Genomic DNA, 57,671 nt, shown 5'->3' with positions numbered 1-57,671 from the left:
TTCGGTTGCAGGCATATTCATCATCGGTTCCTCAGAAGCCCATGCTCAGGTGTTCGGCAATCGGGCCCAGGGCCAGGGTCGGCAGGAAGCTCAGGCCGCCTACCAGCAGGATGGTCACGGTCAACAGGGTCACGAACAGCGGCCCGTGGGTGGGGAAGCTGTTCTGCCCGACCGGCGCGGTCTTCTTGAGCGCCAGGCTGCCAGCCAACGCCAGTACCGGCAGGATGTAGCCGAAACGACCAATCAACATGCCCAGGCCCAGCATCAGGTTGTGAAACGGCGTATTGGCGCCGAAACCGGCGAATGCCGAACCGTTGTTCGCCCCTGCCGAGGTATAGGCGTACAGCAATTGGCTGAAACCGTGGGCGCCAGGGTTGCTCACTGCGGCTGATGGTCCCGGCAGGCTCGCGGCGACAGCACCGAGCACCAGGACACTGACGGGCATGACCAGCAAGGTCACCACCAGCAACTGCACTTCCCTGGCACCGAGTTTCTTGCCCAGGTATTCAGGCGTCCGACCGATCATCAGGCCTGCCAGGAACACCGCGATCAGCACGTTCAACAGCATCCCGTAGAGTCCGGCACCCACGCCGCCGAAGATCACCTCTCCCACCATCATGTTCACCAGCGCGACCATGCCGCTGAGAGGGTTGAGGCTGTCATGCATGGCATTGACCGAGCCGTTGGAGGCCGCCGTGGTGGTCACCGACCACAGCACCGTCGCGGTGGTGCCCAAGCGCGCCTCCTTGCCCTCCTGTGGCGCGACCTGCTCCACGGCGGCGTCAGCCAGTGCCGGGTTGGGCTGGTATTCAGCCCACAGCGAGGTAGCACCGCCCATCAGGAACAGCACGAGCATGCAGGCGATGATCGCCCGGCTCTGACGCAGGTCCTTGACGTAGTGGCCGAAGGTAAACACCAGCGCGGCGGGGATCAGGATGATCGACGCGACTTCGAACAGGTTGCTCCAGGCCGTCGGGTTTTCGAACGGATGCGCCGAGTTGACACCAAAGAACCCGCCACCGTTGGTACCAAGTTGCTTGATCGCGATCTGGCTGGCCGCCGGCCCCAGGGGGATCACCTGGTCCGCGCCCTGCACCGTCACGGCGTGAACGTAATGCGCGAAGGTCTGCGGCACGCCCTGCCATACCAGGAACAAGGCCAGTAACAGACACAACGGCAAGAGCCCGTAGAAAGTGGCACGGGTCATGTCGACCCAGAAATTACCCAGCGTCGAGGCGGACCGGCGCCCGATGCCACGACACAGTGCCACCAGCACCGCCAGGCCGGTGGCGGCGCTGACGAAGTTTTGCACGGTCAGGCCGGCCATCTGGCTCAAATAGCTCAGGGATGCCTCGCCGCTGTAGGACTGCCAATTGGTATTGGTCATGAAGCTGACGGCCGTGTTGAAGGCCTGGGTCCACTCCATGCCGGGCAATTGCTCGGGGTTGAGGGGCAGGTAACCCTGTAGCAGCAGGATCGCGAACAGCAACACGAACCCCGCCAGGTTGAAGGCAAGCAAGGCCAGGGTGTATTTCTGCCAGCTCTGCTCGGTGCCGGGGTCGACTCCGGCCAGGCGATAACAGCCGCGCTCTACCGGGCCGAGAACGGGTGACAGCCAGGTCCGCTGCCCCTCCATCACTCGATAGTAGAACCGCCCCAGGAACGGTGCCGGAATCAGCACCAGCGCGAAAAAGGCAAGCATCAATCCGTAGTCATAACCGTGCATGGCTGCTCCTAGCTCCGATCTGCGCGCAACAGCGCAACCAGCAGATAAATGAACAGCGCCACTGCCAGGAGCAGTGACACCCCGTCCAGAACACTCATGGGATTTCTCCGTGTTACGGCGTCGTGCCGTGATGGAGTCATTGTCTGCAGGGTGGCTGTAAAGGAACGAGATCGAGGGTGGGGTTGGGGGATAAAGAATTTGTAAAGATCGGGACTTGTGGAGAGTCATGGAGCGCGTTCGTAACCAGGCTTGCCATACGTGGGGACCCCGAACCTGCCCGCGAAGAGGTCCGCCCAGGCACCGACGCTCCTGACTGGGGCACAAAAACAGGTAATCCGGCGGCTAACATCCCCGATACGACACGATTTCCCTCATTACGACCGGCCGAACCATACTGGCACGCCCACTGCACTGCCCCATCCCAGCGCTTTTGCTACTGATCGAGGGGGAGCCACCGATGAACACACAACTCAAACCCACCCTGGGCACCCTGCATCTATGGGGCATTGCCGTCGGGCTGGTGATTTCGGGCGAGTATTTTGGCTGGAGCTATGGCTGGGGCGTCGCCGGTACACTGGGTTTCCTGGTGACCTCATTCATGGTCGCGGCCATGTACACCTGTTTCATCTTCAGTTTCACCGAACTGACCACCGCCATCCCCCATGCTGGCGGTCCGTTCGCCTACAGCCGCCGGGCCTTCGGCGAGAAAGGCGGCCTGATCGCCGGGCTGGCGACGCTGATCGAGTTCGTCTTCGCGCCACCGGCCATCGCCCTGGCCATCGGCGCCTACCTGAACGTGCAATTCCCGGCCCTGGACCCGAAGCATGCGGCGGTCGGCGCCTATATCGTCTTCATGATTCTGAACATTCTCGGGGTAAAACTGGCGGCCACCTTCGAGCTGATCGTCTGTGTCCTGGCGGTAGCTGAACTGCTGGTCTTCATGGGCGTCGTGGCGCCAGCGTTCAGCTTCAGCAATTTCGCCCTGAACGGCTGGGCCGGTTCGGATGTGTTCGGGGCGCCGGCCATTGCCGGTATATTCGCCGCAATCCCCTTCGCCATCTGGTTCTTCCTGGCGATCGAAGGCGCCGCCATGGCCGCCGAAGAAGCCAAGGATCCAAAACGGACAATTCCCAAGGCCTACATCAGCGGCATCCTGACCCTGGTGTTCCTGGCCATGGGCGTGATGTTCTTCGCCGGTGGCGTGGGGGACTGGCGCACCCTGTCGAACATCAACGACCCACTGCCCCAGGCAATGAAAGCCGTGGTCGGCGATAACTCCGGCTGGTTGCACATGCTGGTGTGGATTGGCCTGTTCGGCCTGGTGGCGAGCTTCCACGGCATCATCCTGGGCTACTCGCGCCAGTTCTTCGCCCTGGCCCGGGCCGGTTACCTGCCCGCCTCCCTTGCCCGGCTGTCCCGCTTCCAGACACCGCACCGAGCCATCATCGTCGGAGGTGTGATCGGCATCGCAGCCATCTACAGCGACGGCCTGATCAATCTCGGCGGCATGAGCCTGACCGCGGCAATGATCACGATGGCCGTGTTCGGCGCCATCGTCATGTACATCATGAGCATGCTCAGCCTGTTCAAGCTACGCAAAACCGAACCCAACCTGGAGCGTACTTTCCGCGCACCGGGCTATCCGATCGTGCCGGGGATCGCCCTGGTGCTGGCGGTGGTATGCCTGGTGGCGATGGCCTGGTTCAACATGCTGATCGGCTTGATCTTCGTCGGCTTCATGGCAGTGGGCTTCGTCTATTTCATCCTCACGGCGCAACTGCGCGCCGATGCGCCGGCCGATGCAATGCTGACCGGGCTATGAAAGCGAAACAGGCATAACGGGCGTAGTATGGAACCACTGCGAACAGCCTTCGCTCATAAGTGGTAGGACATTGGCCGGCGAATACTCGTTTGGCCACTGCCCCTCAAGGAGAATCCTATGCCCTGGTATGCCTGGTTGATCCTGATCGTGGCAATCGGCTCGATCGTTGGCGGCCTGATGCTGCTGCGCGACACTGCCAACAAAGTCGAGTTGACCGATGAGCAACGCAAGCGCGTTGCCGAGCGCAATGCGCAAATGGATGCGAAAGAAGCCAAGGACCGTTGAATCCGAAATGAATAGAGCCTCTGTGGCGGGGATTTATCCCCTCACCACAGAGGGCAGTGCATTGCCGCGCCTGTCGTGTTACTTCTCCCAATCCGCCTTGGCAATCTGCAAGCCATGCAACCCTTTGTATGCCGCCCGCTCAGGTTGGCTCCAGCCCTCCAGCAAAGAATCCTCCAACCGATAGATCTCAACCCCCAGTGGACGACAGACGCCAAGGGGATCCTGCGCATCCGGCCCCCACATCGCCACGGACAAATCCCCACCAGGGCACGTCGATAACGCACATAGCAGATCGATCTCGGCGAAGAACTCCAGGTAATCGCCCTGCCGCGCCGGGCAGGCCTTCATGAAATACATGTCGTCATGGTTGAGTCCGGTGCACTGGAAAATATTCAGCACGTCGTGCACGTCGAACTCGGTCAATCCATGGGGCAACACCGCACGGGTCAGGTTCGAGTGGCAATGGTGATGGAAGTCCTCGCCTGTGAGCATTTTGTTCACGTACGGATCACAGCGTGTCCCCAGCAGATCATGCAGCCGTCCACCATGCTCGTCGATGCCATAAGCGGCCAGGCTGTCATCGGTGATGGTCACCAAAGGACGCAGGAATGGCAGGTTCGACCACAGCCGGTCATGGGTACTGACATGAGCGCCCTGCAACTGACGGGTACGTGCCGCCCACAGGCGCTCCCGTGGATCATGAGCGTTCCAGACGTTGAAGTCCCCTACCTGCGGCCCCACCGGCGTAGTGACCCGGAACACGTGCCCCGCCGGGACGTGCCAGGCTCGACCGGTACGGATTGGCACTTCGAACTGTTCGATCAGGGTGCGTTTGTCCTGCTGAGCGCGGATGCGGTCGTAGAAGGGCTTGTCCACTTGCAGGGCTGAGCCTTTGCTGACCTGATAGGCGGCTGGATAGTCTTTGTACATGACAGGAGTCCTTGATCAGTTCTTTGAGGTGGAAGACAGCAGCTGCAAGAGCATCTGCTCGGAGTCGTCCAGGTAGACGCTCATCGCTTCATGTGCCCCATGCTTGTTGCCTTCCGCCAGCCAGTCATGGATCTGCCGGTCGCGGGCCAGCCAAGGTGCCTGGAAGCGCGGCTCATCGGGGGCGCAGAAGAACGCCAGGCGCAATTGCGCAACCACGTTGGTAAAAAAATCATCAAGCAGGGGGCTGCCCAACAACCCAACGATGTGCTGGTGAAATGCCAGGCTGTGCGTACCGACCGCCCGCCAGTCTTCACGTTCCCGGGCCAGCTCGGCGGCGTCAAGCGCGTCGAGCATCCGGTCGGACCGATACGTGGCAAGTGGCTGGCTGTTCATGATCGCCTGGAGCTCCAGGGTGCGCCGAACCTTGAAGAGGTCCCGCACATCGTCACTGTCCAACCTGCGAACCATCACACCCTTGTTGCGCACGTAACGGGCCAGCCCTTCCTGCCCCAGGCGATGCAACGCTTCACGAATGGTATTGCGCGACGCGCTGTAGGCGGACACCAGGTCGTTCTCCACCAACGCCATGCCGGGCAACAAGCCACCGCCGATGATATCGGCGCGCAGCTCGAGGGTGATCTGGTCGGCCAGGGAAAGACCAATGTTCATATTCGGAGCCTCAGGATTGTTCAACAATCGGTTGCAAATGAGTAATCACAATCCATGCCAGGCAATCGTGTACCCGCCACAGTGGATGCAGCTACTCATCGTTGCCTCGTCTTCCAGACGCAAAAAGGCCAGTCATATGACTGGCCCCTCTTCTACCTCACTTCAGTTCACGTCCAGCTTTTCGCGATTTCTGTCCAGAATCGCCTTGCCAATCCCCTTGACTTCCAACAACTCTTCAACCGAGGAAAAGGCTCCATTCGTTTCCCTGTATGCAACAATTGCCTTGGCCTTGGCCTCGCCTATACCCGCCAGCTCACGTTGCAGCGTAGCAGCGTCCGCCTCGTTGAGATTCACTTTGGCGCCTTCCGGCCTGGTCGATACCTGTGTGACCTGCGGCGCTGCCGTTGTCTCGGGCTTGACCGCTGGCGCAGCGATTGCGGCAATAGAGGCGCTGGTCAGCAGGGCAAAAACCAGGGAATAGAAATAGCCTGTACGCATAAGTGACGCTCCATGACATCGTTAAGAGAGAAGCAGCTTTTCCGAAGCTGCTTCTCAAACTTAGGCGATGATGGGGTGGTGTCAAAAGCGTGTACGTTACAGCGTGTGTAACAATCAGGGTTCGAGGCGACGCTGCTGATAGATCCAGTCGACAATCTCTCCGTCCGGCGCGTAGCCACTGACGGTATCGCGAAGCAACTGGCGGACCCTGGTGTAATCATCCTGTTCAATCGCTGCCAGCAGTTCGGCCAGCCTGGCCTTGAGCACATCCCAGGGCAGGTAATCCTCGTTGGCGCTCATGATCATCGGATGCTGGGTGGCAACCACGTTGTCACCTATCAACAACTCTTCATACAGCTTCTCACCAGGGCGAAGACCGGTGAATTCGATGGAAATGTCTCCGTGGGGATTTTTTTCCGAACGAATGCTCAAGCCAGACAGATGGATCATTTTCTCCGCCAACTGGACGATTCTTACCGGCTCCCCCATGTCCAGAACAAACACATCGCCCCCCAGCCCCATGGAGCCTGCCTGGATCACCAACTGCGCAGCCTCGGGAATGGTCATGAAATAACGCGTGATCTTCGGGTGAGTAACGGTCAACGGTCCGCCGGACTTGATTTGTTTATGGAACAGAGGAATCACCGAACCGGACGAGCCCAGCACATTGCCGAACCGAACCATGGTGAAACGGGTTTTATTAACCCTCGAGACATTGGCCTTATCGCCGAACAACACTGGCGCCAATTCACGACTGAGGGCCTGCAGAGTCAGCTCAGCAAGCCGCTTGGTACTACCCATCACGTTGGTGGGCCGTACTGCCTTGTCCGTCGAAATCAATACGAAGTTCGATACCCCAGCCTGCAGCGCTGCTTGCGCCGTATTAAGCGTACCCATGACGTTGTTGAGCACACCTTCGGCAATGTTGTGCTCGACCATGGGGACATGTTTATAAGCCGCGGCGTGATAGACCGTATCGACATTCCAGGTCTTCATCACATCCAGTAACTTGCCCTGATCCCGGACCGAACCCAGGATGGGTAACAGGCGAACGGATAGAGACTCACGTGTGATCCGTGGTTCCAACTCAGACAGAATACTGTACAGGTTGAATTCGCTATGTTCATACAACAATAACGTTGTGGGCTTGAGTGCCAGGATCTGCCGGCACAACTCCGAGCCGATCGATCCGCCCGCTCCGGTCACCAATACCGACTGCCCTGTAATACAGTGCTCGAGCAAGTCAGGTTGGGCGGGGACCGCATCTCGCCCCAGAAGGTCAGCGATGTCCACCTCCTGGATGTCGTCGACCTTGACCCGGCCACTGGCCAGGTCCATGAATCCCGGAACACTGCGTACATGCAGCGGGAATCCTTCGAGCAGGGTCAATATCTCTCGACGGCGGCCGCGGGAGGAGGAAGGAATGGCCAGCAGAATTTCCTGGGCACCGGTCGCATCTATCATCTTCTGGATATGCTTGGGTTCATACACCTGGAGCCCGGCGATGATGCGATCCGCGATGCTGCTGTCGTCGTCGATGAAAGCGACAGGTCGCATCACCCGCCCCATCCGCAATGCGGCCACAAGCTGATTACCCGCCGCACCGGCACCATAAATGGCGACCTTGGGCAGGCCGTCGTCACGACTGGTAAACGGCACATGCTGGGCTGCGGCGAACCAGTCTCCCAGGAAGTACTGCCGCATCATCAGTCGAAGACCGCCAATCATGATCAGGCTCAACCACCAGTAGTTGAAAATGATCGAGCGCGGCACGACAGTTTTGTGATTGCTGTACCAATACACCACGAGAGCGAGAAGCAGGGCCGAAAGGCTGACCGCCTTGCAGATGGTAATCAGCGCATCGTTACCGAAATAACGCATGACGGCGCGGTACATGCCAAAACGGATGAAGATCGGAATCGCGATCAGCGGAGCGGACGAGAAAAGCCAGAGGTGCGTCTCGATCGGAGTTGCCAACGCGTCGACGCCCAGGCGGACAACAAATGCCAGCCACAAAGCGAGCCAGACCAGAATAACGTCCATAGCCAGCTGTATTGCCCGCTTGTGGCGCCTCGGCAGTCCCAGCAACGCTGTTCTCAATTTGTCCATAAACCCTTCACGCACCTTGGCCCACTCCTGAATCCCATCCGTTCCTGATACACGCGACTCCGTCATCGAGCGTTGGACAACCGATAAACAAAAAACGCGAATCCTGCCTTGAAATCACGCCTTCTCAAGCTCGCCGGCATGAAACCTGATAGCCAGCAATATCAAAGGCACGTAAGCGATCACCAAGGCCAACATTCCATCCACGTTCCACAACACAACGCATGCTGCCAACGGCAACAGCCAGAACAGGTTAATCGCCGCCACCGCCAGCGTCACCGGCAGATGTCGGCCATAGTGGCGGGAAGCGAACTGATAGGCATGGCTACGATGAGCTTCATAGACTTTATCGCCTCGCAGCAAGCGTCGTATCAAAGTAACGGTCGCATCGACAATAAAGACCCCTAGCAAAATCAACCAGACCCACAGCAACTTAGGCGAAACCCAGGCCGCCTGCAGGGACAGCAGCCCCAGGATGATGCCAAGAAACCCGCTGCCTGCATCGCCCATGAAAATACGTGCGGGAGGAAAATTCCAGTACAGGAAACCCGCGACTGCCGTTGCAAGCAACAACGGAGCCACGATCAGGCTTTCAAAACCACCCAACCAATAAAGTAGGCATGCCCCAAGGCAAGCGCAAATCGCTTCGACGCTGGCAATACCGTCAATTCCGTCCATGAAATTGTAGAGGTTAAGCATCCAGACCAGATAAAAGGCCGCCAGGACATGTCCGAACCATGCCAGTTGGAAGTCCGCTCCTAACAATGTAATGACCGGAAAGCCGCCTAACCATATCAATGCCCATGATGCAGCGGCAAAATGCCCTAGCAATCGCCAGCGAGCCGCAATATGACCATGGTCATCCAGGAAGCCGAGCACGGCAATCCCTGCCCCCGCCCCAAGCATCGCCCACATGGTCGACCATGGCAGGAAATCGGCAACTGCCAAGACGGGCAAAACCAAGAGAAAGCTGAGAACAATCGCTACACCACCACCTCGGGGGGTTGGCACCGTGTGCGAACTGCGGGCGTTAGGAATGTCAATGATACTCCGGACAAGCGCATAACGGCGCAGCAGCCAGGTCAACACGCAGGAAAAACAGACAATCAGCAGCAATAACAGAAACATAGCAGTCATATGAACATCCGACCTGAGTCCATTTAAACGAGTCTTGAAATATCAACGTCTCAACCAGAGCGCTTTTCAAGCCAATCGCGACCTGCCTTGATCAGCGCATCCCGCCCGTCTTCCTCTGGATGCCATCCTAATAGACGCCTCGCCTTGTCCGAGCTGATACGCAACGAACAATAGAGTTGAACGTACAAGTTTTGACGGCCTATCAGATTAGCGGCGAACGAAACCAGGCGCTCCGGAACAGGAAACATACGTGGCCGTTTGCTCATGCCCTGCGCTAAAAGCCTTACTATCTCTGCCGTGGATAGATCACATTCATCGGCGACGAGAAAAAGCTCCTGAGCGGCATTTGGGTGCTTCACACATAGCTCCAGGAACCCCACCAGGTTCCCAAGCGATATCATGCTTCTCCTGTTCGTCACCGCTGCAAAAGGAAGTGGCAGCCCGCTACCAACCAGACGTAACAGCCTGGCAAAGTTACCCGGTGCATCCGCGTCATAGACTAACGGTGGACGGACCACAACAAGCTCGACGGAGGATGTGCCCAACAGCGTTTTAAGTTGCAACTCTGCCTCATGTTTCGAAACAGCGTAATCTGCATGCGGATGTGCGTCCGATTGTTCGTCAAAGGCCGCCGCGCCGGTTTCCGAGCCGTTGACACCTATCGAACTGACAAATACGAAACGTCGAATATTCGCTGTGACAGCCAATTGAGCCAAACGTACCGTTGCCTCGCAATTAGCGGCACGATAGCGCTCGATAGCATCCACATGTTGCTCACCCAGCATATGGGCACGGCCAGCCAGGTGAACAACAGCATCGATATCCAGTGCTGCAATATCTAAATCATAGGAATGTTCAAGGTCAGCCAACAGATAATTGACATGATCGATCGGATCAGCCAATTTTCGGACAACGGCATATACTTCATAACCGCTACTCAGGAGTCTGTGGCACAACGCTCTGCCAATAAACCCGTTAGCTCCAGTTATGAGAACCTTTCGCACATCTTTATGATTATTGACAGTCACGGCCGGAAAGTCCTCGTCCGATAGCAAAGTACAGAAGTCCAGCCTGCGCCATATCATCCGGATTGAAGACGTTTCGGCCATCCACGACAATGGGGTAACGCAAGACTTTTTTAAGCCATTCGGGTTCGAGTGCCCGGTACGCTTTCCATTCAGTACAAATCACCAGGGCATCGGCACCGTCAACAGCATCTTCCCGCGAGTGGCACAGTACCAGATCGTCGCGAACGCCATAGATCCGCCTACATTCTTCCATCGCTTCCGGATCATGAGCCCTGACCGATGCCCCAGCGCTCCACAAGGCTTCCATTAATGTCCGACTAGGGGCGTCTCGCATATCATCCGTGTTTGGCTTGAACGCCAAGCCCCACAGCGCAATGCACTTCCCCTTTAGTTGTCCATCGAACGCCTGAGTCAGCTTTTTGAACAATACTTCTTTCTGGCGGTTATTGACCGCCTCGACAGCCAATAACAATTCAGGGTCATAACCGACTTCCTGAGCCGTCCGGGCAAGCGCCTGAACATCCTTGGGAAAACAGGAGCCACCGTAGCCGCACCCAGGATAAATGAAGTGGTAGCCAATTCTTGGGTCAGATCCGATACCCAGACGAACGCTTTCTATATCCGCATCAAGACATTCGGCCAAGTTTGCCAATTCGTTCATGAAACTGATTTTGGTAGCCAACATCGAGTTGGCCGCGTACTTAGTCAACTCCGCAGAACGGATATCCATGAACATGATTTTGTCATGATTGCGATTATACGGCGCGTAACACTGTCGCATCGCATCAGCAACTTTTTCCGAATCAGTGCCCACTATAATTCGAGGTCCTTTTGTAAAATCGTCAATCGCAGCCCCTTCCTTGAGAAATTCAGGATTGGAGCAAACATTGAAATCAATGACCTTATTCCTCGCATCGAGCTGCTCTTGAACGACAGCTTTTACCCGGTCAGCAGTACCCACCGGAACAGTTGACTTATCGATAATCAGCTTATCGCTGTTCATATATTGGCCGATGCTTCTGGCAACCGCCAAAACATACTGAAGATCCGCCTTACCATCCTCATCCGGTGGGGTTCCAACTGCGATAAATTGCAGATAACCGTGCTCAACACCTTCTACGGCATCGGTTGAAAACTTCAATCGTCCAGCCTGAACATTATTAAGGATGAGTTCGTCCAAGCCGGGCTCGTAGATGGGTATAACACCCCTATTCAAGGCATCAATTTTTTCCTTGTTGATATCAATGCAAATCACCGAATGCCCGACATCCGCCAGACAAGCACCGGTGACCAGCCCAACATACCCACTACCAAATACTGTAATTTTCATCGACACCAACTTTTATTTATTTTTCAGACAGCAGACTATCAAAATACCTAATCGTTTTTTCCAAACCTTGATCAAGCATGATAGTTGGTTGCCAATCTAGAATTTCCTTGGCATAGCTAATGTCTGGTTGTCGCTGCTGTGGATCGTCTTGAGGCAATGGTTGAAAAACAAGCTTCGAGTTTGAGCCAACTAATTCAAGGACTCGTTCTGCCAACTGCCTGATCGTGAATTCCCCCGGATTGCCCAGGTTGACCGGTCCGGTAACCTCATCCGAAGTATTCATCAGCCGAAGAAAGCCTTCCACCAGATCATCGACGTAACAGAAGCTACGCGTCTGCTGCCCTTCGCCATAAATAGTAATGTCTTCGCCACGAAGGGCCTGAACGATAAAGTTACTCACGACCCTCCCGTCATTTGGGTGCATGCGCGGACCATAGGTATTGAAAATACGCGCAATTTTAATACGCACGTTGTGCTGTCGGTGGTAATCGGAGAACAGGGTTTCAGCGCAACGCTTACCCTCGTCATAGCACGAACGGATCCCGATAGGGTTTACCTTTCCCCAATAGGATTCAGGTTGGGGATGAACCTCGGGATCGCCGTAGACCTCACTGGTGGAGGCTTGGAATATCTTGGCCTTGGTACGCTTGGCGAGGCCAAGCATATTGATCGCGCCGTGCACACTGGTCTTTAATGTCTGCACCGGGTCGAACTGATAATGTACAGGTGAGGCAGGACACGCCAAGTTATATATCTCGTCAACCTCCACATGCAATGGAAACGTGACGTCATGACGAAGCAATTCAAAATAGGGATTGGATAACAAGTGAGCGATATTGCGCTTCGCCCCGGTATAGAAGTTATCAACACACAGTACTTCGGCCCCCTGCTCCAAGAGCCGCTCGCACAAATGAGACCCCAGGAAACCCGCTCCGCCAGTTACCATTACACGTTTCATAGTCCCTTCCTCAAAATTCGATAGTAAAATCCACCCAACGCGTGGGTGAGGGTATAAAGCGCTGCGTGGGCACTGGAGGTTCCGGGGTACTCCTTGTGCACCATGTACATACGTTCCAGCATGTATTTTTTTGAACCGGATATCTGACCGGCAATTCGCCGATAATTTAAGAGTGGATAGGACAATTTTATACTATCGCCTATTGCTTCATGCACTCTCAGCCAGCAATGATAATCTTCGACGGCCTTGTAACGGATATCTTCGTTGAAAGGGAAACGCAGCATGATTTCTTTCTTTAGAACGACACTCGACGTCGGGATTCGTCCCTTGAGCTGCTGCTTAGCGAAGCTGATCCGCTCACAACCGACGTTTTCGACCTTCGGAAAGGACAGCAGCGTATCGTCGATAAAATCCTTCATTTGCGTGCAGCAAAAATCCACACCGCTCTTTTCAAGTGCTTCCATCTGCAACTTTAGTTTCTGAGGATGCCAAATATCATCCGCATCCAAAAAAGCGATCCAAGGACCAGTTGCATGCCTAACACCTATGTTTCTCGGTGCCGCAGGAGCACCGTTATTACGCTCTAGAGAAATCAGCTTGATCCTTGCGTCTTTTTCTACAAATGACTGGACAACCTGGCGAGTCGAGTCCTTCGAGCAGTCATCTATAACAATCAGCTCCCAATTATCATAGGCCTGATCGATCACAGACTGTATTGATCTCGCTATCAACGCCTCCGCGTTATAGGACGGCATGATGACAGAAACCAGTTCCCCAGCTAACTCACTCAACCTCTATCTCCTCTTGGCATTTTAGCCCTGACATTATCAACCCAACGCAATCCAAATCGGCGCTGAATCGCAAGCGGTTTGAGCTTGACACGTTCGACCGTATGGCTCGCCAGTTTATCCCACTCTTTATTCTTCAAAGCCATGACAACGTCGTCCTCATCCCGCTGGTCGTCGGAAAACGAAGTGTCATCGGCCGTCATCTTGCCCGTTTTCAACATTGAAATAAGACGCTCGGGATCGGCCCCGTCGAAATATTCATAACGCGTGGTTTCCAACGCTCGAACATATTCAACAAACTGAGCAAACCGATGAGACCTCAGGTAGAGAAAGCGTAGCGTCTTGCGAATGACCATATCAGGATCAAGGGGGATGAGCGCATCAGCCGCATATAAGGAGTCCTTATTTCGAAAGACTCTGACGAATCCAGCCTCCTGATAAGTCGACGGCCCCAGGCATATGACTTGTTTACCGCAAACCCCTGCTTCCACCGCCGAGCTACCACCGTTCAGGACAACGATGTCAGCCTGCTGAATGAGGTCATAGGTGCTCGCTTTCTGTTCACTGGAAATACAATAGATATCGTTTCTTTCAGCCCAGTTCTTGTAGAGGGCCAGCGAACGATCACCTACGGCCTTGCCAATATTTTCAGCCCAATTCGGATGGCAGCGGACGACTACCTGCTCAGGTTTGATCGAAAAGGCTTCAAACAAATCGTCCAAGGCTTTTGTATTATCCTCCCAGGCCGTCTGCCACTCATCATGGCCGGCGAACTCATTCTTGCTGCTAGGGATAATCAGAACCCTGGGGCCATTACCACTCAATGGCCAAGGGGCGGGCTCTGGATTCTTATTGTACAGTCGCCATTCAAGCGAGTTCCTTTGTAGAAAACGTTCCCCTGCAAGTCGCCCGGCAAGTTTCGCCTGTTCTCCGGTTAGAGGTCTATCATCGTAGTCCTTAACCATGTCGCCCAACGCTCTAAGAGACAAGCAGTTCGCGTTGGGTATTAACTGAAGCCCATCACCGAACCAAGTCCTTTCATGCGTCACATAAGGTATATTCTTCTGTTCGCAAGCATACGTTACTGCCCGAGTGAGATCCATGCGCCCATTGAAACATATGACCGCATCAAGCTTTTTCTCCTCGATCCAACGCAACGCACTTTGATATACCTTATTGACAGGCTGATGCAGACTTTCACGGACAGCGACAACCTGAGGCTCGTTCCACTCAGCTTCAGACTCGGTTCGGTTTAGTGTACACGAGCTAGATAGAGCCAAGTCATCCAGTACTTTAACGCTTAAGGTTGCAGAACTGCTCCCGATAGAAGTGATATTCTCGACAGGAAAGCTTCTCACCCCACCCAAAATGCACTTGGGGCATTCGACCAGTTTACGCTTACCCTTTATAGCTCGCGAATAACAGTTACTAACGGCGCCATCACAAGTAAGAAAAAATGTCTCATGCCCACCCTTAGCGAGAATCGTGGCCAGATAATACAAATGCTCGACATGAGGTCTAAACGAGAACATATTCACAAGACCAACTCTCATTAGAGCCGTACTCCTTTTTTTATCGAGCAAATAAAAACATATATCAAACTCACAGCACACAGCGAGGCCAGCACAAATATAAACATAATCACATTGAGCGACGACAGAACAGGAGACACCAACAGAGTATCAAGTAAAGCCACATAAAAAACAACTTTAAATACTCCTGTATAACGCAACAGCAGAAAATTCATATAAGAAAGCCCCACTCCAAAAAGAAGAGCGCCTACAGCAACACCAAGCCCGCCATACTCATAGTAAATCGAACCAGGCAGCGAATTAAATAACCCCGCGTATTGATAATCCCCGCCGGCAGAACCAAAAATTTTTGAACACAGCAAAAGCAATCCACCCCACAAAGCAGATCCACCTGCGTCCGAGGGCAGATATTGGATATTTTCAGAAAGCACCCAAAAAGTGTGAGCGACGTAAAGCGCAGTTAACAACAGATAATTCTTCAGATCACATAACACTCCACTACTGCAAGCGTCATAGGATTGAGTTTTAACTCCATGCAAATGATCCACAAAACTATTCAAATATGCTTCTGAGTCGTTTCCTCCGACAGAGGCACGAGCGTAGAAAACATACATAATTACCATCAAGCACAAAAACCCGACAAGCAAAATCCAACTCAAAGATCTGACCTTAAAAAATTCCGAATACACTTCACGACCAGAGCTTCCGCGCGCAATGATTACTGCAACAAAACTCACAGCCAAGACACCTATTAATGAGCGCCCGCCTAAAATATACGAACCCGTCAATAGCGAAAAAACAATAAGCCCACTCAAGACGCGCCTTTGGCTGGTAGAAAAAAATTCGTAATAATAAATCAAAAAAATAAAAGCGAAGTAATACCAAAACTGCAACAGATTGCCCGCCACACTAAAAATAGACGAAACCCCCTGCCCTTCCCCCCTTTCACTGTTTAAACGAGCCCTAATCTCAACAAAGTTATCATTGATAAAATCCACCCCCTGATATAAAGACCTGTCTATGATTAAAAATATCAGCCCCACTATTGATATCCAGCAGGAAAACCGCATCACCAGGTACAGGTGATGCGGTGGCCGCCGCGCTTCTTTTCGGACTACGCAAGGACTGGCCGCATATAAACCTAGCGATAGAACAAGGTAGGACAAGATAAGCGAGATATAAAATAACGCGTATATGCCATAAGCCGGATATACATCCGCAAAAGCAGAGGTAAAGGGAATAGAGAGCTCCAAGACAAGAAAAAAAAGCGCCACCATTGAAATTATTATGACGGGAGACAATATCTGCCACAAATCTCTTTTTGTGATAATCAACCCTACCACCCCCCCAGTTTAACGCTGCTTTATTTTAGGAGATCATAACTTAATGGCGTATTTCTCTTAATATCCACAGACGCCACTTTGCCTAGAACCCCCTCTAAATGCTTAGGGGCCAATCCATAACCTGGACGAACACTTCTCACATTTCTAAGGGTTATTGCCTCGCCCTTGGCAATATCCTCTACAACGTATAAAGATCGCCGAAATTGCACGTTTCCTTGCTCACTCGATTTACGACCGTAATCAATCTTACCCAGCGCCGCCCATGCTGTCTTACTGTCCCTGCATAGCGCCATGAGCTCAGATGGCTCGAGTGAAAAACTATCATCGGGTCCACCGCCACTCCGGTCCAGAGTAAAGTGTTTCTCAATGATCGACGCTCCGAGCGCAACGCTGGTAATTGCCGTAGTATTGTCCAAAGTATGATCGGACAAGCCTGTTACCAGCCCATGACGTTGAATCATGTCTGGTATGGTACGCAAATTATAATCATACGCAGGCGCAGGATAGCCACTAACGCAGTGAAGAATGGCCAATTCCTTGCAACCACCATCATGAGCGGCCTCAATGGCTTCCGCAATTTCCTCAGCATCCGCCATACCGGTCGAGATAATCATTGGCTTGCCCGTGCTGGCCACGTATTTAATCAGAGGCAAATCGACTGCTTCGAAAGAAGCAATTTTATAAGCTGGCGCCCCAAGAGTCTCTAGGAGGTCGACCGCAGTATTATCAAAGGGCGAACTGAAGATTGTGATATCCAGTTTCTTGGCATATTCAAATAATGGAGCATGCCACTCCCAAGGCATTTGAGCCTCGAGATATAGTTCGTAAAGAGATTTGCCACCCCACAACCCTCCCTTTATTTGAAACTCTGGAGCACTTGAGTTCAGAGTTATGGTGTCCGCCGTATAAGTTTGCAGTTTTACCGCATCCGCGCCATTTTTTTTTGCAGACTCAATTATATTGCGCGCAGTTTCAAACACCCCATTATGATTAGCAGAAAGCTCAGCAATTACATAAGGAGGATAATCAACACCTATTTTACGTCCAGCGACGGAAATTACTGGCTTCATATTCAGCTCCTAGATAGTTTAACCAGCTTTTCATAGATCACCGGCCTATGAGACTCCCACTCCCGCGAGAGGATACCAAGCCGAAATACATCGACGTATCGCCCATCAATTAAGTGATGCTCACGCAGAACTCCCTCAACCTGGAAGTTAAACTTCTTATGAAGCTTTATAACCGACTCATTGAAAGCAAGAACTTCGCACACCAGCTTATGCAGACGCATATCATTAAATGCATAATCCAAGGCAAGAAATTCCATTTTACTCCCTGTGCCTTTTGGCGCCTCAGGAGCCGCATAGAATGCCCATGACGAAACGGCGTTCGTAATGCTAAGATCATTAAACCCAACGATACCCATGGGCTTACCGTTGATCTCATACATAAAATATAATTGATCATCGCGGAGCTGAACACGTGCCCACCAAGCCAAGTGTTCCTCAAGGCTGATTTCATGCCTTGTATACATATTCGCTCGAATATTTGGCGCATTTCGCCATGCGAGCATCAGCTCCAACTCGCTGGCGGCAATTTCACGAAGCTTACCGAAAGCCTCTGTCTTTATAACCATCGATAGCACCGACGTCAGTTATGGTTCTTATAACAAGCTCACAACCAGCTCCATCAGTGATAGAACTTGAGTGTTCACTTAACGACTTCAAAAACTCCGGTCTCCTGACAGCCTTATCGATGACATTAGCCAACTGGGCTGGAGACTCCGTATCCACCAATTCCACCGCTTTTGCCCGGACCAATAGATTCGCTGCAAACTTCTGATTATCCGCCAGAACCAACATGGCGGTGGGAACTCCCAAACAACAACGCTCCCAAGATGTGGCTCCAGCAGCGCCAACTGAAAAATCGCTATCCGCCATTAACTGCGCCATATCATTGACATTCACCCTTACTTCGGTAAACCAAGGCATTGTACTAGCAAACTGTTGAATATCATTTAGCCAAGGAGCAGTGGCACCCATTACAACGATGATGCGGCAATCATAAGGCAACACCGTCATCTTCAACTGCTCTAAAATTTTACGCGTGACATTATCTTTATCAACCCCCCCCAAGGTGATTAATATTGAATTAAAACTATAATCAGTTCGCCGACTCAAACTATAAGATCGCAATCTCGCAAATTCAGGACGGAGCAGAGCATATTTTGAGCCACACAATGCAATACAACTGGGCGGCAATAGCGAATCATAGTCCTCGATCTTTCGCCCGAAAGTCTGATCCAACAAAATATCGCAGACATGTTTCCGATCAGCCAAGTCATCGATCACAAATAACCTTAGCCCCCCCCTTTTAAGCATAAGCTCCCAAGTGACATCAAGGGCATAATGATCAACAATCAACCAATGAGGTTTTAGATTATCTAGTAAACTTGAGCACTGCTCTGCATCACGCTCTTGTGAAACACCCAACCAGTGCCAATGATGTGTATCACCACATGTTTTCGTTATGTATTCGAGCAAGTTACCAGACGGCAATATATATACCGAGAAGCCTCTTTCACGTATAACGTCTATGAGATTTCCGGGGTGCTCTCGACAAATGAAGTGACACTCGGCACCTTGCTTTCTCAACGCGTCAGCCAGAGTAAGACAGCGCATAACATGCCCACTGCCAATCTGCAGCGAAGCATCTGCCCGAAACACCACTTTCAGGCCGTTCACGACAGCCCCTTCTCCGCTTCCAAAGCCTTGTACATCCACTCCGCACGTATCCAATCTTCCGGGGTATCAATATCCTGAACCCGATAACGTGGCAGTAACACCGCTGTGGATTCGGGTGTAAATATCATTTTTCCAGTCAGCCATGCGTTGGCAAGGCCCCAGTAGAACTGCCCGGCATCGTGATAACTTTCTTCAAGATCTTGAGAGCGGGTGTTGAAATATTCGGCGTTGAACATTTCGACGCGCCCCGACTCAGTCAAGCGAACCGCTCTTTGAATAGGAAACGCGTAGCTGGTAACCGAAAACGCGTACTGACTTCGGGTTTGCTCAAGTATAGCCAAACCTTTCCTTAGATCTTCAGCGGTTACAAAAGGCGCGGTCGCATAGAGGCAACAAACCTGATGGGCGTCGGCCCCCTCAGCCTGAAGCTGTTTAATGGCATGCTGCATGACTGGTATGGTACCGGTGTAATCATCAGAGAGCTCAGCTGGACGCATGAAGGGTGTATCTGCGCCGTACGTGCGAGCGATCCCTGCAATTTCCTCATCGTCAGTTGATACAATGACTTTATCGAAGCAACCACTATCAAGTGCTGCTTTTATTGACCAAGCGATCATGGGCTTGCCGCAAAACATTTTGATGTTTTTTCGCGGGATACGCTTACTGCCACCTCGGGCAGGGATGACAGCCAATCTCATGCGCCCAGGGCCTTTTTGATAGCGGCGACAACCTGATCCTGTTGTTCATCGCTCATTGTCTGAAACATCGGAATGCTAATAGCTTCGCGGTAGTAATCCTGAGCCATAGGAAAGTCCTCGGGCTTGAAACCCATTCGCGCGTAATACGGCTGTGTATGCACTGGAATATAGTGCAAGTTCACTCCAATTCCTTGCTCACGGAGGGAGTCGAAAACCTCGCGGTGACTTTTTCCTATTTTGTCCAGCTCCAGGCGAATCACGTAGAGATGAAGTCCGGAATAACTGTCAGCATGTTGCCAAGGAGTCACCACGGGCAATGCTGCCAGCAAGTCATTGTAGCGAGCGGCCAACTTGTGACGCCGGGCGACGTATTGGTCCAGACGCTCCATCTGGCTGATGCCAAGCGCCGCCTGCAGCTCAGTCATCCGATAATTGAAACCCAGGTCAATTTGCTGGTAATACCATGGGCCATCCGCTTCGTGTGTCATCAGGTCCGAATCGCGGGTGATTCCATGGCTACGCAACAACGCCATTTTGCCTGCGAGTTCAGCATCGTTGGTTAAAGCGATCCCACCTTCGGCAGTGGTAATAATCTTGACCGGATGAAAACTGAATACCGTGATATCGCTGTATCTGCCGTTTCCGATGTACTCGTTCTTATACTTTCCACCAATGGCATGAGAAGCATCTTCAATTATCTTGAAGCCATAATGCTTAGCCAGCTCATGGATGGCTTGCATATCGCATGGCTGTCCAGAAAGATGAACCGGTACAACCACCTTGGGCAAGGTACCTTCTTTTTCAGCCAGTTCCAGCTTACGCTTCAACGCCAAAGGGCAAAGATTGTAGGTGCGTGGATCGATGTCGACAAAATCTACTATTGCACCGCAATACAATCCACAGTTAGCAGAGGCAACGAAAGTAATAGGACTTGTCCATAGACGGTCACCAGGGCCCAACCCCAAGGCGAGGCATGCGATATGAAGTGCAGATGTAGCACTATTTACCGCCAGCGCATGATTAGCCCCTACATGGGCGGCAACTTGTTGCTCGAAGCGCGGAACCATGGGACCTTGGGTAAGGTAGTCGGACTGTAAAACCCTCACCACCGAATCGATGTCCGCTTGAGTAATATCCTGGCGACCGTATGGAATCATGAATCAGATGCTCCCGATTTTGGCTTCGTTAAGAGCAATCCAGTTACGCAGCTCCTCGTCGCTCATCCATTCGGTGTTGTTATCGCTTGAATAGACAAATCCTTCCGGCACCTTCTTGCCATCCTTGATGCGGTTCGGGCAGGTTGCCCATTCGTTGATCACAGGTAGTATCTTGAAGTGCTCTGGGTACTCGTAGGTGTAATAAGAGTCCTCGGCACTGATCATTTGTTCGTGAAGCTTCTCACCAGGACGAATACCGACGATTTTCTGCTTGGCGTCGGGAGCTACGACACGAGCAAGATCGATGACCTTCATCGATGGGATTTTTTTCACATAAATCTCACCACCTTCCATGTCTTCAAAGGCATGCCAAACCAACTCAACGCCTTCCTCCAGAGAGATCATGAAGCGAGTCATGCGCTCATCAGTGATCGGCAGCTCGCCTTTGTCCTTGATCGACATGAAGAACGGAATCACTGAGCCGCGCGATCCCATGACATTACCGTAACGCACGACAGCCATACGGGTCTCATGACCGCCTGCGTAAGAGTTGCCGGCGACAAACAACTTATCGGACGCCAGCTTGGTAGCTCCGTATAGATTGATTGGGCTGCTAGCTTTGTCTGTGGATAGGGCCACGACACGCTTGATGCCCTTGTCGATACAAGCGTCGATCAGATTCATGGCGCCATTGATGTTAGTCTTGATGCACTCGAATGGATTGTATTCAGCAGTCGGTACGATCTTTGTAGCAGCGGCGTGCACAACATAGTCAACGCCATCAAGGGCACGATAAAGGCGTTCCTTGTCGCGAACGTCGCCGATAAAGAAGCGAACGCGTGAATCGCCTTCGAACTTCTTCGCCATGTCCCACTGTTTCATCTCATCCCTGGAGAAGATAATGATTTTCTTGGGGTTATATTTGGCCAGGGTCATCGGCACAAATGTATTACCGAAAGAACCGGTACCGCCAGTAACCAAAATCGTTTTATTACTCAACATCTAGACGCCCTCAAACCCAAAGCGAAACTTGATTATTTTTGCAGGACCACCTACGACTATCGCCCCTAGCGGAACATCCTTGGTCACCACGGAATTCGCACCGACAATGGCATGCGATTCAATTTTAACACCGGGCATTATAACCGCATTCGCGCCAATCCAGACATCGTCACCGATCTCGATCGGCTTATTGTAGTGCGCCAGAAAATCTTCACGGGCGATCCTGCGCTCCTGCTCGCGGATATTCACCCCCGCATACCGGTCATGCACGTGCGAGGTGGATGAAATGAAAATATTCGGCGCCAGAAGACATTCTTTACCAATTGTAACGTCTCCATTGATAGTGACGTTGCGCTGAATTGTTGTTCCTGCATCGATGGAAATCCCGGTCAATGCCGATAGCTCAACGCCATCATTTAGCCATACTTTATCGTTTAATCGAATGCTACCCGTGCCAGCATTCAATAGCGCCTTTCGAACAGTCGTATGGCGACCTATCGCGATACTCCCTCGCCTGGAGACTCGCGCAAAAGGCGATAGCAAGGATCTTTTTGATAAAGCCAAAAAAAACAGGTGCAGCACACGAAATCGAGTGCATATACCGTCAAATATTCTTTTTAACAATGCTTACTCTCCAAGAGGTGTAAACCAACAGCATCAACATTACAAAAAAACCGCCACTCATCAATGACACATATGCCAATAAGTCGTCAGAAGCAAACCATGCGTTATACACAATCATCAAAACAGCAAAAAAACCAAGTGCAGCCACCTGAATGATCAGCAATTTGTTTCTTTGCGACATTACCAATAAGTAGGAAGAATAGAAGTCTGCCGAACGCAGAACAGCGAAAAACCAAAAAACAGCACTTACGTCAACACCAACATCAAGCCAGGATGCTGCAAACCAAGGAGTTTGCAAAAGCCATAACAGACACAGCAACATTACCGACAAGAGTAGACACACTAAAAAGGAAATTCGGACAACATACCTAAACCCTGCTTTAGGATCGGCCTGACAGATGTGCGGAAGCAACGTGATTACCCGAGTATTGATTAGCTGTTGTATCGAAAGCCCAACCATTACAACCAAAGAAAGATAAGAAAACCTGGAAAACCCGCCCGCATCCATGAAATAAGCAGCAAACACCCTATCCACATACTGCATAAATGCCCCTATGCAAGTAACAGGGACAAACTTCAGGCAATCAACCACAAAATCCATATCAGGAAATTTAGCACCGACAAGCCAAAATAAAAGCGAGCGAAAACAGAGAACAAGCCCAGTACAGACTTCGGCCTGGATTGCAAATATGGCATCTTCAGTGACGTAGCCCACCCACAAGCCTGCGATAGCCACCCACATATTGCGATAGAACAACCGTCTCGCATAGCCGACAAAGTCCTTTCGGCTCTTTATGACCATCAAGTCAACGGTAAAAATAAAGAAGACTAGGACTTGCACAAGCGACAACAGAAATATGGTTAATGGCGCCGCCGACCAAAAGCCATACCCAAGCAACGCGACAAGCCCCACTACCCAAGAGCCGCCACCAAACCACTTCGCATGGGCGGAAAATTCAGAAAGTCTCTCTTCATCCCCCACAAGTAGCGGCATTTCAGCATGACATTTTATTATCACACCCGATCCGACAACAAGCACACCCAGGCCGACCATCAATAGATAGTAATTTACTTGAGCATATTGATCCGCAGAAAGAAGATGAGCATAGGCGAAGCCTTTCAATGCCGCAATCATAGAGGCAGCGCCGGCAAATAGAAGATATGCCCATGCCCGTAGCCTAAACGAATATTTTTTGAGCATCCCTATCGCCGACACAGCTAATTTCCGAATAAGTATTAATTGAGTATTCAAACTGAAGCATAAGTCTGGCGCGAGAGATGGGAGTGACACCTTTATGTACAGTAATCGTATCCTCTATCAAACATGTCCCGGCAGGGCCTAACACTTCAATTATATTCTCCGCCCCGTAGCCTGCAACAATTTCATCATCCGTAAAACGACGCGACTTGAACAGCGGAGTTTTATATCTAATTTCTCGATTCGATGTTTTGACATAAACATGGGGACCGGCTTGTTCATCCACATCGGTCAAATAAAAAAAGAATTTAACAAATTTAAGATCATCTAGATCAAAATGAAATACATGTGCATGACGCGCCCTGTCTTCCGCACTTGCATCAACCGGGAATGTCCACCACATATTGACACTCATCAACTTTGGCGGAACTTTAAGATAACGGGCGGCAATGGAAAGCAAGTACGGATCGTTCGCGATCCTGGCAATCACGGCATCTTGCTCGGCACTGAAATACTGCGCCAACAGAAGTTCTTTGCCTAACAATGCCTCTGCCTTTTCTCTATCCTTCAGGTAGAATCCCTTTGTTTGATCCCTATCAGCAAAGCAAGGGTGGTTCTCAGAATAACTCAGAAGATACTGAACTGTATCGGCGGGTAACTTAGGCCCAACCATTGCACCGCTTGCTTCCAGCTCTGCAACTACAGGACCGATGGAGTTCGAATCAAACTCAACAAACGACTCATGCCGACGCGCCAACTGCTCCTTACAAAACCTCTCCAAACGCTTTTTATTGAATAAAGCAACCACATTCCAGATCAATATCCTGACTGACCTGCGCTTAAACAAACCGCGCATGATCTTATATTTACTCAACATAATCCTAGCCCTTGCCCATAGTCATCTTTACGATATATGCGATGCTGCTCCCGACAGACATCACTAAGGTCCGACTTTTCCGCCTTCCTACCAACAGCTCCAGCGGATGCCATACCTGTCGAGCATACAACGACACATGCCTGCGGGATTATACGCTTGCCAAAAGACACGCTGCATGACCCCGGACAATTACGTAGATAAAACAACCGGACCGAGCTCAGCCCTGTTGCTCGAACGGGATAGGGAATAACCCCACTACAGGGAAACGCCTGAACACAAGTGCACTACCGATACCATGCGAGCCCATACCCCCCCCCCTAAAAAAATAAGCCCGCCGCTTCGGGACGGCAGGCTAATCCTTTCCGGAGGCAGGAGACGCTTGTCGCTACCACCTATCCTCAAAATAGAACTTCATCCTTGGTTTATAGTGCGAGTATCGCGATTGACTACAAAACGAATCAATGCAATAAATCCGGCTAATATGAAGCCAAAAACAGCACCTAAGGCCATTATTAGAGCCTTCCTGGGCTTGATCGGACTTTCCGGCACTTCAACGCTACCATCCTGACGATACACCGAGATACTTTCCGGATCTATATTCAGTTTTTTATAGAAACTGTAGCGCATCTGAAGCGGACGCAAATCAGGTATGAAAGCATCGTCGGAGGCTCGACTCTCCAATGCCTTGACCTCTGCAGCCAATGCCTTGCTTCCACGCTGATAATCCATTTTATTTCCGGTATCAACGGTGATATCTACTGCGGCAGAGGAGTTTATGGTCGGAGTAGTCAAGCCAATCGCCTCTGCAATCTTCAATGCCTCACGCAATTGCTGAATCCTGTCCTCACGCACCCGCTGCGCGGTTTCGCGCAAACTGACAATCCGCTGCTCCAGATTACGCGCCCTCACTGAAGCCTCAGCTGTAACGTTCTTGATCAGCTCCGATTCGGCGGCTTCGCTGGCACGACTTACATAGGTCTTGGCCCATTCCGTCGCCCGTGCGGGGTCTCCGCTTTGGACAGTGACCGAAAAACGATCCGGCGTGTCCTTACCCGGCCCTTTGACTACAAGCTGTCGAGAGAAACGATCATAGATACCATCAAGCGGCCCCTTGCGCTGAGCCTCGTCAAGGGAAGGAAGATATACTTCATTGAAGAATTTTTGACGCAGGGATTCAGCTTGGAGATTCCGGGCAAAGACGTCGTAGACATGCTTAATTGAATATGTTTCCAGCTCGGTACTCTTCCCCCGGCCGTAATTCAATTCAGCAATACCATTCTGAGTAGGCGGCATGATGAAAAGCTTGGCCTCATAGACCGGCTTGCTAAGGAACGCATAGGCAGCGGCGCCGACGGTAACCAAAAGCGTGATACTTATGATCAGCCATTTTTGCGCCCAAAGCCCGCGCGCAAGCTCAAACAGATCAATCTCGTCCGCGCCATTTCCTTGAGTATTTTTATTTTGCATGTATGGCCTCGCCTCGTCTTTTTGTCATTGCACTTGCAGACAAACTGAACGCATCCTGAGGCTGGACAGCAGGCAAGGCCTCGGCGAATACAACGGTAAACTGGATTAAATTAAGCACAAACAGATACACCCGCAGTCAGAAAAAATTGTAGGCAGCGATCCTTACTCCAAGACTACCGGGTTCCCGCATCCTTTATTTCAACCGTCGACGCGCCCCCAACAACGCGAACAACGGGCCGATCACCATCCCCACGAGAAGCGCTAGAAGCACAAAAATTGATACTGGAAGTTGAGGCCCTGACCAACCCAGGAACAGCAGCGCAACAGGCTGATGATTTTCAAGCACGAACAGGACAATAGCAGAGGCCACGAGCAGCGCAAGTACGACAAGCGCCAGACGTTTAAAGTTCCGCATGAATCCCCCTTTGTTTTAGTAAGCGGTTAAAGGGCATCCCCCTCCTCTTCGTTTACCCGATCCCTAAGCTCCTTGCCGGGCTTGAAATGAGGTACGAATTTCCCATCAAGGCTCACTGACTGCCCGGTCTTGGGATTACGCCCCACCCGCGGAGCACGGTAATGCAAGGAAAAACTGCCAAAGCCACGGATCTCGATTCGATCCCCGGTTGCCAGGCACTGGGACATTTGTTCAAGCATGGTCTTGATGGCCAGCTCCACATCCTTGGATGAGAGTAGCCCTTGATGGGTGACAATTCGTTCGATCAACTCCGACTTCGTCATATTTTTCCCTTCTTTATCAAGCAGCTAGATCAGTGCTTCGAAAGGTTTTAGCATGCCCGGAAGGATTTGAACAGCCCAAGTATTGACAAATCTTTTGAGCATCTGACCATCCCTTTTTGGTGCAGACACCCCAAGCTCTTCCAACTATCGACAGATGACCAGCATAGTACGGGTCAAGTACCCGGCGGGATTGAAGCCGAAGGGATACCAGTCCTCATCCTTGGCATCGTCAGATCGAGTTATTACCTTGTAGCCCGCCCCCTTGCACTCCCTGCCCGCGCGCTTGTGGCACTTCTCCCACCCGGAACCCAACCCCGAGCAGTCGACTTCGATGCCGCTTACACCGCGCACCGCATGGGTCTTGGCGCTGGTAGAACAACCCGCCATAACCAGAACAGCCACTATCAGCAAAAGCTTTTTCATCCGAATCCTTGAGCCAGGATCCTGAGCCCAATCATTTGGGCCAGGCTCGAACCAGATCCTATTGATGATTGATCCGCCTGATAAAGAGACAATTTGAAGAGCGGGTTGGTTTCCCAAGTGCCGACCTGACAGCGATCATTCCGAAACGCCAGGAAAACCGAGAATACAACGGGCACAAAAAAGGGCGACCGAAGTCGCCCTTTTTTACAGAAAGCCAGAACTCAGTTCTGCTTTTCCGCTTGTGCAGCACGCAGCAGGTCACCCAGGGTGGTCGCTACTGGAGCATCCGTAGCTGGCTTGTCGCGCAGGCTCTGGATAGCTTCTTTCTCTTCCTCAACGTCCTTCGACTTGATCGAGAGCTGGATTACGCGACTCTTGCGGTCAACGCTGATGATCTTGGCTTCTACTTCTTCACCTTCTTTCAGGACGTTACGCGCATCTTCAATACGGTCACGGCTGATTTCGGAGGCTTTCAGAGTCGCTTCGATATCGTCGGCCAAGGTGATGATGGCGCCTTTGGCGTCAACTTCTTTCACGATGCCCTTAACGATTGCGCCTTTGTCGTTCTCTTGAACGTACTCGGAGAACGGATCGCTTTCCAGTTGCTTGATGCCCAGGGAGATGCGCTCGCGCTCTGGGTCAACCGACAGGATAACGGTGTCCAGCTCGTCGCCCTTCTTGAAACGGCGTACGGCTTCTTCGCCCACTTCGTTCCAGGAGATATCGGACAGGTGAACCAGGCCGTCAATGCCGCCGTCCAGACCAATGAAGATACCGAAATCGGTGATCGACTTGATGGTGCCGGAGATCTTGTCGCCCTTGTTGAACTGGCCAGAGAAGTCTTCCCATGGGTTCGACTTGCACTGCTTGATGCCCAGGGAGATACGACGACGCTCTTCGTCGATGTCCAGAACCATGACTTCCACTTCGTCGCCGACTTGTACGACTTTCGAAGGGTGGATGTTCTTGTTGGTCCAGTCCATTTCGGAAACGTGTACCAGGCCTTCAACGCCTTCTTCCAGCTCAGCGAAGCAGCCGTAGTCGGTCAGGTTGGTAACACGAGCGGTGACGCGAGTGCCTTCTGGGTAACGGGCTTTGATAGCAACCCATGGATCTTCGCCCAGTTGCTTCAGGCCCAGGGAAACACGATTGCGCTCGCGATCGTACTTCAGAACCTTGACATCGATTTCGTCGCCAACGTTGACGATTTCCGAAGGATGCTTGATACGCTTCCAGGCCATGTCGGTGATGTGCAGCAGGCCATCGACGCCACCCAGATCGACGAATGCGCCGTAGTCGGTGAGGTTCTTGACGATACCTTTGACCTGCTGGCCTTCCTGCAGCGATTCCAGCAGAGCTTCGCGCTCGGCGGAGTTTTCGGCTTCCAGGACGCTGCGACGGGAAACGACAACGTTGTTGCGCTTCTGGTCCAGCTTGATGACCTTGAATTCCAGCTCTTTGCCTTCCAGGTGCGTGGTGTCGCGCACTGGACGGACGTCAACCAGGGAACCTGGCAGGAACGCACGGATGCCGTTAACGTCGACAGTGAAGCCGCCTTTAACCTTACCGTTGATAACGCCCTTGACCACTTCCTCAGCTGCGAAAGCCGCTTCCAGAACGATCCAGCATTCAGCGCGCTTGGCTTTCTCACGGGACAGCTTGGTTTCGCCAAAGCCATCTTCAACCGAGTCCAGAGCAACGTGAACTTCGTCACCGACGTTGATGTTCAGCTCGCCAGCGTCGTTGTAGAACTGCTCCAGCGGGATGAGGGCTTCAGACTTCAGGCCAGCGTGAACGGTTACCCAGCGAGCCTGGTAGTCGATATCAACGATAACACCGGTGATGATGGAGCCTGTCTGAAGGTTCAGGGTTTTCAGGCTTTCTTCAAAGAGTTCCGCAAAGCTTTCGCTCATTTTAATTCCTGTTGATTGGGGCGAAGGATACGCCCGGCTCCACACCCCAGACGGTGTGGGTTAGTTTCATATAAAAGAAGACCGCAGGACTATGACTGGTCCCCTGCGGAGCTTCCTGGTCACCCGGCGATATCGCGAATGGCGATCTCGCTCATGATGCGTTGCAACACCTGATCGATGGACAACTCCGTGGAATCCAGCTGTATCGCATCGGCCGCCGGTTTTAGCGGGGCTACTGCGCGCTGGGTGTCACGCTCGTCGCGCGCACGGATCTCATCTAGCAGACTCGACAGACTAACATCCTCGCCCTTGCCCTTCAACTGCAAATATCGGCGGCGAGCCCGCTCCTCCGCACTGGCAGTGAGGAAAATCTTCAATGGCGCGTCCGGAAACACCACCGTTCCCATGTCCCGACCATCGGCCACCAGCCCCGGTGGTTCCTGGAATGCCCGCTGACGCTGCAGCAACGCTTCGCGCACCGCCGGTAGCGCGGCAACCTGCGAAGCGCCTGCACCCACGCTCTCGGTACGGATGACATCGCTGACTTCGTCGCCTTCCAGGATGATGCGCTGCAACTGGCCCTCGGTCGCGGCGATGAACTGCACATCCAGATGCGCCGCCAGGGCCTTGAGCAGTTCTTCGTTGGTCAGGTCCACGCCATGGTTGCTGGCCGCGAACGCCAGCAGTCGATACAACGCCCCCGAGTCGAGCAGGTTCCAGCCCAGTTGACGGGCCAGAATCCCGGCAACGGTGCCCTTGCCCGAGCCGCTAGGGCCATCGATGGTGATGACCGGTGTCTTGATCTTCACGACTGCGCCTCTTGTGCTACTCGAATACCGACCTGCGCACACAGCGCGAGGAAGTTCGGAAACGACGTCGCGACGTTGGCACAGTCGTGGATGCGGATCGGTGCGCTGGCACGCAAGGAAGCCACGCTGAATGCCATGGCAATACGGTGGTCGCCATGCCCATGAACCTCGCCGCCGCCGATCTGGCCGCCGTCGATGATGATGCCATCCGGAGTCGGCTCGCACTTGACCCCCAGCGCCAGCAGGCCATCAGCCATCACCTGGATACGGTCCGATTCCTTGACCCGCAGCTCTTCGGCGCCAGTCAATACGGTACGCCCTTCTGCACAGGCCGCCGCCACGAACAGCACCGGGAACTCGTCGATCGCCAGCGGAACCAGCGCTTCCGGAATCTCGATACCCTTGAGTTTAGCTGCTCTTACGCGCAGGTCCGCTACGGGTTCGCCACCGACTTCACGCTGGTTTTCCAAGGTGATATCAGCGCCCATCAGGCGCAGGATATCGATCACACCGGTACGGGTCGGGTTGATGCCGACGTGTTCGAGCACCAGTTCGGAGCCCTCGGCGATAGACGCTGCCACCAGGAAGAACGCGGACGAAGAGATATCGCCTGGCACTTCGATGTGGGTGGCCGTCAGCTTGCTACCGGACTCAACGGACGCCGTGGCCCCGTCGACCGTGACCGGGTAACCGAAACCGCGCAGCATGCGCTCGGTGTGATCGCGGGTCGGGGCGGGCTCGGTGACGGTGGTCTTGCCTTCGGCATAAAGACCGGCCAGCAGCAGGCAGGATTTCACCTGGGCGCTGGCCATCGGCATGGTATAGGTCAAGCCCTTGAGCTTGTTGCCGCCACGAATGGTCATCGGCGGACGCCCGTCGGCCGCCGTCTCGATGACCGCACCCATTTCCCGCAGTGGATTGGCCACGCGATTCATCGGACGCTTGGACAACGAAGCGTCGCCGGTCAGGACACTGTCGAAGTCCTGGGCGGCCAGCAGGCCGGACAACAGGCGCATCGAGGTACCCGAGTTGCCTAGGTAGATCGGTCCAGGGGCAGGCTTGAGACCATGCAGGCCGACCCCATGGATGGTCACGCGGCCATGGTGCGGGCCTTCGATGACCACACCCATGTCGCGAAATGCCTGCAATGTCGCCAGGGCGTCTTCGCCTTCGAGGAAGCCTTCCACCTCGGTCACGCCTTCAGCCAGGGAGCCGAGCATGATCGAGCGGTGGGAAATCGATTTATCGCCCGGTACACGAATACGCCCACTCAGGGAGCCACCAGGTTGTGCCAGGAAAATCAGATCGTTGGAATTCATAGCGTCCACATAGGCCCGACGGGCCAGGATTTTACTGAAATGCTCGCGGGCCACCCTGGCGCGTGTGAAAACGCCCAGCAATTGGTGCCCGTCCCCTGCATCGACCGCGTCGCGCAAGGCGTCGAGATCGCTGCGAAATGTATCGAGTGTGCGCAGGACAGCTTCGCGATTGGCGAGGAAGATGTCGTGCCACATGACCGGGTCGCTACCAGCGATTCTCGTGAAATCGCGGAAACCGCCGGCAGCGTAACGGAAGATCTCGAGATTTTCATTGCGTTTGGCCAATGAATCCACCAGACCGAACGCCAACAGGTGCGGCAGATGGCTGGTAGCGGCCAGGACTTCATCATGCCGTCCGACCTGCATGTGCTCGACATCGGCCCCCAGCTCACGCCACAAACGGTCCACCACCGCCAGCGCAGCCGGATCGGTTTGCTCCAGCGGCGTCAGAATCACCTTGTGGCGGCGAAACAGTTCGGCGTTGGAAGCTTCAACGCCGCTCTGCTCGGAACCGGCAATCGGGTGACCGGGCACGAACCGTGCCGGCATCCCACCGAAAGCCTCGGTGGCCGCCCGCACGACGTTACCCTTGGCGCTGCCGACATCGGTCAGGATCGCCTCGCCCAGGTCCATGGTCGCCAGGCGCGCCAGCAATTTCTCCATGGCCAGGATCGGCACCGCCAGCTGGATGACATCGGCCCCCTGGCAAGCAGCGGCCAGGTCAACCTCGCAACGATCGACCACACCAAGCTCCACCGCCAGCTTGCGCGATTGCGGGTCCAGGTCGACACCGACCACCTCACGACACAGACCGCTCTCGCGCAGCCCCTTGGCGAACGAACCACCGATCAGCCCCAGGCCGATCACCACCAGGCGACCGATCATAGGCACGACAGGTTGCAACGCAGTGACATCAACCACAAGCCAGGACCTTGCTCAACGCCTCTAGGAAACGGCTGTTTTCCGCCGGCAAGCCAATGGTGACGCGCAGATGGTTCGGCAGGCCGTAGTTAGCCACCGGACGCACGATCACTCCTTCACGCAGCAACTCCTGGAACACCGGCGCGGCAACGCGCCCCAGGTCGACACAGATAAAGTTGCCCTTTGAGGGAATCCAGCCCAGGCCCAGTTCACGGAAGCCGGCTTCCAACTGCTGCATGCCGGCCTCGTTCAGGCGGCGACCCTGCTCGAGGTACTCCTCATCCTGGAGCGCGGCGCATGCGGCAGCCAGGGCAAAACTGTTGACGTTGAACGGCTGGCGTACGCGGTTAAGCACATCGGCCACCACGGCAGTGGACAGGCCATAGCCGACCCGCAGCGACGCCAGGCCGTAGGCCTTGGAGAACGTGCGCGAGACCAGCAGGTTTGGGTAGGCCGCGAGGAAATCCAGGCCATCGGGCAGTTCGCTCCCCTCGGCATACTCGATGTATGCCTCGTCCAGCACCACCAGTACATGCTCAGGAACGTCCTGCAGGAAGTCGTCCAATGCCTGGGCGTCGAACCAGGTGCCGGTCGGATTGTTCGGGTTGGCGATGAAGACCACCCGGGTATTGGCATCGATGGCAGCCAGCATCGCCGGCAGATCGTGTCCGAAATCCTTGGCCGGCACCGCATGCGCATCGGCACCCACGGCCTGGGTCGCGATCGGGTAGACCGCGAACGCGTGCTCGCTGAACACGGCATTGAGGCCCGGCGCGAGGTAGGCGCGCGCCACCAGCTCGAGAATGTCGTTGGAACCGTTGCCCAGGGTCACCTGGCTCAATTCAACGCCACAGCGCTCGGCCAGCAGGCTCTTGAGGGCATAACCGTTGCCATCGGGATAACGGGTCAGATCGGCCAGTTCATCGCGAATTGCCGCCAGCGCCTTGGGGCTCGCGCCCAGGGGGTTTTCATTGCTCGCCAGCTTGACGATGCGGGTCGGATCCAGATTCAGCTCGCGGGCCAGTTCGTCCACAGGCTTGCCCGGAACGTAAGGCGAAAGTTGTTGCACGCCTGGCTGAGCCAGGGCGAGGAAGTTGCCACTCATTTGCTATCCGCCCTTAAAGAACTGCCTTGGGGTAGGAACCCAGCACCTTGAGTGCCACTGCTTCCTGACTGATTTTCTCCAGCACACCTTTTACCAGCGGATCGCGGTGATGGCCGACGAAATCGATGAAAAACACGTAGGTCCATTTACCGCTGCGCGAAGGACGGGTCTCGATCCGGGTCAGGTCGATACCGTTGTCGTGGAATGGCACCAGCAATTCATGGAGTGCACCGGGCTTGTTGCTCATGGAGACGATGATCGACGTCTTGTCGTCGCCAGTCGGAGGAACCTCCTGATTGCCGATCATCAGGAATCGCGTGGAGTTGTCCGGGCGATCCTCGATTTTCTCCGCCAGACGGGTCAAGCCGTAGAGACCGGCCGCCATGTCTCCGGCGATGGCCGCCGAGTTCCACTCGCCCTTGACCCGCTTGGCCGCTTCGGCGTTGCTCGATACCGCCACGCGCTCGACATTCGGGTAATGGGCATCCAGCCACTTGCGGCACTGGGCCAGGGACTGGGCATGGGAATAGATCCGGCTGATGCTGTCGGTCTTGGTGTTTTCCCCCACCAGCAGATGGTGGTGGATGCGCAACTCCACTTCGCCACAGATCACCATGTCGTGCTCGAGGAAGCTGTCCAGCGTGTGGTTGACCGCGCCTTCGGTGGAGTTTTCCACCGGAACCACGCCAAAATTCACCGCGCCGGCCGCTACTTCACGGAAGACTTCGTCGATGGCCGCCATCGGCTTGCTGATGACGGCATGGCCGAAGTGCTTCATGGCGGCGGCCTGGGTGAAGGTACCTTCCGGCCCCAGGTAGGCGACTTTCAACGGCTGCTCGAGTGCCAGGCACGAGGACATGATTTCACGGAACAACCGCGCCATCTCTTCGTTGCCCAAGGGTCCCTTGTTGCGCTCCATGACCCGCTTGAGCACCTGAGCCTCACGCTCGGGACGATAGAACACCGGCGTTTCGCCCTCGGCCAGGGAGGCCATCTTCACGCGAGCGACTTCCTGGGCGCAGCGTGCTCGCTCGCTGATCAACTCCAGGACTTTTTCGTCCAGGGCATCGATGCGCAGGCGCAGCGCCTTGAGTTCCTGTTCTGACATCAGCCGTGTTCCTTCTCGAACTCTGCCATGTAGGCCACCAGTGCATTGACGGCATGGATGTCCACGGCGTTATAGATGGAGGCACGCATGCCACCCACGGAGCGGTGGCCCTTGAGGTTCAACAGGCCGCGTTCTTCGGCGCCTGCCAGGAACGGTTTGTCGAGACGATCGTCGGCCAGGCGGAACGGAACGTTCATCCACGAGCGATCGGTCTTGTTGATCGGGTTGCTGTACAGGTCACTGGCATCGATGAAGTCGTAGAGCGTGCGTTGCTTCACTTCGTTGAGCTTGCCGATGGCTTCGACCCCGCCCTGCTCCTTCAGCCATTCGAACACCAGGCCGGACAGGTACCAGGCCAGGGTCGGGGGGGTGTTGTACATGGAGCCGTTGTCGGCCGCGACCTTGTAGTCGAGCATGGTCGGGCACAGGGCGCGGGCGCGCCCCAGCAGGTCTTCACGAATGATGCTGACCAGGATGCCGCTCGGACCGATGTTCTTCTGGGCACCGGCGTAGATCATGCCGAACCGGGAGATATCCACAGGACGCGAGAGAATATCCGACGACATGTCGGCGACCAGCGGGACATCGCCGGTTTCCGGGATCCAGTTGAACTCCAGGCCGCCGATGGTCTCATTCGGTGCGTAGTGAACGTAAGCGGCGTCCTTGGACAGGTTCCACTCGTTCTGCCCGGGAATGGCGAAGTAATCGTAGGGCTTGGCGCTGGCCGCAACGTTCACGTGACCATAACGCGAGGCTTCTTCGATGGCTTTCTGCGACCAGATACCGGTATCGATGTAGTCGGCCTTGCCGCTTTCCGGCAGCAGGTTCAGCGGAACCTGGGCGAACTGCTGGCTGGCACCGCCCTGGAGGAACAGCACCTTGTAGTTGGACGGGATGTTCAGCAGATCACGCAGGTCCTGCTCGGCCTTGGTGGCAATGGACACGAACTCATCGCTGCGATGGCTCATTTCCATGACAGACAGGCCCTTGCCATGCCAGTCGAGAAGTTCACCCTGGGCGCGCTTCAGGACCGCTTCAGGAAGCGCCGCCGGGCCGGCACAGAAGTTATAGGCTCTCTTGCTCACATCCAATCTCGCTCTGATCTGGTGGTCACTTAAATCTTTTGGTCTGCACGGAATCGTCCCCGTGCCCTGCATGGGGTGCATCCAATGACGCTCGGCGCCATGGGGCGCTGAGCATGGGAGCGATCCTGTGCAGCATCACAAACAACAAGGGGGCGAATCTTCATCCGCCCCCTGCGTGTCCGCTTAGTCCTGCGGTTCTTCTTCGTCTGCGGCGGCATCGAGCGACTGGTCGTCGGCCATGTCGTCGACATTGGCGCCAAGGGTGCCGTCGAACGCCATGTCTTCCTCGCCTTCCTGCTCCGCGCCTTCGACTTCCGAAGGCTCCTGCACCCGCTCAAGCCCGACCAGCGTCTCGTCGTTGGCCAGCTTGATCAGTGTCACGCCCTGGGTGTTACGACCCAGGCTGGAGACTTCGTCGACCCGCGTACGGACCAGGGTGCCCTGGTCGGAAATCAGCATGATCTCTTCGCCATCGAGCACTTGCACCGCGCCGACCAATCGGCCGTTACGCTCGTTGCTGACCATGGCGATCACGCCCTGGCCGCCACGCTTGTACTCCGGGAACTCGCTGATGGCGGTGCGCTTGCCGTAGCCACGCTCGGAAGCAGTAAGGATCTGACTGCCCTCTTCCGGGATCAGCATGGAGATCAGCTTCTGCCCTTCCGGCAGGCGCATGCCGCGTACACCGCGGGCGGTACGGCCCATGGCACGGACATCGGACTCCTTGAAGCGGGTCACCTTGCCGCCGTCGGAAAACAGCATGACTTCACGCTCGCCGTCGGTGATGGCCGCGGAGATCAGCACATCGCCCTCGTCCAGTTCCAGAGCGATCAGGCCCACGCTGCGCTGGCGACTGAACGATTCCAGCGGGGTCTTCTTCACGGTGCCGTTGGCAGTCGCCATGAAGATATAGTGACCTTCGGTGTACTCCTCCACCGGCAGCATGGTGGTGATGTATTCGCCATCATCCAGCGGCAGCAGGTTGACCAGCGGACGACCGCGCGCGGCACGGGACGCCTCGGGGATTTCATAAGTCTTGAGCCAGTAGACCTTGCCTTTGCTGGAGAACAGCAGCAGCGTGGTATGGCTGTTGGCAACCAGCAGGTGAGCGATGTAGTCCTCGTCCTTGACGCCGGTAGCCGATTTGCCTTTGCCGCCGCGACGCTGGGCCTGGTAGGCGGCCAGAGGCTGGGTCTTGGCGTAGCCGCCATGGGAAATGGTCACCACGCGATCTTCTTCCGGGATCATGTCACCCAGGGTCAGGTCCAGGCGCGCATCGAGGATCTCGGTGCGGCGTACGTCGCCGTACTCGGCGCGGATCACTTCCAGCTCTTCGCGGATCACTTCCATCAGGCGCGTGGCGCTGTTGAGGATGCGGATCAGCTCGCCGATCTGGTTGAGGATCTCCTGGTACTCGGCCAGCAGCTTCTCGTGCTCCAGGCCGGTCAGGCGGTGCAGGCGCAGTTCCAGGATGGCTTGCGCCTGCTCCGGGGACAGGAAGTACTTGCCGTCGCGCAGGCCATACTGCGGATCGAGGTTCTCCGGCCGGCACGAGTCGGCGCCGGCGCGTTCCACCATGGTCATTACCGCGCTCGATTCCCAAGGCGTGCTGACCAGCGCTTCCTTGGCTTCCGACGGTGTCGGCGAAGCCTTGATCAGGGCGATGACCGGGTCGATGTTCGACAGGGCGACAGCCTGGCCTTCGAGGATATGTCCACGCTCGCGGGCCTTGCGCAGCTCGAATACGGTGCGGCGGGTCACCACTTCGCGACGATGGCGCACGAAGGCTTCCAGCAGGTCCTTGAGGTTCAGGATCCGCGGACGACCGTCGATCAGCGCAACGATGTTGATGCCGAACACACTCTGCAACTGGGTCTGGGCGTAGAGGTTGTTGAGGATCACCTCGGGCACTTCGCCACGGCGCAACTCGATCACGACACGCATGCCGTCCTTGTCGGACTCGTCGCGCAGCTCGGTGATACCTTCGAGCTTCTTCTCTTTCACCAGCTCGGCGATCTTCTCGATCAGTCGAGCCTTGTTCAGTTGGTACGGGAGCTCGGTGATGACGATCTGCTGGCGGCCGCCGACCTTGTCGATGTCTTCGACGGTGGAACGGGCGCGCATGTAAATGCGGCCTCGACCGGTGCGATAGGCCTCGATGATACCGGCACGACCGTTGATGATCGCGGCGGTCGGGAAGTCCGGGCCGGGAATGTACTGCATCAGTTCATCGACGGTGAGTTCGGGATTGTCGATGAGAGCCAGGCAACCGTCGATGACTTCACCGAGGTTGTGCGGCGGGATGTTGGTCGCCATGCCCACGGCGATACCGCTGGAGCCGTTGACCAGCAGGTTCGGGATACGGGTCGGCATGACCGCCGGGATCATTTCGGTGCCGTCGTAGTTCGGCACCCAGTCCACGGTTTCCTTGTGCAGGTCGGCCAGCAGCTCGTGGGCCAGCTTGGTCATGCGCACTTCGGTGTATCGCATGGCCGCGGCGTTGTCCCCGTCCACGGAACCGAAGTTGCCCTGGCCGTCTACCAGCAGGTAGCGCAGGGAAAACGGCTGTGCCATCCGCACGATGGTGTCGTACACGGCAGTGTCGCCGTGGGGGTGATACTTACCGATCACGTCACCGACGACACGGGCGGATTTCTTGTACGGCTTGTTGAAGTCGTTGCCCAGCTCGCTCATTGCGTACAGCACGCGCCGATGCACGGGCTTCAAGCCATCGCGCGCATCCGGCAGTGCCCGCCCGACGATTACGCTCATCGCATAGTCGAGGTAGGACTGTTTCAGCTCGTCTTCGATATTGACCGGGAGGATTTCTTTGGCCAGTTCGCCCATGAGAAGCCTGATTCCTTTTTCTGGTGAAACTTCGTCACGCCCGGATGAGGCGAACGAAGCTCGCCGCTGCCGACCAGGTGCCGTGCAGCGACTTACGACAAATCAACGAGTTATGCCATGGATCTGCGCAGTAAAGACTGCCTCGCGAGGCAGCCCTGGAAACCGCCGGATGTTATCACAAGAGCCGCCACGCACCTATCCCCCTGATGCGCATGGTGTGTAGTTAGTTGACCGGTGACAGGCTGATACGGAAGCAGAGGGGCTTAGAAGCGCGGCGACTGAAGAATTTGCGCTCGAATGCAAGAAGATTTACCGGTTTCAGGAGCTTCTTCGCGAACAGGCTCGCGCCCACACGAGTGTTTTGCATGCCCAGGGTTCTTGGCACGACAAGATTGCATGCGCAAGCGAGCCAGCTCGAAGACGATGCGCCTGATAGAAACTGTCTCAATGCAGCCGCTTGCGGCACATCAACTGCGCCAGTTTCGCGGTGTCAGGGCGTTCGACGATACCCTTTTCGGTGACGATGGCATCGATCAGGTCCGCCGGCGTCACGTCGAATACCGGGTTGAAGGCGTCCGCATCCGCGCCCACCCGCTTGCCGCCGACTTCCAGCAGCTCGCGCCCGTCACGCTCTTCGAGCGGGATATCGTCGCCACTGGCCAGGCTCATGTCGATGGTCGAACTCGGCGCCACCACCATGAAACGCACGCCGTGGTGCATGGCACAGACCGCCAGCTGATAGGTCCCGATCTTGTTGGCCACGTCGCCGTTGGCGGTGATGCGGTCGGCACCGACGATCACCCAGGTCACGCCCTTGGTCTTCATGATGTGGGCTGCGGCAGAATCGGCGTTGACGGTCACCGGGATGCCTTCGTTGGCCAATTCCCAGGCGGTCAGGCGCGAGCCCTGCAACCATGGACGGGTTTCGTCGGCGTAGACGCGCTCGACCATGCCCTCCAGGAACGCGCCACGGATCACGCCCAGCGCCGTACCGAAGCCTCCGGTGGCCAGGGCACCGGTATTGCAATGGGTCAGGATGGCCTGGGCATTGCCCTGGTGCCTGCGAATCAGGTCGACGCCGAGCTGGGCCATGGTCAGGTTGGCTTCGCGATCACTTTCGTGGATGGCGATGGCTTCGGCCTCGAGGGCCGCCAGCGGCTCGACATGATCCTTCAAGCGCACCAGCCGGTCGCGCATCCGATCCAGGGCCCAGAACAGGTTTACCGCCGTCGGCCGGGATTCGGCCAACAGTGCCAGGTCGGCCTCCAGCGCGGCCCGCCAGTCGCCGCCTTCGGCAAACCTCGCCCGGGCGGCCAGTACGACGCCATAGGCCGCACTGATGCCGATGGCCGGTGCGCCGCGTACCACCATCGAACGAATGGCTTCGGCCACGCCGGCCGCGCTGTCATAGGCGATCCAGTTTTCCTCGAACGGCAAAACACGCTGATCGAGCAGGTACAGGTAACCATTGCGCCAGTCGATGGCCTTCACCTTCTCCGCTGCCAACAGACGATCGCGCATCCCTCACCCCGCACTCATGAACAAAAGCCGTCGATTATAGCGATCCCTCCGCGAAGACGCTCGGGTATACTTCGCCATCCTTTATATCCGATGGAACCGATCCACGATGCCCAGGACTGCCGTTGCGCTCGACTTATTATTGCTGCCGACCTGGTTGGTGCCTGTCGAACCCGCCGGTGTGGTACTCCAGGACCATGGCCTGGGCATTCGCGACGGTTGCATCGTTTTCATCGGTCCACGGGCAGAAGCCCTCAAGTGCGACGCCGCCCAGGTCCGCGAACTGCCGGGCATGCTGCTCAGCCCGGGGCTGATCAACGCCCACGGCCATGCGGCGATGACGCTGTTCCGCGGTCTGGCCGACGATCTGCCGCTGATGACATGGCTCGAGCAGCACATCTGGCCGGCCGAAGGCAAATGGGTCGATGAGGATTTCGTCCGCGATGGCACCGACCTGGCCATTGCCGAACAGGTCAAGGGCGGCATCACCTGCTTCTCTGACATGTATTTCTACCCCAAGGTTGCCAGCGAGCGCGTCCACAACAGCGGCATCCGCGCCCAAATCGCCATTCCTGTCCTCGATTTCCCGATTCCCGGTGCGGCCAGCGCCGACGAAGCCATTCGTCAGGGCATCGAATTGTTTGGCGACCTCAAGCATCATCCGCGAATCAAAGTCGCATTCGGACCCCATGCGCCTTACACCGTAGGCGACGAAAACCTGGAGAAAATCCGTGTGATTGCCGAGGAACTGGATGCGGCGATTCATATGCACGTCCACGAAACCGCATTCGAAGTGCAGCAGGCCGTGGATAAAACCGCCGAACGCCCCATGGCTCGCCTGGGCCGGCTGGGTCTTCTGGGCCCGCGCTTCCAGGCCGTGCACATGACACAGATCAGCGATGAAGACCTCGCCTTACTGGTAGAAAGCAACTGCAGCGTCATCCATTGTCCGGAATCGAACCTTAAGCTGGCCAGCGGCTTCTGCCCGGTGGAGCGCCTGTGGCAGGCCGGCGTCAATGTAGCGATCGGCACCGACGGCGCAGCCAGCAACAACGACCTGGACCTGCTGGGCGAAACCCGCACCGCGGCACTGTTGGCCAAGGCTGTTTCCGGCTCTGCCATGGCCCTGGACGCCCACCGCGCGTTGCGCATGGCCACGCTCAATGGCGCCCGGGCGCTGGGCATAGAGGCCATAGTCGGCTCGCTGGAGCTCGGCAAGGCTGCGGACCTGGTGGCCTTTGACCTGTCAGGCCTGGCTCAGCAACCGGTCTACGACCCGGTTTCACAACTGATCTATGCCACAGGCCGCGATCGCGTGAAACACCTGTGGGTGGCTGGCAAGCCTTTATTGGAGGACGGCCGGTTGACCCGCCTGGATGAAACGCAACTGATCGCCACGGCGCAGGCCTGGGGACGGCGCATCAGCGGCCATGACCAATGACCATGCCCCTTGAGCCATCGCTCGGGGCCCTGATTCTTTCAAAGTTTTTTCGAGGATTTGCACATGAGTAACGTCGACCACGCCGAAATCGCCAAGTTCGAGGCCCTCGCCCATCGCTGGTGGGATCGTGAAAGCGAGTTCAAGCCACTGCACGATATCAACCCGCTGCGGGTCAACTGGATTGACGAACGTGTCGGCCTGGCCGGCAAGAAGGTACTCGATGTCGGCTGCGGCGGCGGTATCCTCAGTGAAGCCATGGCCCTGCGCGGGGCAACCGTGACGGGCATCGACATGGGCGAGGCGCCGCTGGCCGTGGCGCAATTGCATCAACTGGAATCCGGTGTCAACGTGGAGTACCGGCAGACCACCGCCGAAGCCCTGGCCGAGGAAATGCCCGAGCAGTTCGATGTGGTCACCTGCCTGGAAATGCTCGAGCACGTGCCCGACCCGTCCTCGGTCATCCGGGCCTGCATGCGCATGGTCAAACCCGGCGGCCAGGTATTCTTCTCCACCATCAACCGCAACCCAAAGGCGTATCTGTTCGCCATCATCGGCGCCGAATACATCATGAAGCTGCTGCCGCGCGGCACCCACGACTTCAAGAAATTCATCCGCCCCTCCGAACTGGGTGCCTGGAGCCGCATGGCCGGGCTGACCGTCAAGGACATCATCGGCCTGACCTACAACCCGCTCACCAAGCACTACAAGCTGTCTTCGGACGTTGACGTCAACTACATGATCCAGACCCTGCGCGAGGAGTGAGTCGATGCGTCTCAAGGCAGTTCTTTTCGACATGGATGGCACGCTGCTCGACACGGCACCGGACTTCATCGCCATCTGCCAGGCCATGCGCGCCGACCGTGGCTTGCCACCGATGAACACCCAGCACATCCGCGACGAGATTTCCGGAGGGGCACGGGCTATGGTGGCAGTGACGTTTTCCATGGACCCTGAATCGCCGGGGTTCGAGGAGCTGCGCCAGGAATTCCTAGACCGCTACCTCAAGGGCTGCGCGATCCACAGCCATCTGTTCGACGGCATGGCCGAGGTGCTGGCCGACATCGAAGCCGCCAATCTGGTCTGGGGCGTGGTCACCAACAAGCCGGTGCGTTTCGCCGAGCCGATCATGCAGCAGCTGGGGCTGGCCGAGCGCTCGAAGGTGCTGATCTGCCCCGATCATGTGAAGAACAGCAAGCCCGACCCGGAGCCGTTGATCCTGGCGTGCAAGATGCTCGACCTGGACCCGGCCACCGTCCTGTTCATAGGCGACGACCTGCGGGACATCGAGTCCGGCCGCAATGCCGGCACCAGGACCTGTGCGGTGACCTACGGCTACATCCACCCGGACGACAACCCCAGGCATTGGGGGGCGGACGTGGTGATCGATCACCCTTCGGCACTACGTGAAGTGCTGGATAACGCGTTGTGCAGTTGCTGAGCTGAACGTCGCAGTCGTGGCGAGGGGATTCATCCCCGCTGGGGCGCGAAGCGCCTCCCATCACGCGCTCAGAAAGCCTGGATGCCGACGGCATGAAAACAGGGCTGCATCGCAGCTCAACGGGGATGAGTCCCCTCGCCACAACAATGCATCACCACGCATCGTTTTGTTTCGTGAGGTTCTTTATGTTTGATTACACCGCCCGCCCCGACCTGCTCGAAGGCCGGGTCATCCTCGTGACCGGGGCCGGTCGTGGCATCGGCGCCGCTGCTGCCAAGGCCTACGCCGCCCACGGTGCCACGGTGCTGCTGCTGGGCAAGACCGAAGCCAACCTGACCCAGGTCTATGATGAAATCGAAGCCGCCGGTCACCCACAAGCGGCCGTGATTCCGTTCAACCTGGAAACCGCCCTGCCCCATCAGTACGACGAACTGGCAGCCATGATCGAAACCGAGTTCGGTCACCTGGACGGCCTGCTGCACAACGCTTCGATCATCGGTCCGCGCACACCGCTGGAGCAGCTGTCGGGCGAAAACTTCATGCGGGTGATGCACGTGAACGTCAACGCCATGTTCATGCTCACCAGCACCTTGCTGCCTCTGCTCAAGCTGTCCAGGGATGCCTCCGTGGTGTTCACCTCCAGCAGCGTCGGACGCAAGGGCCGCGCGTACTGGGGGGCCTACGGTGTGTCCAAGTTCGCCACCGAGGGGCTGATGCAGACCCTGGCCGACGAGGTCGATACTGTCGCGGCAGTGCGGGCCAACAGCATCAACCCGGGGGCCACCCGCACCAGCATGCGCGCCCAGGCCTATCCGGGGGAAAATCCGCTCAATAACCCGACGCCTGAAGAGATCATGCCGGTCTACCTGTACTTGATGGGCCCGGACAGCACGGGTGTCAACGGCCAGGCCTTCAACGCCCAGTAACACCTCCACTTCACGTCGCGGCGGTTTACCGTCGCGGCGCTGCCGCGTGCAATGCCAAGCCAGGCGAATCGCCAGACCTCCGTCGCTCGACGCCTGCATCATGCCCGCATCTACATTTCACCCCGTTGATTTTCCAAGCGTTTTTTCCGTATTGAACGGACTGGCACGAGTTTCGCTCTAAATACCCTCAAACACGCCATGTCCGGCGGGTGACAGGCATTGAGGCGAGACCTGCAGCCATACAGGGAAAGCAGACTAGACTCAACTCAGTGCCTTACGGGATTGATGGACCAGTACGATACGCAGCCTGGCGCTGCCTCGCCCACCCTGTCGGGACAGATTTTGCAGGGGCTTACGCCATATGAAAACGCCCACCCAGACCAATACGATTGACTTCGACAGCGCCAAATTGCAGCGCCTGGGACTCGGCCAGCCGTCACCCTTGGCGACACGGTCCGTCACGCTCCAGCAACTGCGCCAACAACTGGGCCAGCAATTGCAGACGAGCCTGGAGCCGCAGCGGGTCCTGGGCCTGTTCTTCCGTGAAGTCCAGCGGCTGGTGCCATTGGATGCACTGGCCTACCAGCACAAGCCCAGCGACCTGCGCATGGAGTTCGGCCAGCGTGGGCACCACGTGCTCAGCTACAACTTGAGTCATGAAGGCGAAGATCTGGGCGAGCTGATATTCCGGCGCAATCAGCGCTTTACCGACCCCGAGCAACACGACCTCGAGTCCGTGATGTCGACGCTGCTGTTTCCGTTGCGCAACGCCCTGCTCTACCGCGTAGCGACCCAGAGCGCCCTGCGCGATCCCTTGACCGGCACCGGCAACCGCATCGCCATGGACCAGACCCTGGAGCGGGAAATCGACATGTCCCGGCGCCATATGCAGCCGCTGTCGCTGTTGATGCTCGACATCGATCATTTCAAGCGCATCAACGACACCCACGGCCATGGCGTCGGCGATGAAGTACTCAGGACCGTCGCCGAGTCGATCAAGCAGCAATTGCGCAACGTGGACATGGTGTTCAGGTTCGGTGGCGAGGAATTCCTGATCCTGCTTTCCAATACCAGCCGGGAAGCAGCGGCCATGGTCGGCGAACGGCTGCGGTATGCCGCTCAGGTGCAGGATTATTTCGTGGCGGGAACGAGGATCGAGCTGACGGTCAGCCTCGGCTGTGCAACGCTGCTGCCGGGCGAGTCCGCCGAAAGCCTGTTGCGACGGGTCGACAGTGCACTGTATGTGGCCAAGCGCGAGGGGCGGAACCGGCTGGCGATGGCGGGTTGAAAGGCCGCCGGGGAACGACACTCGCTGCGGGCCCTGGCCGTCAACCTCCCCGTTGACGGCCAGGGCCCCTTACGGGCGATCAGCTCCCGGCCAGCGCCAGGCGCTCACGGGTGGAGGAGACTTTTTCCTGCTCCAGTTGCATGCAACGCTCCAGGAACAGATACATGTAGTCATAGCTCTTGCAAATGGCCTGGCGCAGCTCGGCCTGCAAGGCCCTGCTCGGGTTCATGCCCCCTAGCGTGCAGATGATCTCCAGGGCTTCCCAAGGGTGGGCATCGTCGTACTGCGCATGCATCTTCAGCCATTTCATGGCGCGCTTGCGTTCTTCCTCGGGGAAGGCCGCGGCATAGACGCCGCTGGAACATACCAGCGCCGACCACTCACCGGTGGCCCCTTCGATCGCATAGTTGGTCGCCGCGATGGCCACTATCAGCGAATCGGACGAGCTGGTGTGCCAGCACCAGTGACTCAAGGCATGCAGTTCGGGGGGCACCTGCTGGGCTTGCAGGTCTTCCAGCGTGACGCCATGGGCCGCACTCCAGTTCACCCAGTAGTCGGCATGGTTGAGTTCGACACGAATGTTGCGCATCAGCCAACGACGGGCCATGTCCTCGCCAGGGTGGCGGGCAAAGCGGGTCTTGGTAAGGTTCTGCGCCATGTACAAGGCGAACTGTTCGACGACCGGCCAACCACCGATGAGGTAGTGGCGCATGGTCCTGGCGCTGAGCTTGTTATCACGCATGCGTTGATACAGCTCGTGTTCGACAACCCGGCGCTTGCTCTCGCTGCAATCGATAATGAGCTGTTGTGCCCATTTCGGATAGCTGGTGGCGTCCATGAGCGGGCCTGTTCGGTTGAATGTGTCGATCACTGTCGGGCTCCTTTTGATTGTGATTTTTTACGGATCAACAAGAGGCTCAGCGGAACGTGCCGGGGGCCTTGAATAACAACGGCTGGGGCCGGGCCGGCCTACATTGCAACGTATCACAGGTAAACAATTGCGGGCGCTCGATTACATACCCTTGAGCGTAATCCACGCCAATCTCCAGCAGTGCCTGCTCGATCTGGGCAGTCTCAACGAACTCGGCAATCGTGCGCTTACCCATGACGTGGCCGATGTGATTGATCACTTCGACCATTGCACGGTTAATCGGGTCGTCCAGCATATCCTTTACGAAACTCCCGTCGATCTTCAGGAAGTCTACAGGTAAATGTTTCAAGTAAGCGAACGAAGACATTCCGGCACAAAAGTCATCCAGAGAGAAATAACAACCCAACCCCTTGAGTTCATTGATAAAGCGGATCGCACTACCCAAATTCGAAATAGCGCTGGTCTCGGTTATTTCAAAACAAATCATTTCTGGCGGGACTGAATAAGCCGCGAATTGTTTACGCAGGAAATCAAGGAATGCCTGATCTCCGATAGTAGTGCCTGACAGATTTATCGCACACATGGCCATGGGGCCTTGGGGCGACTCATTCAGGCACTGGCGAATGATCCTGAAGACGTTTTCCACCACCCAACGGTCCAGGGAAGTCATCAGGCCGTAACGCTCGGCGGCCGGTATGAAGCTGTCCGGCAGGATCATCCGCCCGGCTTCGTCATGCAGGCGCAACAGGATCTCGATATGTCCACCACCGTGTTCCCCCGGCCCCAGCGCGGCGATTTCCTGGGCATAGAGACAGAAACGGTTTTCCTCCAGAGCCATGTGCAGGCGCTGGACCCAGGCCATTTCGCCGAAGCGCAGGGACAGTTCCGAATCGTCGGCGTGATAGACCTGAACCCGGTTGCGGCCCTTCTCCTTGGCCATGTAGCAGGCCATGTCCGCGGCACGCAGGGACGCCTCCAGCGTCGTCGGGTTCTGGGCGATATGCACCAGCCCGATGCTCACGGTGGTCACGAATGGCCGGCCCTTCCAGACGAAGTGCAGGTTCTGCACGGTCTGGCGCAGTCCTTCGGCGATCTTCTCCGCAGCGTCCGGCGCGCAGTTCTCCAGCAGGATCCCGAATTCATCCCCACCCAGACGGGCCAATGTATCGTTTTCCCGCAGCCCCGATTGCAGCAAGGCACAGATATGACGAAGCAGCTCGTCGCCTGCCGCATGGCCACAAGTGTCGTTGACCAGCTTGAACTGATCCAGGTCCAGGAACATCAAGGCATGCCGCCCGGACTGGCGCGTCAGGTTATGCAAGGCCTGTTCGAGGCGATATTCGAACTCCCGGCGGTTCGCCAGGCCAGTCAAGGCGTCGTGGGTGGCCTGCCAGGACAGGTTGGCGATGTACTGACGCTCCTGGGTCATGTCGTGCAGGACCAGCACGGCGCCGCTGACCTTGCCGGCATGGCGGATTGGCGCCCCTACGAGCGTTACCGAAACGGTACTGCCATCCAGCCGCTGGATCAGTTTGGAATGCTCGCTGCCCCCGCCGAGCCGCCCGCTGAGGATGTGCTCGATCAGGGTCAGGCCTTCGGTCTGGGCGTTGTCGTCCAGCAGATTGAACAGCGCGGCCAGGGGCAGCCCGGTGGCGTGCTCGGCTTTCCAATGGGTCATCGCCTCGGCCGCGGGATTCATATAGGCAATGGCGCCCTCGACATCGGTAGTGATGACCCCGTCGCCGATGGATTGCAGGGTGATCTGTGCCCGTTCCTTCTCCACTTGCAGCGCATTGGCGAAAACCTGCCGCTGGGCCAGCAGTTTGTGGGTGCGCAACAACGCCAGGACAATCAGCCCCAGGGCGGTGGCGAAGTTGGTCACCAACAGCAGGCGCAGGATAAAGCGCGACCCCTCCCCCAAGGCGTCGCTGAACGCCTTGGCAGCCGGGGTGACGGAATCGTTGATGGCAAAGATTCGTGCCTTCCAGCCGCGGATATCGATGTCCGTGGCCTTGCCCTGGGAAATGCTCTCGTGCATCTGCCGGGCGACGTTGTTCAGTTCTATCAGGTAACTGTCACCCACCGTCCAGAGGTCGATGGCTTCTTCCAGGTAACTGAAGTGGCGAAAATTCAGGTAGAGCCAGATCAGGCTGGAGACGTCGTCCGGGTGATTGCCTCCCTTGAGAATGCCTGTCCGCGCCGCCTCCAGGTCCGGTGGCTGGCGATCCAGCGCCACCCGCAGTTCATGCCCGCCTTCGGGCACGGCGATGGCCAGCTGGTATTTGCGGAAAATCGCCTCGTCGCGGCTGTCGGCGTAGAGGTTCAGGTAATAGATCGCGTCTTTCTGCCCCTTGGACCAGAGGCTTTCCCCGGCCACATAACCACGAACCGCCGACAATACGTAAAGACTGACGCCCCCCAGCAAGGCCTGAAACAGAACAACGGCGATAAAAGGCCATACGATGCCCAACAACCGGGGAGTTCCGAGAGTCCGCGCTTGATTCATGAGGTCCCTGTATAGGCTCGTCGACCAGCCTAAAGACCGATCATTCCAACAAGACTAGGAGGCGCAGCAGTTCCTCGCAAGAGGCCGGACATCATTTAACGTCCCCGTCTCTCGAATGCGTGAAATCTCGTCGATGCCTGTCACAGGCACTAACCGGAAAAGTTAGAAAACACCGGGGCGCCATATATATCTACCACCACTGTTTTTCCCTGATTGATGGGATAGGGGACTGCTCCGGCCGGCACTTTTGAAGTGGGCCTGGAGCCCCTTCGTTTATCACCAGGGACTCTTTATGCACCCGTTGCCCTCGTTCGATCTTTCAATGAATTCTCCACAGCACCAATGGCCCTCCCAGGCCCAGGCGCATCAGGGCCTGCTGGCGGAGTATGACGCGCTGTTGGCACTTATCCGAAACAATGAAACACCCACGGACAAGTTCATCGACAGACTACTGACACCCCAACCCTGTTCTCCCATGGCCCTGGAAAACGCAATCGGCCAGCAGGCACTGCGAGCGCTGATGGAAAACAAGGATTACCAGTCACTGTGCGCCACCCTGGACGCTTCATTCAATGAATTGACCGTGATATTGAAGGACGGCCAGGCCCATTACTTCGCACGCAAGAAGAACGACACCACCGTCATCCGGCTTGAACTCGACAAACAAACCGCCTGGAAAGAGTTGTTGGCAAACATCGAAAAGTCGGCACTCCGACTGGCTGGAAAGATTCGCTTCGATGGCCAGTTTTCACTCGCCAGAATGACCCGGTTCTATGGCATTGCGGCCTGGGATCCGCAAGATGCCCAACAACGCCAGGCCACCCTCGACACCCTGGAAGAGAAACGCGCTCGCCATTCATTGGGGCTCTGGCACGGCATCAGGCTCGACGAACCGAACCTGGAACCGACACCCGCGCAAGCGATGGACGACCGCCTGGTCATCGAAACAGTGCGTCAATTCCTGCCCACGCCGCAGACATCCCTGCTGGACTATCTCGGTGCCCGGGATATCACCCGCCTGGCAACACAAACGCTCCGCGCAAAACCGTCGATGTACCTGGAGCAAATCCTGCTGTCGCCAAGGGCCCAGGCGCTGGCCGCCAGGCTGCTGCTGGCCCTGGACTGGTTCGGCGGCAGGGACGGCGAGAACAGCGCTCCGGGAATACGTACCGGCTTGCTGGTCAAGGCCCTTCGCCTGTGGATCACCTCGGTTCCGACCGCAGGCCCGGAGGGCATCGCTGGCTACCGCTGGCAAAAGTCAGCCCATTGGGGCAAGAGCTACCAGGAAATCCAGGCCGGCTTCGAGGCACACCTGGTCGCATCGGGGCGCGCCACGTCGGTGAATGAATCCATTCTGATCGCCGGCCTTTTCCTGCCGTTGTTCCCCCTGGAGTTCCAGGTTCGCGATATACCGCCGCAACTGCCCTACCGAAGCTCCACTGTCTGGGTGAATTTCGTCCACGGGGTTCACCTGGCCCAGGCGATCGATCCTCTGTTGCTGCAACGCCTGGACTTCCAGCAACTGGTGGACCTGCCCATCAGGCAGGCCATTGGAGCGACAGCCGAAGAACTGAAACTGATCACCCTGACCCGATTGAAACCGATGCTGGAATGGGCCCTGACGAACGGGTTGATTGCCTATAGGGAGGATGCCAACTATCCGGCGCAAGACATACAGGAGGCCGCAAAGAGGCTCGACTCCGAAGTCGAAAGCCTGAACCGCGCTATCCGCTGGCTTGATAGCCCGCCCCCCGAACGACTGAACATTGCCAGGGCGAAGATGGCCAGGTTTTTTGGCGAGAGCCTGTTCGTGTCGGACGGCCGCAAGCTGGTCAAGGAAGCGAACGCCTTCTATACCGCACCGCAACTTCGGCTGATGGCTCCTATCGGCAGGCCCGCGCCTGACGCGTATTCATTCGTGGATGTCTATGCCTCCGGGCAGCTTCAGGGAAAAAGATGGTTCATCACCGGGCCGGATGGGAAATACTCGACGAACGCCTGGTTGAGTATCGACGACGACCGAACCGTGCAGAGCAATCTGCCATGGCCGCATCTGTCCGCCATTGCCCTCGAGCGCAGAACATTGCCGGATATCGAGGAGACATTTGCCACGCACTTCAAGATCTACCTCAACCTGATCAGAAACGCCTACCGGACATTGATCGCCCATCAACTCGCCTCTCTTCCCCTGGCCGACCGTCATGCGCTGGAGTATGGATCGGTCAAGGTCTACACCTTGAGACAAGCGATCATGGGAACCGAGGCGGCGAACGAGTCGGAAGACAAGAAGCGCCCACTGCGTGCGCGTAACGGCTTCGTCCTGGCGGCGACACGGGACAGCCGCACCTCCTATTACGAAGTCCTGCCCCGCGCCGGCGTGATCCGCCGCCGACCGGATATCACCGAGCAACACCTGGGCGGCGAGCTGAAGACAGAGAAATGGCGAGTCAGCCGCGGCTCTTCCGTAAACGCGAGCGTAGTGCGTACCAAAATCCTTCCTTTCGATTGGGACGCCCATGTAAAGGGCACCATTCCCGCTGCCGATAGGCAATGCCAGGCCATCCTGGATCAGTTGGGCGACACCCTTGAGCCGATGGAACGCGATGATGACAGCGCCTTGCCCCGCACATTGGAATCGAAAGTCACCCAAAGGATCACTCAACACATTGCCCAGCACCTGCTGTTCGTGGATGAAAAGGAACTGCACGACAGTTGTTATGGCGCCACGGAGTTCGACCATGAAAAAGCCAAGCGCAAGAAAGTCATCGACCTGACCAAAATGCTCGTACCTTTCTGGAGCAGTATCGAAGACCTCAGCTCAGGCGATCGCGATCGCCTGGTCAGTGGTGCGTTTGGCCTGTTCATCGACTTCGCCTCGTTTGTCCTTCCCATCGGCAAATTCGCCTCGGGCTCGCTGAAGCTGATCCGGACGGTGGGCAAATGGAGTTTTGGCGAAACGTTGCCCGCCTTCGCGAAACTCACGGGCACCTTGCTCAACGCAACGCTCAATCCCCTCGATGCAATCCCATCCCTGTTTCAAGCAGGTGGCCAGAGTGCATACCGGCTCGGGAAAAAAGGCTATTTCAACCTGAAGGTCCTGAGCGGCAGAGCCGGCCACTACGATTTTGTAAAAGGCATGTCCCAGGCCACGGATCCGGGAAGATGGCGACCGCTGGCCAACCATGACCAGCTCGGTGCGGTGCGCGGGGTCGATGATGTCCTGGTACGCAACGTCGGGGCGTCCGGCAAAACCGACTACCGCTTGATCGACCCGTTTTCCGACAAGCCTTACGGCCCATCCCTGTCCAAGGACGTGCCCGAATTGTCCCTGGGCCGCTCCCACTACAACACCCTGGCCCGCACTGACACCGATGTCATTGTCGAGGTCCCGCAAAGAAGCCACATACGCGAACAGCTCGAAGTCGACGGCAGCCGTACGCTTTATCTGGATGACGTGCCCTATCGCCTGGCGGACGGCACCCTGCGTCGCGCCAGTCAGCTGGATGCCAGTGAAACCCTCAGGAAACAACCATGCCGTGTCCGTCGGGCTCCCGATGAAATTTGCAAGACCCGGTATGTCCTGCAGGACAAGCCTGCCGAGCGTCCACCTTCGGGAGAGTTCAGCGCGGAGCCGAGCTGGGCGCCGTGGTTCGGCGATACGACGCTCTATCCCTCCATACCCAAGTCGGCCAACGACCGGGCGCTGTTGGCGTTCGAGGGGAAAATCTATGAGCTCAAGGGCGGCAAGCTCAATACCTACAAAGGACGGCCGGAATGGATCGGCCTCACCAGCAAGACCCCGATTCCCAGGGAAACCGTCGATGCGACGCTGGAATTCCAGACCGGCCTCTATGGAGGGATCAGAGTATCCGGGACGGCAGAGGGCATCGATGACACACACGTGACCGGCGCGCTCATCATTCGATCCATCGACGAGAAATTCAATTACGTCTTCACCCGCCTGAATTTCGACGATTACTACATGACGAGATTACCGTCCACCGACAGCCTCGAGGGCCCGTTGATCCTGAAAAAGCTGGGCCCCGAAGACCTGATGCCAGGCACGCCCGGCGAGGAGCTCCAAAGGGTCTACATCGGCTCGCTGAACGCGAACAACGCTGCAAGGATCTATGGAAGAGACCAGGTCGAACTGGCGCTGGACAAGATCGATGAAATTTCGATTCCCATCGGTGCCCCTGTCCATCCGCCTTCCAATATGAAGTGGGTGAAGGTCAATACGTATTCGGCCGAGGCCGTGCTTTTCGATCGCCGGACAAGAATGATCGTGGCCGACCTGCCTACCGGAGCGGCCGTGTGGAAGCCTTCCAGGCAGGCACCCGAGGCGTTGCAAAAGTCGACAGCGAATATCTTCGAGGCTTTGTTTACGGACCCGTCCATCGCCGTTGCCCCGCAATCGGCGACCCGTCCTGTCACCATCGACGACGCCATGCGGGAGTTGCAGAAAATCCTCCCGACGCAAAACCCCAAGAACATCGCCTTCGCCAGCGTCACCACCGCCTCGGGGAAAAATGAAGTCTACGTCAGCGTTTCCGGCATCGAGGACTATACCCGGCACCTGCCACTGTTCAAATCCAGCAATGGCTTGAGCGAAATCACCTTGAACGACGTCAGCTATTTCAACGTAGACGCCATCAGGAATCCCATCGATCCCGCAGCCCTTAGCCTCAGCCCCGACGGGAAGCTTTTGGCGATTCCCCACTTGATGGATGCGACGGGCAGTTCCGGTTCGGACAGGCTGGGCCGCATCACGACCGCAGACAGTGAAAGCAAGCTGATCGGCTACATCAGTGAAAAGTATCCGGATCCTGGGGACATCAAGTCCATCACCGTGGCGACCACCTTGCCGCCCTGCGAATCCTGCTCGATTGTCATGAAGGAATTCGGCCACGAGCGCGGCGCCGATGCCCTGAATGTCATCTGGGGGCAACGCCGCAAGCGTCCGGCCACGGAGCTTGGCACGTCAACCGATTCAGACTGAAACCAGGCGCTATTGAAAGTATCTCTAGACGAAGGCCAGGCAGTGCCTGGCCTGGTGTTTCAGAGCCTAGTGCTGCTGCAGATGGCCATAAAGCTTGGCGTACAGACCGCCATCGGCCATCAGTTGCTGATGGTCCCCGTCCTCGGCGATTTTCCCACCGTCGAATACCAGCACCCGGTCGGCCTGCTTGACGGCCGACAGCCGGTGAGCGATGACCAGGGTGGTGCGATGGCTCAGGAATCGGGCCAGTGCCTGGTGCAGGTTGTATTCGGTGGCAGCGTCCAGGGCCGAGGTCGCCTCGTCGAGGATCACCACCTTGGGTTCGGCCAGGACCATGCGCGCAATCGCCAGGCGCTGGCGTTGGCCACCGGATAGACGCACCCCGGAACGCCCGACGACGCTGTCCAGGCCGGCGGGCAATTCGCGAATCGTGCTGTGCAACTGCGCAATTTCCAGCGCCCGCCAGCAGGCTTCGTCGCTGCGCTCGCGGCCCATGGTCAGGTTGGCCCGGACCGTGTCATTGAACAGCGCCGGGTGTTGCAGCACCACTGCGACGTGTTCACGGATGGTCTCCAGACCGATGTCCTCCTGAGTGACGCCACCAAAGCGAATGCTGCCCGACTGCGGTGTATACAGCCCCAGCAACAGCTGCACCAGGGTGCTCTTGCCACCGCCGCTGGCCCCGACGATGGCGACTTTTTCACCAGGCGCGATGGACAGGTTCAGTTGGTCGAGCACCAGCTCCTCGCCATAACCGAAGCTCAATCCCTGGATATCGATGCCGAGGGTGTCCTGCCCCAGGAACGGATCGACCGTGCCCTTGTATTGCGGCTCGTCGGCACGCGCCAGCAATTCGTTGATGCGGCTCAAGGCTCCGCCCGCCGCATAATAGGCGTATTGCAGGTTCAGCAGTTGTTCCACCGGACCGATCATGAACCAGAGGTAGCTGAACACCGCCAGCATCTGGCCGATGGAAAGATCGGAAAACAGTACGGTGAGCATCGCCGCGGCGCGGAAGATATCGATGCCGAACTGGAACAGCAAACCACTGGCCCGGCTCGACGCGTCGCTTTTCCACTGGGAGTTGACCGCATAATCGCGCACTTCCCGGGCGCGCAACCCCAGCCGGCCAAGGAAAAAACCCTGCCGGTTACCGGCCCGCACCTCCTGGATCGCGTCCAGGGTTTCAGTCAGGGCCTGGGTGAAGCGCGACGTGCTGTCGTTTTCCAGTTTCTTGAGGTGCTTGACCCGTTTGCCCAACTGCACGGTGGCGTAGATCACCAGCGGGTTGAACAACAGGATCAACAACGCCAGTTTCCAATGCATCCACACAAGAATGCCGGCCGTGCCCACCAGGGTCAGCATCGCCACCAGGAACCGGCTGAGCGTCTCGCCGACGAATTTGTCGAGGGTATCCAGGTCGGTGACCAGGTGGGCCGCCACGGTGCCGCTGCCCAGGCTTTCGTATTCGCCCAGGGAGATGCGCTTGAGGCGGTCGATCAAGCGGATACGGATGCGATAGACGATGTCCTTGGCCAGTCTCGCGAACAACCGCGCCTGCAGTACGTTGAACAGCAGCGCGCCGCACCGCAGGGCCAGGGTCGCCAGCAACATCAGCCCGATATAACCGGCAGCGCTCTGCCAGCCCAACGGCAGCGCATGGTTCATTATCTTCAGCGCCGCGTCGCCATGGCCCAGCAGCACCTCGTCCACCAGCAGCGGCAACAGCAAGGGGATCGGCACGCTGCACAACGTCGCCAGTACGGCCACGCCGTTGGCGATCCACAGGGCCTTCTTGTGCTTGAGGGCCAGGCGACGGATTTCCGCCCAGCTCAATCGATCGACGCGCTGGGGGCCCGGGGTCCCCTCCGGCAGATCAGGCACAGGCGGCGCGCTCCAGCCAACGCCCCAGCAATGGAGCCAACTGGCTCAAGGGCTGGTAGCCATTGGTGAGCAAGGCCAGCTGGCCGTCGCGCTCGGCCAGCAGCGTGGGGAATCCGGCGATGCCGAGGTCTTGCACCCAGGTGAAATCCGCAGCCGTGGCCGCGTGTTGATCGGCACGGTCGAACGCAGCGGCGAACTCGATGCGCGGCAACCCCGCCTGCTCGGCCAGTTCCACCAGGACGCTGGCGTGGGTGACATCGCGACCTTCGACATAAAAAGCCTGCTGGATCAGTTTCAGCAGCTTCCAGGCCAGGTCCGGCGCCAGGCTACGGGCCGTCACCACGGCGCGGCAGGCCGGCTCGGTGTCATAGACGAAACCATCGGGCAACGCGCCTTCGAGCTTGAACGGCTGGCCGGTGGCCTGGGTGACCGCCTGCCAGTGTTCGAGGATGTAGCGCCGGGTCGTCGGCTCCAGGGCCGAGCCGCTGCCGGTGCGCAGGCCGCCCACCACCAGGTGCAGTTCCACGCCGTGGGCCTGGGCCTGCTCTACCAGGGCCTCGGCCACCGGGGCGAACCCCCAGCACCAGGAACACATGGGATCCATGACATAGAGCAGGCGTGGCGGCATGGTTCAGGCCTCGGACGATGATTGCTTGTAGTTGTAGCCGATCGGATGCGGCATGTTGCGCGCCTTGGCCAGCTCGATCTGCTTTTGCCGGTCGATGGCGCTGCGGCGGGTCTTCTCGCTCAGCTTGTCCCAGCAATGCGGGCAACTGATTCCCGGCACGTAATGCTCCGAAGCGCGATCTTCCAGGCTTACCGGCGTGCGGCAGGCATGACATTGATCGTAGTCGCCTTCGCTGAGGTCGTGGCGCACGGTCACGCGGTTATCGAACACAAAGCAGTCGCCACGCCATTTGGTTTCTTCCTGGGGCACCTCTTCCAGATACTTCAGAATGCCGCCCTTGAGGTGGAAGACTTCGTCGAAGCCCTGGCTGAGCATGTAGCTGGAGGCCTTCTCGCAGCGAATGCCACCGGTGCAGAACATCGCGACCTTCTTGTGCCGCGCCGGATCGAAGTTGGCTTTGATGTAGTCGGGAAACTCGCGGAAGCTGGTGGTCTTGGGGTCGATGGCGCCTTCGAACGTGCCGATGGACACTTCGTAATCGTTACGGGTGTCGATCAGCAACACCTCCGGATCGCTGATCAACGCGTTCCAGTCCCGCGGCTCGACATAGGTACCGACCTGCTTGTTCGGGTCTACGCCTTCGACGCCGAGGGTGACGATTTCTTTCTTGAGCTTGACCTTGGTGCGATAGAAAGGCTGCTCGTCGCAGTACGATTCCTTGTGGTCGATATCGACCATGCGCGGATCGTTCCTGAGCCAGGCCAGCAACCCGTCGATGCCTTCACGGGTGCCGGAAACAGTACCGTTGATGCCCTCCTGGGCGATCAGCAAGGTACCTTTGATGCCGTTGTCGAGCATGGCCTTGAGCAAGGGCTCACGCAGCTCGACGTAATCTTCCAGGGTGACGAACTTGTACAGTGCCGCCACGACAATGGATGGTGTCATGGGTATTTCTCCAGGTGGCTACCCTCGTAAAGGGTGAACCGGATGCGAAAAAAAACGCGCCCTTGTCAGGCGCGTCGCGGATTCTAGCAAATACACCGTGGCTTTAGGAGCTGCACGAGGGTCAGTGCTTGCTGCCTCCGGCACAGGTCGGCGAAGCAGGGGCCGCGTCGATCTGCGCCCACTCCTCGGGGGTGTAGGTGTGCAACGCCAACGCATGGAACTCGCCCATCAGCTCGCCCAGCGTGCCATAGACTTTCTGGTGGCGCTTGACCCGATTGAGCCCCTCGAACTGCCGGCTGACCACCACCGCCTTGTAATGGGTCTCAAGCCCACGGCTGTGCATGTGGCTTTCATCCAGTACCTGCAGGTGCTCGGGCTGCAGGAGCCCGAGTGTCGATTCGATGCGTTGTTGCATGCTCATACCGGGCTCCGCTTACGGCTTTTTCTTGGCAGGGGCGGCTTTCGGTTCAAGCTCGGCGGTCATGTCGGCCAGCAGCTTGTTGACCACCGGCACCGCGCTTTCCAGCTTGGCCTGGGTCAGTTGGGCGGACTGCTGGGTCAGCTGTGGCATCTTTTCCAGGACTTTCTTGCCCAGGGGCGACTGATAGAAAGCGACCAGGTCCTTGAGCTCCGACTCACTGAAGTTGGTGGTGTAGAGCTTGACCATGTCCGGCTTGAGCTTGTTCCAGCCAATGGCCTGGTCCAGCGCGGCATTGGCCTTGGCCTGGTAGGTCTCCAGGGTGGCTTTCTTCGACTCGGGAGCCTTGGTCTGTTCGAAGCGTTGGGCAAACATCTGCTGCACTTGCATGTACACCGGGGTGCCCAGCTTGTCGGCATGAGCCAGGGTCAGGAACGCTTCGGCACTGGCGTTGTGGCTGGCGGTATCGGCGAAAACAGGGCCGCTGGCACACACCAGAGCAACTGCGGTACAGATGGCGCGAAGACGGGTCATCGAGTTTCCTTTTTAACTGGCGAGGTAAAACCCCAGGGGCGACCATTCTGCGCCTATTAAACGCCGCGCCTCAACCCCGTGGCGAGCG

49 protein-coding genes and 1 pseudogene (1 of these 50 only partly in view) are annotated in these 57,671 nt (G+C 56.7%); 8 read left to right on the top strand and 42 right to left on the bottom strand.

Translation table 11 applies throughout. From position 1 onward, the window contains the following. The 3 genes in view from kdpB to kdpF are tightly spaced (at most 10 nt apart) and all read right to left on the bottom strand, a layout consistent with a single transcriptional unit that may run on beyond the window. Positions 1-21: the 5' portion of a potassium-transporting ATPase subunit KdpB gene (kdpB, locus tag BLP99_RS00760; protein WP_092179503.1), read on the bottom strand. It extends 2,034 nt beyond the left edge of the window; 21 of the gene's 2,055 nt are visible here — the first part of the coding sequence; its start codon is at positions 19-21; its stop codon lies off the left edge, out of view. A 10-nt stretch (positions 22-31) separates the two neighbouring features. Continuing rightward, positions 32-1,726: a potassium-transporting ATPase subunit KdpA gene (gene kdpA / locus BLP99_RS00755; RefSeq protein WP_072389309.1), complete on the bottom strand. Its 1,695-nt coding sequence runs from the start codon at positions 1,724-1,726 to the stop codon at positions 32-34. 8 nt (positions 1,727-1,734) lie between these two features. Further along, positions 1,735-1,824 carry a K(+)-transporting ATPase subunit F gene (kdpF, locus tag BLP99_RS00750; protein ID WP_053155116.1) on the bottom strand — a complete coding sequence of 30 codons (90 nt, stop codon included), beginning with the start codon at positions 1,822-1,824 and terminating at the stop codon, positions 1,735-1,737. A gap of 359 nt (positions 1,825-2,183) precedes the next feature. Here kdpF and eat point away from each other — a divergent pair, with 359 nt between their 5' ends. Both eat and BLP99_RS00740 read left to right on the top strand, forming a co-directional pair. Then, positions 2,184-3,548: an ethanolamine permease gene (gene eat / locus BLP99_RS00745; protein WP_072389311.1), complete on the top strand. Its 1,365-nt coding sequence runs from the start codon at positions 2,184-2,186 to the stop codon at positions 3,546-3,548. A 117-nt stretch (positions 3,549-3,665) separates the two neighbouring features. Next, entirely contained in the window at positions 3,666-3,833 is a 168-nt protein-coding gene (locus BLP99_RS00740) for a DUF2897 family protein (protein ID WP_072389313.1), read from the top strand. A 78-nt stretch (positions 3,834-3,911) separates the two neighbouring features. Here the strand turns inward: BLP99_RS00740 and BLP99_RS00735 are convergent, their stop codons facing one another. The 32 genes and pseudogenes from BLP99_RS00735 to mtnA all read right to left on the bottom strand — a co-directional run bounded on the left by BLP99_RS00735 (position 3,912) and on the right by mtnA (position 39,708). Then, positions 3,912-4,763 (bottom strand): urea carboxylase-associated family protein, encoded by an 852-nt coding sequence (locus BLP99_RS00735; protein ID WP_072430299.1) that lies wholly within the window; start codon positions 4,761-4,763, stop codon positions 3,912-3,914. 15 nt (positions 4,764-4,778) lie between these two features. Next, complete coding sequence (locus BLP99_RS00730; RefSeq protein ID WP_072389317.1) at positions 4,779-5,432, bottom strand: GntR family transcriptional regulator; 654 nt, start codon at positions 5,430-5,432, stop codon at positions 4,779-4,781. A 162-nt stretch (positions 5,433-5,594) separates the two neighbouring features. Next, positions 5,595-5,930, bottom strand: a complete 336-nt coding sequence (locus tag BLP99_RS00725; RefSeq protein ID WP_072389319.1) for a ComEA family DNA-binding protein — start codon at positions 5,928-5,930, stop codon at positions 5,595-5,597. A gap of 114 nt (positions 5,931-6,044) precedes the next feature. After that, positions 6,045-8,039, bottom strand: a complete 1,995-nt coding sequence (locus BLP99_RS00720; protein WP_072458106.1) for a polysaccharide biosynthesis protein — start codon at positions 8,037-8,039, stop codon at positions 6,045-6,047. Between the two features lie 114 nt (positions 8,040-8,153). Next, positions 8,154-9,173, bottom strand: coding sequence for an MraY family glycosyltransferase (locus tag BLP99_RS00715; RefSeq protein ID WP_072458107.1), 1,020 nt, complete (start codon positions 9,171-9,173; stop codon positions 8,154-8,156). A 50-nt stretch (positions 9,174-9,223) separates the two neighbouring features. Continuing rightward, the gene (locus BLP99_RS00710; protein WP_256327586.1) at positions 9,224-10,201 is read right to left on the bottom strand and encodes an NAD-dependent epimerase/dehydratase family protein; all 978 of its coding nucleotides are present in this window, start codon (positions 10,199-10,201) and stop codon (positions 9,224-9,226) included. Beyond that, entirely contained in the window at positions 10,188-11,531 is a 1,344-nt protein-coding gene (locus BLP99_RS00705) for a UDP-glucose dehydrogenase family protein (RefSeq protein WP_072458108.1), read from the bottom strand. Before BLP99_RS00705 ends, BLP99_RS00710 begins: the two co-directional genes overlap by 14 nt. A gap of 16 nt (positions 11,532-11,547) precedes the next feature. After that, on the bottom strand, positions 11,548-12,489 hold the full coding sequence (locus BLP99_RS00700) for a UDP-glucuronic acid decarboxylase family protein (protein ID WP_072458109.1): 942 nt from the start codon (positions 12,487-12,489) through the stop codon (positions 11,548-11,550). Then, on the bottom strand, positions 12,486-13,280 hold the full coding sequence (locus tag BLP99_RS00695) for a glycosyltransferase family 2 protein (protein WP_172834644.1): 795 nt from the start codon (positions 13,278-13,280) through the stop codon (positions 12,486-12,488). The genes BLP99_RS00700 and BLP99_RS00695 overlap by 4 nt, the downstream gene beginning before the upstream one ends. Next, a complete protein-coding gene (locus tag BLP99_RS00690) occupies positions 13,277-14,830 on the bottom strand; it encodes a capsule biosynthesis protein (RefSeq protein WP_072458110.1) in 1,554 nt (517 codons plus the stop codon). The genes BLP99_RS00695 and BLP99_RS00690 overlap by 4 nt, the downstream gene beginning before the upstream one ends. Further along, entirely contained in the window at positions 14,830-16,143 is a 1,314-nt protein-coding gene (locus BLP99_RS26045; RefSeq protein ID WP_143007924.1) for a hypothetical protein, read from the bottom strand. Before BLP99_RS26045 ends, BLP99_RS00690 begins: the two co-directional genes overlap by 1 nt. Before the next feature lie 29 nt (positions 16,144-16,172). After that, the gene (gene pseI / locus BLP99_RS00685; protein WP_092179499.1) at positions 16,173-17,222 is read right to left on the bottom strand and encodes a pseudaminic acid synthase; all 1,050 of its coding nucleotides are present in this window, start codon (positions 17,220-17,222) and stop codon (positions 16,173-16,175) included. 2 nt (positions 17,223-17,224) lie between these two features. Then, positions 17,225-17,788, bottom strand: coding sequence for a UDP-4-amino-4,6-dideoxy-N-acetyl-beta-L-altrosamine N-acetyltransferase (gene pseH, locus BLP99_RS00680; protein ID WP_072458112.1), 564 nt, complete (start codon positions 17,786-17,788; stop codon positions 17,225-17,227). Further along, positions 17,760-18,896, bottom strand: a complete 1,137-nt coding sequence (pseG, locus tag BLP99_RS00675) for a UDP-2,4-diacetamido-2,4,6-trideoxy-beta-L-altropyranose hydrolase (protein WP_305955639.1) — start codon at positions 18,894-18,896, stop codon at positions 17,760-17,762. The genes pseH and pseG overlap by 29 nt, the downstream gene beginning before the upstream one ends. After that, entirely contained in the window at positions 18,893-19,594 is a 702-nt protein-coding gene (pseF, locus tag BLP99_RS00670) for a pseudaminic acid cytidylyltransferase (RefSeq protein ID WP_072458113.1), read from the bottom strand. Before pseF ends, pseG begins: the two co-directional genes overlap by 4 nt. Continuing rightward, positions 19,591-20,751 carry a UDP-4-amino-4,6-dideoxy-N-acetyl-beta-L-altrosamine transaminase gene (pseC, locus tag BLP99_RS00665; RefSeq protein ID WP_072458114.1) on the bottom strand — a complete coding sequence of 387 codons (1,161 nt, stop codon included), beginning with the start codon at positions 20,749-20,751 and terminating at the stop codon, positions 19,591-19,593. The genes pseF and pseC overlap by 4 nt, the downstream gene beginning before the upstream one ends. Positions 20,752-20,754: 3 nt before the next feature. Continuing rightward, a complete protein-coding gene (gene pseB, locus BLP99_RS00660) occupies positions 20,755-21,753 on the bottom strand; it encodes a UDP-N-acetylglucosamine 4,6-dehydratase (inverting) (protein ID WP_072458115.1) in 999 nt (332 codons plus the stop codon). A gap of 18 nt (positions 21,754-21,771) precedes the next feature. Continuing rightward, positions 21,772-21,930 (bottom strand): annotated as a pseudogene (locus BLP99_RS26720) (DapH/DapD/GlmU-related protein); the annotation flags it as partial. 427 nt (positions 21,931-22,357) lie between these two features. After that, positions 22,358-23,512: a hypothetical protein gene (locus tag BLP99_RS00650; RefSeq protein WP_072458117.1), complete on the bottom strand. Its 1,155-nt coding sequence runs from the start codon at positions 23,510-23,512 to the stop codon at positions 22,358-22,360. Positions 23,513-23,555: 43 nt separating this feature from the next. Then, positions 23,556-24,452 (bottom strand): hypothetical protein, encoded by an 897-nt coding sequence (locus BLP99_RS00645; RefSeq protein ID WP_072458118.1) that lies wholly within the window; start codon positions 24,450-24,452, stop codon positions 23,556-23,558. 411 nt (positions 24,453-24,863) lie between these two features. After that, positions 24,864-25,919, bottom strand: a complete 1,056-nt coding sequence (locus tag BLP99_RS00640; RefSeq protein WP_072458119.1) for an LPS O-antigen chain length determinant protein WzzB — start codon at positions 25,917-25,919, stop codon at positions 24,864-24,866. Between the two features lie 193 nt (positions 25,920-26,112). Further along, complete coding sequence (locus BLP99_RS00635) at positions 26,113-26,334, bottom strand: lipopolysaccharide assembly protein LapA domain-containing protein (protein WP_072458120.1); 222 nt, start codon at positions 26,332-26,334, stop codon at positions 26,113-26,115. A gap of 26 nt (positions 26,335-26,360) precedes the next feature. Then, a complete protein-coding gene (gene ihfB / locus BLP99_RS00630; RefSeq protein WP_072458121.1) occupies positions 26,361-26,657 on the bottom strand; it encodes an integration host factor subunit beta in 297 nt (98 codons plus the stop codon). Between the two features lie 144 nt (positions 26,658-26,801). Next, positions 26,802-27,080, bottom strand: a complete 279-nt coding sequence (locus BLP99_RS00625; protein WP_072389362.1) for a hypothetical protein — start codon at positions 27,078-27,080, stop codon at positions 26,802-26,804. Positions 27,081-27,301: 221 nt separating this feature from the next. After that, positions 27,302-28,993 carry a 30S ribosomal protein S1 gene (gene rpsA, locus BLP99_RS00620; RefSeq protein WP_072458122.1) on the bottom strand — a complete coding sequence of 564 codons (1,692 nt, stop codon included), beginning with the start codon at positions 28,991-28,993 and terminating at the stop codon, positions 27,302-27,304. 119 nt (positions 28,994-29,112) lie between these two features. Continuing rightward, entirely contained in the window at positions 29,113-29,802 is a 690-nt protein-coding gene (gene cmk, locus BLP99_RS00615) for a (d)CMP kinase (protein WP_072389366.1), read from the bottom strand. Beyond that, positions 29,799-32,006 (bottom strand): bifunctional prephenate dehydrogenase/3-phosphoshikimate 1-carboxyvinyltransferase, encoded by a 2,208-nt coding sequence (locus BLP99_RS00610; protein ID WP_072430278.1) that lies wholly within the window; start codon positions 32,004-32,006, stop codon positions 29,799-29,801. The genes cmk and BLP99_RS00610 overlap by 4 nt, the downstream gene beginning before the upstream one ends. Positions 32,007-32,034: 28 nt before the next feature. Next, positions 32,035-33,147: a histidinol-phosphate transaminase gene (gene hisC / locus BLP99_RS00605; RefSeq protein WP_072430277.1), complete on the bottom strand. Its 1,113-nt coding sequence runs from the start codon at positions 33,145-33,147 to the stop codon at positions 32,035-32,037. Between the two features lie 13 nt (positions 33,148-33,160). Beyond that, entirely contained in the window at positions 33,161-34,255 is a 1,095-nt protein-coding gene (gene pheA, locus BLP99_RS00600; protein ID WP_072389372.1) for a prephenate dehydratase, read from the bottom strand. Beyond that, the gene (gene serC / locus BLP99_RS00595) at positions 34,255-35,340 is read right to left on the bottom strand and encodes a 3-phosphoserine/phosphohydroxythreonine transaminase (protein ID WP_072430276.1); all 1,086 of its coding nucleotides are present in this window, start codon (positions 35,338-35,340) and stop codon (positions 34,255-34,257) included. Before serC ends, pheA begins: the two co-directional genes overlap by 1 nt. Positions 35,341-35,523: 183 nt before the next feature. Then, positions 35,524-38,187 carry a DNA gyrase subunit A gene (gene gyrA, locus BLP99_RS00590; protein WP_092179497.1) on the bottom strand — a complete coding sequence of 888 codons (2,664 nt, stop codon included), beginning with the start codon at positions 38,185-38,187 and terminating at the stop codon, positions 35,524-35,526. Positions 38,188-38,631: 444 nt separating this feature from the next. Beyond that, on the bottom strand, positions 38,632-39,708 hold the full coding sequence (gene mtnA, locus BLP99_RS00585) for an S-methyl-5-thioribose-1-phosphate isomerase (protein ID WP_072389376.1): 1,077 nt from the start codon (positions 39,706-39,708) through the stop codon (positions 38,632-38,634). Positions 39,709-39,814: 106 nt separating this feature from the next. Here mtnA and BLP99_RS00580 point away from each other — a divergent pair, with 106 nt between their 5' ends. The 5 genes from BLP99_RS00580 (at position 39,815) to BLP99_RS00560 (ending at position 44,798) form a co-directional block, all read left to right on the top strand. Beyond that, positions 39,815-41,146 carry a TRZ/ATZ family hydrolase gene (locus BLP99_RS00580; protein WP_072458124.1) on the top strand — a complete coding sequence of 444 codons (1,332 nt, stop codon included), beginning with the start codon at positions 39,815-39,817 and terminating at the stop codon, positions 41,144-41,146. Positions 41,147-41,209: 63 nt separating this feature from the next. After that, positions 41,210-41,908 (top strand): bifunctional 2-polyprenyl-6-hydroxyphenol methylase/3-demethylubiquinol 3-O-methyltransferase UbiG, encoded by a 699-nt coding sequence (ubiG, locus tag BLP99_RS00575; RefSeq protein ID WP_072389380.1) that lies wholly within the window; start codon positions 41,210-41,212, stop codon positions 41,906-41,908. A 4-nt stretch (positions 41,909-41,912) separates the two neighbouring features. Beyond that, positions 41,913-42,584 carry an N-acetylmuramic acid 6-phosphate phosphatase MupP gene (mupP, locus tag BLP99_RS00570; protein WP_092179495.1) on the top strand — a complete coding sequence of 224 codons (672 nt, stop codon included), beginning with the start codon at positions 41,913-41,915 and terminating at the stop codon, positions 42,582-42,584. Between the two features lie 185 nt (positions 42,585-42,769). After that, positions 42,770-43,510 carry a YciK family oxidoreductase gene (locus BLP99_RS00565; protein WP_072389384.1) on the top strand — a complete coding sequence of 247 codons (741 nt, stop codon included), beginning with the start codon at positions 42,770-42,772 and terminating at the stop codon, positions 43,508-43,510. 361 nt (positions 43,511-43,871) lie between these two features. Next, complete coding sequence (locus tag BLP99_RS00560) at positions 43,872-44,798, top strand: GGDEF domain-containing protein (protein ID WP_072389386.1); 927 nt, start codon at positions 43,872-43,874, stop codon at positions 44,796-44,798. Between the two features lie 79 nt (positions 44,799-44,877). On the opposite strand, the gene BLP99_RS00555 is transcribed toward BLP99_RS00560, so the two are convergent. Beyond that, complete coding sequence (locus BLP99_RS00555) at positions 44,878-45,636, bottom strand: iron-containing redox enzyme family protein (protein WP_207956596.1); 759 nt, start codon at positions 45,634-45,636, stop codon at positions 44,878-44,880. Between the two features lie 79 nt (positions 45,637-45,715). Then, complete coding sequence (locus BLP99_RS00550) at positions 45,716-48,175, bottom strand: EAL domain-containing protein (RefSeq protein WP_092179493.1); 2,460 nt, start codon at positions 48,173-48,175, stop codon at positions 45,716-45,718. Between the two features lie 322 nt (positions 48,176-48,497). Here BLP99_RS00550 and BLP99_RS00545 point away from each other — a divergent pair, with 322 nt between their 5' ends. Beyond that, a complete protein-coding gene (locus BLP99_RS00545) occupies positions 48,498-53,174 on the top strand; it encodes a deaminase domain-containing protein (protein WP_176776486.1) in 4,677 nt (1,558 codons plus the stop codon). A 66-nt stretch (positions 53,175-53,240) separates the two neighbouring features. On the opposite strand, the gene BLP99_RS00540 is transcribed toward BLP99_RS00545, so the two are convergent. The 5 genes from BLP99_RS00540 to BLP99_RS00520 form a co-directional block, all read right to left on the bottom strand. Beyond that, positions 53,241-55,058: an ABC transporter ATP-binding protein gene (locus tag BLP99_RS00540; protein ID WP_072389392.1), complete on the bottom strand. Its 1,818-nt coding sequence runs from the start codon at positions 55,056-55,058 to the stop codon at positions 53,241-53,243. Then, positions 55,051-55,686, bottom strand: coding sequence for a DsbA family protein (locus BLP99_RS00535; RefSeq protein ID WP_072389394.1), 636 nt, complete (start codon positions 55,684-55,686; stop codon positions 55,051-55,053). The genes BLP99_RS00540 and BLP99_RS00535 overlap by 8 nt, the downstream gene beginning before the upstream one ends. A gap of 3 nt (positions 55,687-55,689) precedes the next feature. Beyond that, the gene (gene trhO / locus BLP99_RS00530; protein ID WP_072389396.1) at positions 55,690-56,631 is read right to left on the bottom strand and encodes an oxygen-dependent tRNA uridine(34) hydroxylase TrhO; all 942 of its coding nucleotides are present in this window, start codon (positions 56,629-56,631) and stop codon (positions 55,690-55,692) included. A gap of 121 nt (positions 56,632-56,752) precedes the next feature. Then, on the bottom strand, positions 56,753-57,052 hold the full coding sequence (locus BLP99_RS00525) for a BolA family protein (RefSeq protein ID WP_072430272.1): 300 nt from the start codon (positions 57,050-57,052) through the stop codon (positions 56,753-56,755). Positions 57,053-57,064: 12 nt separating this feature from the next. Beyond that, the gene (locus BLP99_RS00520) at positions 57,065-57,583 is read right to left on the bottom strand and encodes a DUF2059 domain-containing protein (protein ID WP_072389400.1); all 519 of its coding nucleotides are present in this window, start codon (positions 57,581-57,583) and stop codon (positions 57,065-57,067) included. Between the last annotated feature and the right edge of the window lie 88 nt (positions 57,584-57,671).

The organism is Pseudomonas sp. NFACC32-1, from assembly GCF_900101215.1.
In the GTDB taxonomy this organism is placed as follows: Bacteria; Pseudomonadota; Gammaproteobacteria; order Pseudomonadales; family Pseudomonadaceae; genus Aquipseudomonas.
This window is presented reverse-complemented; position numbering and strand designations above follow the sequence as displayed.

What these genes read in the sequence shown, in the direction of transcription:
- BLP99_RS00555 (WP_207956596.1), bottom strand. Translation starts at nt 45,636, where the DNA reads ATGGACGCCACCAGCTATCCGAAATGGGCACAACAGCTCATTATCGAT.
- pseI (WP_092179499.1), bottom strand. Translation starts at nt 17,222, where the DNA reads ATGAAGCCAGTAATTTCCGTCGCTGGACGTAAAATAGGTGTTGATTAT.
- BLP99_RS00690 (WP_072458110.1), bottom strand. Translation starts at nt 14,830, where the DNA reads ATGAGAGTTGGTCTTGTGAATATGTTCTCGTTTAGACCTCATGTCGAG.
- gyrA (WP_092179497.1), bottom strand. Translation starts at nt 38,187, where the DNA reads ATGGGCGAACTGGCCAAAGAAATCCTCCCGGTCAATATCGAAGACGAG.
- BLP99_RS00550 (WP_092179493.1), bottom strand. Translation starts at nt 48,175, where the DNA reads ATGAATCAAGCGCGGACTCTCGGAACTCCCCGGTTGTTGGGCATCGTA.
- BLP99_RS00535 (WP_072389394.1), bottom strand. Translation starts at nt 55,686, where the DNA reads ATGCCGCCACGCCTGCTCTATGTCATGGATCCCATGTGTTCCTGGTGC.
- mupP (WP_092179495.1), top strand. Translation starts at nt 41,913, where the DNA reads ATGCGTCTCAAGGCAGTTCTTTTCGACATGGATGGCACGCTGCTCGAC.
- pseC (WP_072458114.1), bottom strand. Translation starts at nt 20,751, where the DNA reads ATGATTCCATACGGTCGCCAGGATATTACTCAAGCGGACATCGATTCG.
- BLP99_RS00635 (WP_072458120.1), bottom strand. Translation starts at nt 26,334, where the DNA reads ATGCGGAACTTTAAACGTCTGGCGCTTGTCGTACTTGCGCTGCTCGTG.
- BLP99_RS00705 (WP_072458108.1), bottom strand. Translation starts at nt 11,531, where the DNA reads ATGAAAATTACAGTATTTGGTAGTGGGTATGTTGGGCTGGTCACCGGT.
- ihfB (WP_072458121.1), bottom strand. Translation starts at nt 26,657, where the DNA reads ATGACGAAGTCGGAGTTGATCGAACGAATTGTCACCCATCAAGGGCTA.
- kdpF (WP_053155116.1), bottom strand. Translation starts at nt 1,824, where the DNA reads ATGAGTGTTCTGGACGGGGTGTCACTGCTCCTGGCAGTGGCGCTGTTC.
- rpsA (WP_072458122.1), bottom strand. Translation starts at nt 28,993, where the DNA reads ATGAGCGAAAGCTTTGCGGAACTCTTTGAAGAAAGCCTGAAAACCCTG.
- BLP99_RS00725 (WP_072389319.1), bottom strand. Translation starts at nt 5,930, where the DNA reads ATGCGTACAGGCTATTTCTATTCCCTGGTTTTTGCCCTGCTGACCAGC.
- ubiG (WP_072389380.1), top strand. Translation starts at nt 41,210, where the DNA reads ATGAGTAACGTCGACCACGCCGAAATCGCCAAGTTCGAGGCCCTCGCC.
- BLP99_RS00565 (WP_072389384.1), top strand. Translation starts at nt 42,770, where the DNA reads ATGTTTGATTACACCGCCCGCCCCGACCTGCTCGAAGGCCGGGTCATC.
- pheA (WP_072389372.1), bottom strand. Translation starts at nt 34,255, where the DNA reads ATGTCAGAACAGGAACTCAAGGCGCTGCGCCTGCGCATCGATGCCCTG.
- kdpA (WP_072389309.1), bottom strand. Translation starts at nt 1,726, where the DNA reads ATGCACGGTTATGACTACGGATTGATGCTTGCCTTTTTCGCGCTGGTG.
- pseH (WP_072458112.1), bottom strand. Translation starts at nt 17,788, where the DNA reads ATGGTTATAAAGACAGAGGCTTTCGGTAAGCTTCGTGAAATTGCCGCC.
- BLP99_RS00525 (WP_072430272.1), bottom strand. Translation starts at nt 57,052, where the DNA reads ATGAGCATGCAACAACGCATCGAATCGACACTCGGGCTCCTGCAGCCC.
- BLP99_RS00700 (WP_072458109.1), bottom strand. Translation starts at nt 12,489, where the DNA reads ATGAAACGTGTAATGGTAACTGGCGGAGCGGGTTTCCTGGGGTCTCAT.
- BLP99_RS00720 (WP_072458106.1), bottom strand. Translation starts at nt 8,039, where the DNA reads ATGGACAAATTGAGAACAGCGTTGCTGGGACTGCCGAGGCGCCACAAG.
- trhO (WP_072389396.1), bottom strand. Translation starts at nt 56,631, where the DNA reads ATGACACCATCCATTGTCGTGGCGGCACTGTACAAGTTCGTCACCCTG.
- BLP99_RS00715 (WP_072458107.1), bottom strand. Translation starts at nt 9,173, where the DNA reads ATGACTGCTATGTTTCTGTTATTGCTGCTGATTGTCTGTTTTTCCTGC.
- BLP99_RS00640 (WP_072458119.1), bottom strand. Translation starts at nt 25,919, where the DNA reads ATGCAAAATAAAAATACTCAAGGAAATGGCGCGGACGAGATTGATCTG.
- BLP99_RS00645 (WP_072458118.1), bottom strand. Translation starts at nt 24,452, where the DNA reads ATGTTGAGTAAATATAAGATCATGCGCGGTTTGTTTAAGCGCAGGTCA.
- BLP99_RS00560 (WP_072389386.1), top strand. Translation starts at nt 43,872, where the DNA reads ATGAAAACGCCCACCCAGACCAATACGATTGACTTCGACAGCGCCAAA.
- BLP99_RS00740 (WP_072389313.1), top strand. Translation starts at nt 3,666, where the DNA reads ATGCCCTGGTATGCCTGGTTGATCCTGATCGTGGCAATCGGCTCGATC.
- BLP99_RS00650 (WP_072458117.1), bottom strand. Translation starts at nt 23,512, where the DNA reads ATGATTGCGGCATTGAAAGGCTTCGCCTATGCTCATCTTCTTTCTGCG.
- BLP99_RS00735 (WP_072430299.1), bottom strand. Translation starts at nt 4,763, where the DNA reads ATGTACAAAGACTATCCAGCCGCCTATCAGGTCAGCAAAGGCTCAGCC.
- hisC (WP_072430277.1), bottom strand. Translation starts at nt 33,147, where the DNA reads ATGAGTGGCAACTTCCTCGCCCTGGCTCAGCCAGGCGTGCAACAACTT.
- BLP99_RS00580 (WP_072458124.1), top strand. Translation starts at nt 39,815, where the DNA reads ATGCCCAGGACTGCCGTTGCGCTCGACTTATTATTGCTGCCGACCTGG.
- pseB (WP_072458115.1), bottom strand. Translation starts at nt 21,753, where the DNA reads ATGTTGAGTAATAAAACGATTTTGGTTACTGGCGGTACCGGTTCTTTC.
- BLP99_RS00520 (WP_072389400.1), bottom strand. Translation starts at nt 57,583, where the DNA reads ATGACCCGTCTTCGCGCCATCTGTACCGCAGTTGCTCTGGTGTGTGCC.
- eat (WP_072389311.1), top strand. Translation starts at nt 2,184, where the DNA reads ATGAACACACAACTCAAACCCACCCTGGGCACCCTGCATCTATGGGGC.
- BLP99_RS00730 (WP_072389317.1), bottom strand. Translation starts at nt 5,432, where the DNA reads ATGAACATTGGTCTTTCCCTGGCCGACCAGATCACCCTCGAGCTGCGC.
- BLP99_RS00545 (WP_176776486.1), top strand. Translation starts at nt 48,498, where the DNA reads ATGAATTCTCCACAGCACCAATGGCCCTCCCAGGCCCAGGCGCATCAG.
- mtnA (WP_072389376.1), bottom strand. Translation starts at nt 39,708, where the DNA reads ATGCGCGATCGTCTGTTGGCAGCGGAGAAGGTGAAGGCCATCGACTGG.
- BLP99_RS00625 (WP_072389362.1), bottom strand. Translation starts at nt 27,080, where the DNA reads ATGAAAAAGCTTTTGCTGATAGTGGCTGTTCTGGTTATGGCGGGTTGT.
- BLP99_RS00610 (WP_072430278.1), bottom strand. Translation starts at nt 32,006, where the DNA reads ATGATCGGTCGCCTGGTGGTGATCGGCCTGGGGCTGATCGGTGGTTCG.
- pseF (WP_072458113.1), bottom strand. Translation starts at nt 19,594, where the DNA reads ATGAGATTGGCTGTCATCCCTGCCCGAGGTGGCAGTAAGCGTATCCCG.